Annotated in this window: 59 protein-coding genes and 2 tRNA genes (1 of these 61 running past the window's edge); 34 read left to right on the top strand and 27 right to left on the bottom strand. The window is 72.7% G+C overall.

Annotation, left to right across the window (positions count from 1 at the left end):
- Window positions 1-145: 145 nt before the first annotated feature.
- From ACTJKO_RS10805 to ACTJKO_RS10825, 5 genes are all read left to right on the top strand, one after another.
- The gene (locus ACTJKO_RS10805) at window positions 146-1,366 is read left to right on the top strand and encodes a glycosyltransferase (protein ID WP_440688505.1); all 1,221 of its coding nucleotides are present in this window, start codon (window positions 146-148) and stop codon (window positions 1,364-1,366) included.
- 13 nt (window positions 1,367-1,379) lie between these two features.
- A tRNA-Ile gene (locus tag ACTJKO_RS10810) sits at window positions 1,380-1,454 on the top strand.
- 58 nt (window positions 1,455-1,512) lie between these two features.
- Window positions 1,513-2,586 carry an AI-2E family transporter gene (locus ACTJKO_RS10815; RefSeq protein ID WP_440688507.1) on the top strand — a complete coding sequence of 358 codons (1,074 nt, stop codon included), beginning with the start codon at window positions 1,513-1,515 and terminating at the stop codon, window positions 2,584-2,586.
- Window positions 2,583-3,386 carry a DUF1684 domain-containing protein gene (locus ACTJKO_RS10820; protein ID WP_440688509.1) on the top strand — a complete coding sequence of 268 codons (804 nt, stop codon included), beginning with the start codon at window positions 2,583-2,585 and terminating at the stop codon, window positions 3,384-3,386. The genes ACTJKO_RS10815 and ACTJKO_RS10820 overlap by 4 nt, the downstream gene beginning before the upstream one ends.
- A 168-nt stretch (window positions 3,387-3,554) precedes the next feature.
- On the top strand, window positions 3,555-4,055 hold the full coding sequence (locus ACTJKO_RS10825; RefSeq protein ID WP_440688511.1) for a DUF3145 domain-containing protein: 501 nt from the start codon (window positions 3,555-3,557) through the stop codon (window positions 4,053-4,055).
- 405 nt (window positions 4,056-4,460) lie between these two features.
- Here ACTJKO_RS10825 and ACTJKO_RS10830 read toward each other — a convergent pair whose 3' ends face one another.
- From ACTJKO_RS10830 to aceE, 6 genes are all read right to left on the bottom strand, one after another.
- The gene (locus tag ACTJKO_RS10830) at window positions 4,461-5,705 is read right to left on the bottom strand and encodes a beta-ketoacyl-[acyl-carrier-protein] synthase family protein (protein WP_440688513.1); all 1,245 of its coding nucleotides are present in this window, start codon (window positions 5,703-5,705) and stop codon (window positions 4,461-4,463) included.
- Window positions 5,706-5,843: 138 nt separating this feature from the next.
- Window positions 5,844-6,092: an acyl carrier protein gene (locus ACTJKO_RS10835; protein ID WP_022903951.1), complete on the bottom strand. Its 249-nt coding sequence runs from the start codon at window positions 6,090-6,092 to the stop codon at window positions 5,844-5,846.
- 128 nt (window positions 6,093-6,220) lie between these two features.
- Entirely contained in the window at window positions 6,221-7,210 is a 990-nt protein-coding gene (locus ACTJKO_RS10840; protein ID WP_440688737.1) for a beta-ketoacyl-ACP synthase III, read from the bottom strand.
- 62 nt (window positions 7,211-7,272) lie between these two features.
- Window positions 7,273-8,226, bottom strand: a complete 954-nt coding sequence (locus ACTJKO_RS10845) for an ACP S-malonyltransferase (RefSeq protein WP_440688515.1) — start codon at window positions 8,224-8,226, stop codon at window positions 7,273-7,275.
- 78 nt (window positions 8,227-8,304) lie between these two features.
- Entirely contained in the window at window positions 8,305-9,531 is a 1,227-nt protein-coding gene (locus tag ACTJKO_RS10850; RefSeq protein WP_440688517.1) for a PucR family transcriptional regulator, read from the bottom strand.
- Between the two features lie 7 nt (window positions 9,532-9,538).
- Window positions 9,539-12,283 carry a pyruvate dehydrogenase (acetyl-transferring), homodimeric type gene (gene aceE / locus ACTJKO_RS10855; RefSeq protein ID WP_440688519.1) on the bottom strand — a complete coding sequence of 915 codons (2,745 nt, stop codon included), beginning with the start codon at window positions 12,281-12,283 and terminating at the stop codon, window positions 9,539-9,541.
- A 244-nt stretch (window positions 12,284-12,527) separates the two neighbouring features.
- On the opposite strand from aceE, the gene ACTJKO_RS10860 reads away from it, so the two are divergent.
- Together ACTJKO_RS10860 and ACTJKO_RS10865 are read left to right on the top strand one after the other, a co-directional pair.
- Entirely contained in the window at window positions 12,528-13,016 is a 489-nt protein-coding gene (locus tag ACTJKO_RS10860) for a peroxiredoxin (RefSeq protein ID WP_440688521.1), read from the top strand.
- 49 nt (window positions 13,017-13,065) lie between these two features.
- The gene (locus tag ACTJKO_RS10865) at window positions 13,066-13,992 is read left to right on the top strand and encodes an alpha/beta fold hydrolase (RefSeq protein ID WP_440688523.1); all 927 of its coding nucleotides are present in this window, start codon (window positions 13,066-13,068) and stop codon (window positions 13,990-13,992) included.
- 27 nt (window positions 13,993-14,019) lie between these two features.
- Here ACTJKO_RS10865 and ACTJKO_RS10870 read toward each other — a convergent pair whose 3' ends face one another.
- The 6 genes from ACTJKO_RS10870 to ACTJKO_RS10895 all read right to left on the bottom strand — a co-directional run bounded on the left by ACTJKO_RS10870 (window position 14,020) and on the right by ACTJKO_RS10895 (window position 19,182).
- On the bottom strand, window positions 14,020-15,606 hold the full coding sequence (locus ACTJKO_RS10870; RefSeq protein ID WP_440688525.1) for an alpha/beta hydrolase: 1,587 nt from the start codon (window positions 15,604-15,606) through the stop codon (window positions 14,020-14,022).
- Window positions 15,603-16,556 (bottom strand): amino acid--[acyl-carrier-protein] ligase, encoded by a 954-nt coding sequence (locus ACTJKO_RS10875; protein WP_440688527.1) that lies wholly within the window; start codon window positions 16,554-16,556, stop codon window positions 15,603-15,605. Before ACTJKO_RS10875 ends, ACTJKO_RS10870 begins: the two co-directional genes overlap by 4 nt.
- The gene (locus ACTJKO_RS10880; protein ID WP_440688529.1) at window positions 16,553-17,755 is read right to left on the bottom strand and encodes an acyl-CoA dehydrogenase family protein; all 1,203 of its coding nucleotides are present in this window, start codon (window positions 17,753-17,755) and stop codon (window positions 16,553-16,555) included. Before ACTJKO_RS10880 ends, ACTJKO_RS10875 begins: the two co-directional genes overlap by 4 nt.
- Window positions 17,752-18,039 (bottom strand): acyl carrier protein, encoded by a 288-nt coding sequence (locus ACTJKO_RS10885; RefSeq protein WP_440688531.1) that lies wholly within the window; start codon window positions 18,037-18,039, stop codon window positions 17,752-17,754. The genes ACTJKO_RS10880 and ACTJKO_RS10885 overlap by 4 nt, the downstream gene beginning before the upstream one ends.
- Window positions 18,040-18,137: 98 nt before the next feature.
- Entirely contained in the window at window positions 18,138-18,515 is a 378-nt protein-coding gene (locus ACTJKO_RS10890) for a holo-ACP synthase (RefSeq protein WP_440688533.1), read from the bottom strand.
- 37 nt (window positions 18,516-18,552) lie between these two features.
- Window positions 18,553-19,182: a hypothetical protein gene (locus ACTJKO_RS10895; protein ID WP_440688535.1), complete on the bottom strand. Its 630-nt coding sequence runs from the start codon at window positions 19,180-19,182 to the stop codon at window positions 18,553-18,555.
- Between the two features lie 199 nt (window positions 19,183-19,381).
- On the opposite strand from ACTJKO_RS10895, the gene ACTJKO_RS10900 reads away from it, so the two are divergent.
- From ACTJKO_RS10900 to ACTJKO_RS10910, 3 genes are read left to right on the top strand one after another with little or no spacing between them, the layout of a single operon-like run.
- Window positions 19,382-19,879, top strand: a complete 498-nt coding sequence (locus ACTJKO_RS10900; protein ID WP_440688537.1) for a hypothetical protein — start codon at window positions 19,382-19,384, stop codon at window positions 19,877-19,879.
- Entirely contained in the window at window positions 19,876-20,604 is a 729-nt protein-coding gene (locus ACTJKO_RS10905; RefSeq protein WP_440688539.1) for a response regulator transcription factor, read from the top strand. Before ACTJKO_RS10900 ends, ACTJKO_RS10905 begins: the two co-directional genes overlap by 4 nt.
- Entirely contained in the window at window positions 20,601-21,854 is a 1,254-nt protein-coding gene (locus tag ACTJKO_RS10910; RefSeq protein ID WP_440688541.1) for a sensor histidine kinase, read from the top strand. The genes ACTJKO_RS10905 and ACTJKO_RS10910 overlap by 4 nt, the downstream gene beginning before the upstream one ends.
- 9 nt (window positions 21,855-21,863) lie before the next feature.
- On the opposite strand, the gene ACTJKO_RS10915 is transcribed toward ACTJKO_RS10910, so the two are convergent.
- From ACTJKO_RS10915 to ACTJKO_RS10935, 5 genes are all read right to left on the bottom strand, one after another.
- Window positions 21,864-22,004, bottom strand: coding sequence for a hypothetical protein (locus ACTJKO_RS10915; protein WP_440688543.1), 141 nt, complete (start codon window positions 22,002-22,004; stop codon window positions 21,864-21,866).
- A gap of 137 nt (window positions 22,005-22,141) precedes the next feature.
- Window positions 22,142-22,702, bottom strand: coding sequence for a hypothetical protein (locus ACTJKO_RS10920; RefSeq protein ID WP_440688545.1), 561 nt, complete (start codon window positions 22,700-22,702; stop codon window positions 22,142-22,144).
- Window positions 22,699-23,679: an aldo/keto reductase gene (locus ACTJKO_RS10925; RefSeq protein WP_440688547.1), complete on the bottom strand. Its 981-nt coding sequence runs from the start codon at window positions 23,677-23,679 to the stop codon at window positions 22,699-22,701. Before ACTJKO_RS10925 ends, ACTJKO_RS10920 begins: the two co-directional genes overlap by 4 nt.
- A 57-nt stretch (window positions 23,680-23,736) precedes the next feature.
- Complete coding sequence (locus ACTJKO_RS10930; protein WP_440688549.1) at window positions 23,737-24,264, bottom strand: hypothetical protein; 528 nt, start codon at window positions 24,262-24,264, stop codon at window positions 23,737-23,739.
- 177 nt (window positions 24,265-24,441) lie between these two features.
- Window positions 24,442-26,037, bottom strand: a complete 1,596-nt coding sequence (locus ACTJKO_RS10935) for an MFS transporter (protein ID WP_440688551.1) — start codon at window positions 26,035-26,037, stop codon at window positions 24,442-24,444.
- Between the two features lie 74 nt (window positions 26,038-26,111).
- Here ACTJKO_RS10935 and ACTJKO_RS10940 point away from each other — a divergent pair.
- From ACTJKO_RS10940 to ACTJKO_RS10950, 3 genes are all read left to right on the top strand, one after another.
- Window positions 26,112-26,187 (top strand) — tRNA-Val (locus ACTJKO_RS10940).
- Between the two features lie 21 nt (window positions 26,188-26,208).
- Complete coding sequence (locus ACTJKO_RS10945) at window positions 26,209-26,742, top strand: hypothetical protein (RefSeq protein WP_440688553.1); 534 nt, start codon at window positions 26,209-26,211, stop codon at window positions 26,740-26,742.
- A 234-nt stretch (window positions 26,743-26,976) separates the two neighbouring features.
- Entirely contained in the window at window positions 26,977-27,393 is a 417-nt protein-coding gene (locus ACTJKO_RS10950) for a VOC family protein (RefSeq protein ID WP_440688555.1), read from the top strand.
- 69 nt (window positions 27,394-27,462) lie between these two features.
- Here ACTJKO_RS10950 and ACTJKO_RS10955 read toward each other — a convergent pair whose 3' ends face one another.
- Window positions 27,463-27,600 (bottom strand): hypothetical protein, encoded by a 138-nt coding sequence (locus ACTJKO_RS10955; protein ID WP_440688557.1) that lies wholly within the window; start codon window positions 27,598-27,600, stop codon window positions 27,463-27,465.
- Window positions 27,601-27,698: 98 nt separating this feature from the next.
- Between ACTJKO_RS10955 and ACTJKO_RS10960 the strand changes: the two genes are divergently transcribed.
- From ACTJKO_RS10960 to ACTJKO_RS10970, 3 genes are read left to right on the top strand one after another with little or no spacing between them, the layout of a single operon-like run.
- Window positions 27,699-28,034: a DUF3140 domain-containing protein gene (locus ACTJKO_RS10960; protein ID WP_440688559.1), complete on the top strand. Its 336-nt coding sequence runs from the start codon at window positions 27,699-27,701 to the stop codon at window positions 28,032-28,034.
- 52 nt (window positions 28,035-28,086) lie between these two features.
- Entirely contained in the window at window positions 28,087-28,341 is a 255-nt protein-coding gene (locus tag ACTJKO_RS10965; RefSeq protein WP_440688561.1) for a DUF7218 family protein, read from the top strand.
- Window positions 28,342-28,363: 22 nt separating this feature from the next.
- Window positions 28,364-28,582, top strand: a complete 219-nt coding sequence (locus ACTJKO_RS10970) for a hypothetical protein (RefSeq protein WP_440688563.1) — start codon at window positions 28,364-28,366, stop codon at window positions 28,580-28,582.
- A 10-nt stretch (window positions 28,583-28,592) separates the two neighbouring features.
- On the opposite strand, the gene ACTJKO_RS10975 is transcribed toward ACTJKO_RS10970, so the two are convergent.
- The 3 genes from ACTJKO_RS10975 to ACTJKO_RS10985 form a co-directional block, all read right to left on the bottom strand.
- Window positions 28,593-29,429, bottom strand: coding sequence for a glycoside hydrolase family 16 protein (locus ACTJKO_RS10975; RefSeq protein WP_440688565.1), 837 nt, complete (start codon window positions 29,427-29,429; stop codon window positions 28,593-28,595).
- A 98-nt stretch (window positions 29,430-29,527) separates the two neighbouring features.
- Window positions 29,528-30,838, bottom strand: a complete 1,311-nt coding sequence (locus ACTJKO_RS10980; RefSeq protein WP_440688567.1) for a PP2C family protein-serine/threonine phosphatase — start codon at window positions 30,836-30,838, stop codon at window positions 29,528-29,530.
- An 81-nt stretch (window positions 30,839-30,919) separates the two neighbouring features.
- Window positions 30,920-31,180, bottom strand: coding sequence for a hypothetical protein (locus tag ACTJKO_RS10985; RefSeq protein WP_440688569.1), 261 nt, complete (start codon window positions 31,178-31,180; stop codon window positions 30,920-30,922).
- Between the two features lie 137 nt (window positions 31,181-31,317).
- Between ACTJKO_RS10985 and ACTJKO_RS10990 the strand changes: the two genes are divergently transcribed.
- The 3 genes from ACTJKO_RS10990 (at window position 31,318) to ACTJKO_RS11000 (ending at window position 34,354) form a co-directional block, all read left to right on the top strand.
- Window positions 31,318-32,280: an SDR family NAD(P)-dependent oxidoreductase gene (locus ACTJKO_RS10990; protein ID WP_440688571.1), complete on the top strand. Its 963-nt coding sequence runs from the start codon at window positions 31,318-31,320 to the stop codon at window positions 32,278-32,280.
- 87 nt (window positions 32,281-32,367) lie between these two features.
- Window positions 32,368-33,390 (top strand): transporter, encoded by a 1,023-nt coding sequence (locus tag ACTJKO_RS10995; protein ID WP_440688573.1) that lies wholly within the window; start codon window positions 32,368-32,370, stop codon window positions 33,388-33,390.
- A 154-nt stretch (window positions 33,391-33,544) separates the two neighbouring features.
- Complete coding sequence (locus ACTJKO_RS11000) at window positions 33,545-34,354, top strand: DUF1684 domain-containing protein (RefSeq protein ID WP_440688575.1); 810 nt, start codon at window positions 33,545-33,547, stop codon at window positions 34,352-34,354.
- Window positions 34,355-34,360: 6 nt separating this feature from the next.
- Here ACTJKO_RS11000 and ACTJKO_RS11005 read toward each other — a convergent pair whose 3' ends face one another.
- The gene (locus ACTJKO_RS11005) at window positions 34,361-34,924 is read right to left on the bottom strand and encodes a histidine phosphatase family protein (protein WP_440688577.1); all 564 of its coding nucleotides are present in this window, start codon (window positions 34,922-34,924) and stop codon (window positions 34,361-34,363) included.
- 248 nt (window positions 34,925-35,172) lie between these two features.
- Here ACTJKO_RS11005 and ACTJKO_RS11010 point away from each other — a divergent pair, with 248 nt between their 5' ends.
- From ACTJKO_RS11010 to ACTJKO_RS11030, 5 genes are all read left to right on the top strand, one after another.
- Window positions 35,173-36,486, top strand: coding sequence for a reverse transcriptase family protein (locus ACTJKO_RS11010; protein ID WP_440688579.1), 1,314 nt, complete (start codon window positions 35,173-35,175; stop codon window positions 36,484-36,486).
- Between the two features lie 137 nt (window positions 36,487-36,623).
- Window positions 36,624-36,980, top strand: a complete 357-nt coding sequence (locus ACTJKO_RS11015; RefSeq protein ID WP_440688581.1) for a carboxymuconolactone decarboxylase family protein — start codon at window positions 36,624-36,626, stop codon at window positions 36,978-36,980.
- A gap of 12 nt (window positions 36,981-36,992) precedes the next feature.
- Window positions 36,993-38,192, top strand: a complete 1,200-nt coding sequence (locus ACTJKO_RS11020) for an LLM class flavin-dependent oxidoreductase (RefSeq protein WP_440688583.1) — start codon at window positions 36,993-36,995, stop codon at window positions 38,190-38,192.
- The gene (locus ACTJKO_RS11025; RefSeq protein WP_440688585.1) at window positions 38,189-39,559 is read left to right on the top strand and encodes an NtaA/DmoA family FMN-dependent monooxygenase; all 1,371 of its coding nucleotides are present in this window, start codon (window positions 38,189-38,191) and stop codon (window positions 39,557-39,559) included. Before ACTJKO_RS11020 ends, ACTJKO_RS11025 begins: the two co-directional genes overlap by 4 nt.
- Window positions 39,556-40,692 (top strand): LLM class flavin-dependent oxidoreductase, encoded by a 1,137-nt coding sequence (locus tag ACTJKO_RS11030; RefSeq protein ID WP_440688587.1) that lies wholly within the window; start codon window positions 39,556-39,558, stop codon window positions 40,690-40,692. The genes ACTJKO_RS11025 and ACTJKO_RS11030 overlap by 4 nt, the downstream gene beginning before the upstream one ends.
- 67 nt (window positions 40,693-40,759) lie before the next feature.
- Here ACTJKO_RS11030 and ACTJKO_RS11035 read toward each other — a convergent pair whose 3' ends face one another.
- The 3 genes from ACTJKO_RS11035 to ACTJKO_RS11045 are packed head-to-tail and all read right to left on the bottom strand — an operon-like array spanning window position 40,760 to window position 43,666.
- A complete protein-coding gene (locus tag ACTJKO_RS11035) occupies window positions 40,760-41,773 on the bottom strand; it encodes a transporter substrate-binding domain-containing protein (protein ID WP_440688589.1) in 1,014 nt (337 codons plus the stop codon).
- A gap of 34 nt (window positions 41,774-41,807) precedes the next feature.
- Window positions 41,808-42,581: an amino acid ABC transporter ATP-binding protein gene (locus ACTJKO_RS11040; RefSeq protein ID WP_440688591.1), complete on the bottom strand. Its 774-nt coding sequence runs from the start codon at window positions 42,579-42,581 to the stop codon at window positions 41,808-41,810.
- Complete coding sequence (locus ACTJKO_RS11045) at window positions 42,578-43,666, bottom strand: amino acid ABC transporter permease (protein ID WP_440688593.1); 1,089 nt, start codon at window positions 43,664-43,666, stop codon at window positions 42,578-42,580. The genes ACTJKO_RS11040 and ACTJKO_RS11045 overlap by 4 nt, the downstream gene beginning before the upstream one ends.
- A gap of 131 nt (window positions 43,667-43,797) precedes the next feature.
- Here ACTJKO_RS11045 and ACTJKO_RS11050 point away from each other — a divergent pair, with 131 nt between their 5' ends.
- The 4 genes from ACTJKO_RS11050 (at window position 43,798) to ACTJKO_RS11065 (ending at window position 46,369) form a co-directional block, all read left to right on the top strand.
- On the top strand, window positions 43,798-44,049 hold the full coding sequence (locus tag ACTJKO_RS11050; protein WP_440688595.1) for a DUF4287 domain-containing protein: 252 nt from the start codon (window positions 43,798-43,800) through the stop codon (window positions 44,047-44,049).
- A 79-nt stretch (window positions 44,050-44,128) separates the two neighbouring features.
- Window positions 44,129-44,695, top strand: coding sequence for a hypothetical protein (locus ACTJKO_RS11055; protein ID WP_440688597.1), 567 nt, complete (start codon window positions 44,129-44,131; stop codon window positions 44,693-44,695).
- Window positions 44,692-45,360, top strand: coding sequence for an RES family NAD+ phosphorylase (locus tag ACTJKO_RS11060; protein WP_440688599.1), 669 nt, complete (start codon window positions 44,692-44,694; stop codon window positions 45,358-45,360). The genes ACTJKO_RS11055 and ACTJKO_RS11060 overlap by 4 nt, the downstream gene beginning before the upstream one ends.
- 43 nt (window positions 45,361-45,403) lie before the next feature.
- Entirely contained in the window at window positions 45,404-46,369 is a 966-nt protein-coding gene (locus tag ACTJKO_RS11065; protein ID WP_440688601.1) for a hypothetical protein, read from the top strand.
- Between the two features lie 27 nt (window positions 46,370-46,396).
- Here the strand turns inward: ACTJKO_RS11065 and ACTJKO_RS11070 are convergent, their stop codons facing one another.
- Both ACTJKO_RS11070 and ACTJKO_RS11075 read right to left on the bottom strand, forming a co-directional pair.
- Complete coding sequence (locus ACTJKO_RS11070; RefSeq protein WP_440688603.1) at window positions 46,397-46,963, bottom strand: GIY-YIG nuclease family protein; 567 nt, start codon at window positions 46,961-46,963, stop codon at window positions 46,397-46,399.
- A gap of 53 nt (window positions 46,964-47,016) precedes the next feature.
- Window positions 47,017-47,862: a siderophore-interacting protein gene (locus ACTJKO_RS11075; RefSeq protein WP_440688605.1), complete on the bottom strand. Its 846-nt coding sequence runs from the start codon at window positions 47,860-47,862 to the stop codon at window positions 47,017-47,019.
- Window positions 47,863-47,935: 73 nt separating this feature from the next.
- Here ACTJKO_RS11075 and ACTJKO_RS11080 point away from each other — a divergent pair, with 73 nt between their 5' ends.
- From ACTJKO_RS11080 to ACTJKO_RS11105, 6 genes are all read left to right on the top strand, one after another.
- Window positions 47,936-48,601, top strand: a complete 666-nt coding sequence (locus ACTJKO_RS11080; protein ID WP_440688607.1) for a heme oxygenase (biliverdin-producing) — start codon at window positions 47,936-47,938, stop codon at window positions 48,599-48,601.
- A gap of 127 nt (window positions 48,602-48,728) precedes the next feature.
- A complete protein-coding gene (locus tag ACTJKO_RS11085) occupies window positions 48,729-51,386 on the top strand; it encodes a phosphoenolpyruvate carboxylase (RefSeq protein ID WP_440688609.1) in 2,658 nt (885 codons plus the stop codon).
- A gap of 120 nt (window positions 51,387-51,506) precedes the next feature.
- Window positions 51,507-52,715, top strand: a complete 1,209-nt coding sequence (locus ACTJKO_RS11090) for a multidrug effflux MFS transporter (protein ID WP_440688611.1) — start codon at window positions 51,507-51,509, stop codon at window positions 52,713-52,715.
- Window positions 52,716-52,771: 56 nt separating this feature from the next.
- A complete protein-coding gene (locus tag ACTJKO_RS11095; protein ID WP_440688613.1) occupies window positions 52,772-53,110 on the top strand; it encodes an STAS domain-containing protein in 339 nt (112 codons plus the stop codon).
- Complete coding sequence (locus ACTJKO_RS11100) at window positions 53,107-53,520, top strand: ATP-binding protein (RefSeq protein ID WP_440688615.1); 414 nt, start codon at window positions 53,107-53,109, stop codon at window positions 53,518-53,520. Before ACTJKO_RS11095 ends, ACTJKO_RS11100 begins: the two co-directional genes overlap by 4 nt.
- Window positions 53,521-53,632: 112 nt before the next feature.
- Window positions 53,633-54,521, top strand: partial view of a helix-turn-helix transcriptional regulator gene (locus ACTJKO_RS11105; RefSeq protein ID WP_440688617.1) — the 5' portion only. The gene runs 68 nt beyond the window's last position; only the first 889 of its 957 coding nucleotides appear in the window; its start codon is at window positions 53,633-53,635; its stop codon lies beyond the right edge, outside the window.

Raw genomic sequence — 54,521 nt, forward strand, 5'->3', positions numbered from 1 at the left:
GGGCGTCGGCGGGTTGCGCTGGGCGTCGGCGGATTGCGCCGGGCGTCGTACCTCGGTATGGGCTGGTCCGCCGCGAGGCGGACGCGCTCCCCGGGGCGGGTGCGGTAGCGTCGCAGACCGACCAGCAACCGCCCACGAGAGGACGATGTCAGCCGTGTCAGAGGACGCCACCACCGCCACCGCCGAGCCGACGGGTGCGACGGGGGGTCGACGACCGCTGCGCGTCCTGATCGCAGCCGACACCTTCCCGCCGGACGTCAACGGAGCCGCCACGTTCGCCGAGCAGCTCGCCGTCGGCCTCGCCGAACGCGGGCACGAGGTCCACGTCGTCGCGCCCGCCTCCAGCCGCCACTACGGCACGTTCGACGAGGAGCACCGCGGGGTCACCCTCGTCGTGCACCGGCTGAAGTCGTACAAGTGGCCGCTGCACGCCTGGCTCCGCTTCGTCTGGCCGTGGAGCGTGCGGAAGTGGACCGCCCCCATCCTCGACGCGGTGAAGCCCGACGTCCTGCACATCCAGTCCCACGTCGTGATCGGCCGCGGGATCGTGCACGAGGCGCACGACCGCGGCATCCGGATCGTCGCCACGAACCACTTCATGCCGGAGAACCTGCTCGAGTACACGCCGTTCGGCAAGCGCACGCTGCCGATCGCGCTGAAGATCGCGTGGAACGACGCCGCGAAGACCTACCGGCTCGCCGACACCATCACCACCCCGACGAACCTCGCGGCGGACTACCTCCGCCGGGCGATCGCGGGGCAGCGGGTCCTCGCGATCTCCTGCGGCATCGACGCCTCGCGGTACGTCGCACGCGAGGGACGGCCCGCGAACAACGACATCGTCTTCGTCGGCCGGGTCGCGCCCGAGAAGAACCTCGACGTGCTCGTCCGCGCCCTCGCGGTGCTGCCGGCCGAGCTCGAGGCGACCCTCACCATCGTCGGAGACGGCGAGATGATCCCGAAGCTCAAGGCCCAGGCGAAGGAGCTCGGGGTCGAGGACCGCGTGCGCTTCCTCGGCTTCGTCCCGGACGAGGTCAAGCGGCAGGCACTCACGAACGGCACCGTGTTCGCGATGCCCTCCACCGCGGAGCTGCAGAGCATCTCGTCGCTCGAGGGCATGGCGTCCGGGCTGCCGGTCGTGGCCGCCGACTCGATGGCGCTCCCGCACCTCATCGACGGCAACGGGTACCTGTTCACCCCGGGCGACGAGCACGACCTCGCGGCGAAGCTCACCGCCGTGCTGACCGCTCCCGACGACGAGTACGTCGCCATGCGGGCACGCAGCCTGGCCATGATCGAGGCACACGACATCAACCGCACGCTCTCGACGTTCGAGTCGCTGTATCGTGGGGAGCCGGTGGCCTGACGGTCCCCGGCGAGGGGCGGTAGCCAAGCTGGTCAAGGCAGTCGGCTCATAACCGAACGATCCGCGGGTTCGAGTCCCGCCCGCCCTACGTGCACCTGCCGAGAAAGCGCGAGACGCCCCCAGAGGACCACAGCCCCACGCCGAACGTGACGTTCGAGGTCGGGCGGGGTGGCACCGGCGTGCGCGTCAACGCCTTCCGCATCGGCTTCATGGGCGCGATCGGCGTCCTCGTCGCCCTGGTGGCGGGCTCCATCATCCACCAGCTGTCGACCGTCCTCGTGTACATCGGGGTCGCGCTGTTCCTCGCGCTCGGCATCGACCCGCTCGTGTCGTTCCTCGAGCGGTTCGTGCCGCGGTGGGTGGCGATCACGGTCGTGGTCGTCGGGGTCCTCGCCGCGTTCGCCGGCGTCGTGTTCGCGGTCGTGCCGCTCCTCGTGCAGCAGGCGACGAACCTCATCCAGAACTTCCCGGAGATCGTGCAGGACGTCTTCCACCAGGAGTGGGTGCGGAACCTGTCCCAGCAGTTCTCGGGCTCGTTCGACATCGACCACGCGCTGCAGTCGGTGCAGTCGTTCGTCGAGAACCCGGGCAACCTGCTCAGCCTCGGCGGCGGCATTCTGGCCGTGGGCAGCGGCATCCTGTCCGGTCTGACCGGCGCCGTCATCGTGATCATCCTCATGCTGTACTTCCTCGCGTCGATGCGCGGGATGAAGTCGATGGCCTACCGGTTCGTCCCGGCGTCCCGGCGGCAGAACTTCATCGACGTCAGCGAACAGATCACCCAGGCCGTCGGCCGGTACGTCGTCGGGCAGATCTCGCAGGCGCTCATCAACGGCATCCTGAGCCTGGTGTTCCTGCTCATCATCGGCGCCCCGCTGCCCGTGCTGCTCGCCTCGTTCGCGTTCCTCGGCTCGCTCATCCCGCTCGTCGGGACCCTCGCGGCCGCGATCGTCATCTCGCTGCTGTGCCTGTTCGCCTCGCCGGCGACGGCCCTCGCCGCGGGCATCTACTACCTCGTCTACATGCAGGTCGAGGCGTACGTCATCTCGCCGCGCATCATGTCGCGTGCCGTGCAGGTCCCCGGCGCGCTCGTCGTCATCGCGGCCGTGGCCGGCGGCACGATCGGCGGTGTCCTCGGGGCACTCGTCGCGCTCCCCGTCGCGGCGTCGGTGATCATCATCGTGCAGAAGGTCATCTACCCACGACAGGAGCAGTCGTGAGCGCGTTCGACGAACACGTCGCCGAGCGCGACCGGTGGGCCGTCAGCGCTCGCGGCCCGCTCGCCCTCGTGAACGCCCAGCGCGTCGACCACGCGCAGCCGGTGTGGCCGGTCCCGGGGCAGTGGGCTCCGGCTCCGGGCGGACTCACCGTCACCGCGTCGACGACCGACGGCGTGAGCGTGGACGGCGATCCGGTGGACGGCACCGCGCTGGTCGCCGGTGACGAGGCCGTCGTCCCCTCGATGGTGTCCTTCCCGGACGGGCTCTCGGGGACCGTCTCCCGCGGAACCCTGCGCGTCTGGGACCCCGCGTCCGAGGCGATCGCGCGCTTCGCCCGCATCGCACGCTTCGACCGGTCCGACGGGTGGGTCACGTCGGGCAGGTACACACCGGTGGACGGCCAGGAGGCGCGTGGCAGCGTCCTCGACGCCGCCGGCGACGCGCTCGAGGTCGCCGGGCACATCGAGACGGCCTTCGGCGGCACCACGGTGCGACTGGTGGCGGTCCGGTCGGCGCCGTTCCGAGGGTCGGCGCGGCTGCAGCTCATCGTCCAGGACGCCACGAGCGCGCTGCCCGAGGACGACTCCGGGAGCACCTACTCGATGGGACGCTTCCTGTACCTCGACGACCCCGGCGTCGATGCCGACGTCGAGCTCGACTGGAACCTGCTCGTCCTGCCGCCGTGCGCGTTCTCGTACCAGTACGCCTGCCCGATCCCGCCCGAGGACAACCGCATCCCGGTGCCGATCACGGCGGGGGAGCGGCACCCCGTGGACGCCGACGGGCACGTCCTGCACTGACCCGCGGAGCGCCGCGCCCCTGATCCGACGCAGCGTCTGGCGTTCCCAGCGCGCAGGCTGCATAATGGGCGTGTCCGCAAGGACATCACAATCAGATATCGATGGTTCCGAACGAACCTCCGTGGTCCAGGTCGATGGGGAAGTCGCACCTGACGAATCGGAGGAATCGTGGACGGAACGACCACCGGGGTGCTCTACGTGCACTCCTCACCACGCGCGCTCTGCCCGCACGTCGAATGGGCAGCAGGTCGCGCCATGCGTCGCGCCGTGAACTTCTCGTGGCTCGACCAGCCGGCACAGGACGGCGCTCGGCGCACCGAGTTCACCTGGACCGGCACCGTCGGCACGGGTGCTGCGATCGCGTCGGCCCTGCGCGGTTGGGAACACCTCCGGTACGAGGTGACCGAGGAACCCACCTCCGCATCCGACGGCGGCCGCTGGATGCACACGCCGGACCTCGGCGTGTTCTACGCGCAGACGGACGTCAGCGGCAACATGGTCGTCCCCGAGGACCGTGTCCGCTACGCGATGGAGGTCGCCGGGAGCAACGCGCTCGAACTCCACCGCGAGCTGCGTCTGGCGCTGGGGCAGGCGTGGGACGACGAGCTCGAACCGTTCCGCCACGCCGCCGAGGGCAATCCCGTCGTCTGGCTCCACCGCGTCGGCTGACCCGACGCTCCTCCGCGCGCGAACGCCGCCCCGCCGCTCGGCCGGGCGGCGTTCGCCGTCCCCGGCGCGGGCGCCCGCCGGCCGGCTGCGGGCGCTGCCGGCTGCGGGCGCTGCCGGCTGCTGTTCCGGTCGCACGACATGCCGCGCGCGGCCGTTCTGGTCGCACAACACGCCGCCGGGGCCGGAGGTGAGCGGCAGGTCGTGCGACGAGAGCGCCCCCGCCGCTCGGCGCTCCCGGCTGCGGTTCCGGTCGCACGACGTGCCGCGCGCGGCCGTTCTGGTCGCGCAACACGCCGCCGGGGCCGGAGGTGAGCGGCAGGTCGTGCGACGAGAACGCCCCCCGCGCCGCCCCGCGCGCGACGAAGGCCCGCCCCGACGACGCGGGACGGGCCTCCAGGACTGGTGTCAGACGGTCCGGAACGCGACGACGGCGTTGTGCCCACCGAAGCCGAACGAGTTGCTCACCGCGAGCAGATCGCCCTGCGGCAGCTCGCGCGGCGCCGTGGCGACGTCCATCACGATCTCGGGGTCCTGCTGGGTGAGGTTGATCGTCGGCGGCGCGACACGGTTGTGCAGCGCGAGGACGGTGAACGCGGCCTCGATCGCACCGGCACCACCGAGCAGGTGTCCGGTCGACGCTTTGGTCGCCGAGACCACGATGTCGTCGAGGTGGTCACCGAAGACCCGGCGCATGGCGTGGTACTCGGCGACGTCACCGACGGGCGTCGAGGTGGCGTGCGCGTTGACGTGGACGACGTCCTCGCGGGCGGCCCCGGCGTGCTCGAGCGCCTGCAGGACCGCACGTGCGGCCGCGCTGCCCTCGGGGTCCGGTGCGGTGATGTGGAACGCGTCCGAGGTGATGCCGGCGCCGGCGACCTCGGCGTAGATCTTCGCGCCGCGGGCCTCGGCGTGCTCCTTCGTCTCGAGGATGAGCGCCGCGGCGCCGTCACCGAGCACGAAGCCGTCGCGCGTGACGTCGTACGGGCGCGACGCGGTCTCGGGGGAGTCGTTGCGACGCGACAGCGCCTGCATGGCCGCGAACGCCGCGAGGGGCAGCGGGTGCAGCGCGGCCTCGGCGCCACCGGTGATGACGATGTCCGCGTCACCGCTCGCGACGTGGCGGTACGCCTCGGCGAGGGACTCGGTCGAGGACGCGCACGCGGAGAGGTACGTCCGGGCGCCACCACGGGCACCGAACTCCATCTCGATGGCGGCGGCGGGGCCGTTCGCCATGAGCATGGGGACGGTCATCGGCATGACACGGCGCGGACCCTTCTCGCGCAGGGTGTCCCACGCGTCGAGGAGCGTGTTCACGCCGCCGATGCCGGTCGCCCAGTCGACGATGAGGCGTTCGGGGACGACGGTCTCGGCGTCGATGCCGGCGTCGGCCCACGCTTCACGCGCCGCGACGAGGGAGAGCTGCGACGACGGGTCGAGGCGCTTCGTCTCGGGGCGGGTGAGCTGGTCGGTGAGGAAGCGGCGCGCCTGGCCGGCGAACTCGACGGGGAGTTCGAGCTCGGCGTAGCGCGGGTCCTCGATGCGGGTGATGCCGGACTTGCCGGCGAGCAGCGCCTCCCACGTCTCCGGGGCGGTCGCGGCGAGGGGTGTGATCGCACCGATCCCGGTGACGACGACGGTCTTGTTGGTCATGGAACGACGTGTTCTTTCGTGTGGACTGGCAGTGCGTCGGAGGGCGCCCCGCCCGGACCGGCCGAGCGCCGGCGGGTGAACGAGACGAGCGCCGCGGACCGCGGTGTGTCCGCGGCCGCGGCGCTCAGGAAGCTCGCGTCAGGCCTGGGCCTTGACGATGTAGTCGACGGCGTCGCCGACGGTCTTGAGGTTCTTGACCTCTTCGTCGGGGATCTTCACGTCGAACTTCTCCTCGGCGTTCACGACGATGGTCATCATCGAGATCGAGTCGATGTCGAGGTCGTCGGTGAACGACTTGTCGGCGGCGACGGTGTCGGTCGCGATGCCGGTCTCGTCGTTGATCAGCTCGGCCAGGCCGGCGAGGACTTCTTCGTTGGACAGGGCCATGAGTGTTCTCCTTGGGGGGTGTCGTTTGACCGTGGACCAGCCTAGGGCACGAGTGGTGCTCGCGCCCGGAGCCGGGCCGGGGATCGTCGACCGTCGACGAGCGCCGGTGGAGCGGGTGGTGGGGTGGGCTAGGGGAGGACGACGACCTGTGCGCCGAACACCAGACCGGCGCCGAAGCCGATCTGCAGCGCGAGGCCGCCGGACAGCTCGGGGTGCTCCTCGAGCAGGCGGTGCGTGGCGAGCGGGATGCTCGCGGCCGAGGTGTTGCCGGTGGTCGTGATGTCGCGGGCGATCATCACGGAGTCGGGCAGGCCGAGCTGCTTCGCGAACTCGTCGATGATGCGGATGTTCGCCTGGTGCGGCACGAACGCCGCGAGGTCGGACGGCTGCACACCGGCGGTCTCGAGCGCTTCCCGGGCGACCTTGACCATCTCCCAGACGGCCCAGCGGAACACGGTCTGACCGGCCTGCCGTATCGTCGGCCGCGCGGCCCCCGCTTCCCACTCGTTGTAGGTGGCGGTCATCCCGATGGCGTCCCACTTCGAGCCGTCGGAGCCCCAGATGGTCGGGGCGATGCCGGGGAAGTCGCTCGGCCCGACGATCGCGGCGCCGGCGCCGTCGCCGAGCAGGAACGAGATCGACCGGTCGGTGGGGTCGACGATGTCGCTGAGCTTCTCGGCGCCGACGACCAGCACGTGGTCGGCGATGCCGGACTTCACGAAGGAGTCGGCCTGCGCGATGCCGTAGGCGTAGCCGGCGCACGCGGCGCTGATGTCGTACGCGGCCGCGGGCGCTGCGCCGATGCGCTCGGCGAGCAGCGACGCCATCGAGGGCGTGGCCACGGTGTGGGTGACGGTGCTGACGAGGACGACGCCGATCTGCGACGGCTCGAGTCCGGCCTTCGCGATCGCGTCGAGCGCTGCCGCCTCGGCGAGGTCGACGGCTTCGACGTCCTGGCCGGCGCGCATCCGCGTGATGATCCCGGTCCGCTGGCGGATCCACTCGTCGGACGAGTCGATCGGGCCGACCAGGTCGTCGTTCGGCACGACGTTCTCGCCGCGGGCCGCGCCGAAGGCGAGGATGCGGGTGAACTCGTGGCCACGACGCTGCGCGAGCATCGGCCTGGAGGCGCGGCTCGGCTCGGTCGCGTCCGCGGCGGCGGACGAGGGGGTGACGTCGGTCATGCGGTTGCTGCTGCTTCCTGGCCTGCGGACTGCGCGTCGCTCTGCAGGAGCTCGATCGCTGCGGGCAGGTCGTCGGGGGTCTTGATGGCGACGGTCGGCGTGCCGCGCAGTCCGCGCTTCGCGAGGCCGACGAGGGCGCCGGCGGGGGCGAGTTCGACGATGCCGGTCACGCCGGCTGCCGCGAAGGACTCCATCACGGCGTCCCAGTGCACGGGGTTCGCGATCTGCTGGACCATGAGGTCGACGAAGCGTCGGCCGTCGTCCACGCGGGAGCCGTCGGCGTTCGTCCAGATCGGGAGCGTCGGCTCGTGGACCGTCGCGGCGGCGGCGACCGGGGCGACCCGCTCGACGGCGGAGGCCATGTACCGGGTGTGGAAGGCGCCGGCGACCGCGAGCGGGACGACCCGGGCCTTCGCGGGCGGGTCGGCGGCCAGGGCGGCGATGGCGTCTGCGGCTCCGGCGACGACCGTCTGCCCGCCGCCGTTGTGGTTCGCGGGCACGAGGCCGTGCGCGGTGAGTGCTGCGGCGACCGCGTCGGCGTCCCCTCCGAGGACCGCCGCCATCGACGTGGGTTCGAGCGCCGCGGCGTCCGCCATCGCCCGGCCGCGCTCGGCGACGAGGGCGAGGGCGTCGGACGGGTCGAGGATCCCGGCGACGGCGGCGGCGGTGAACTCGCCGACCGAGTGACCGGCGACACCGCCGACGAGGGCACGTCGGCCCTCGGCGAGCAGCGCGTCGGCGGTCACCAGGCCGGCTGCCACGATGAGCGGCTGCGCGAGGGCGGTGTCCTTGATGGTGTCGGCGTCGGACTCCGTGCCGTGCCGGACGAGGTCGACGCCGATGGCCTCGGACCACGCCCCGACGCGGTCTCGCACGGACGGTTCCTCGAGCCAGGGGGCGAGGAAGCCGGGGGTCTGGGAGCCCTGTCCGGGCGCGACGACGACGATCACCGGACAATCCTCCCGGCCGGGTCCCGTCGTGCCCGTGTGGAATCCCGACACGAATCAGGACTGAACATTGTGGATTTCCTAGCGGCGGTGCGGGATCCGCCGTCGGCCGGCGTTCGACTCGGACATCGCACCGAGGATGAGGGCCGACTGCACGATGAGGGCGTCCCGCGCGTGCGTGGCGTCCCACCCGATGATGTCGGCGACGCGGCGCAGCCGGTACCGCACCGTGTTCGGGTGGACGAAGAGCTCCCGCGCCGTGGCCTCGAGCGACCGCCCGGTGTCCAGGTAGCACCACAGCGTCTGCAGCAGTTCGGTGGACTGGTCCTTGAGCGGGACGTAGATGCGCTGCACGAGGGCGGACCGCGCGAGCGGGTCCCCGGCGAGGGCCCGTTCGGGGAGGAGGTCGTCAGCCAGTGCCGGACGGGGAGCCCCGCGCCAGGCCCGCGCGACGGCGAACCCGGCGAGGGCGCCCTTCGCGCTCGTGGACGCGTCGACCACGCCGGGGACCTCGTTGCCGAGCACCAGGTGACCGTCACCGAACGACGGCTCCAGGGCCTGGGCGATCGCGGTGAAGGACACCGGTTCCTCGCCCTCGGGGACGTCGTCCCGGGGTGTGGCGCGGCCGATGACGACCACGAGCCGGGATCCCTGCACGCCGATGAGCACGTCGGCGTCCATGTGCCGGGCGGTGCGACGGATCTGGTCGACCTCGAGCTGCTTCGGGGCGTTGCCGACGAGCACCGCGACCTCGCCGTGACCGTGCCAGCCGAGGGCGGCGATGCGCGAGGGCAGCTCGTCGTCGTACTCGCCGGAGAGGATCGAGTCGACCACGAGCGCCTCGAGGCGGGCGTCCCAGAGGCCACGTGCCTCGGCGGCGCGGGCGTAGACGTCGGCGGCGGCGAAGGCGATGTCCCGCGAGTACTTGAGGATCGCCTCCTGCAGCATCTCGTCGTCCTTGGCGCGTTCCTCGACGACGGAGACGACGACGCGGATGAGCTGGAGCGTCTGCTGCAGGCTCACCGAGCGGAGGAGTTCCCGCGGCGCCGATCCGAACACGTCGGCGGCGGCGATCCACGGCGTGCTCGCGGTGCCCTCGAGCCAACTGATGAAGGACGTGATGCCGGCCTGAGCCACGAGGCCCACGGCGGACCGGCGGCCCGGGGGCATCTCGCTGTACCAGGGGAGCGTGTCCTCGAGCCGCTTGATGGTGGCGGTGGAGAGTTCACCGGACACCTGACGGAGCCAGGAGAGCGCCCGCTCGCGCGCGCTCTCCTGGCTCTCGGCGTCCGGTCGGACCGTCGTCACGTGGGGATCAGGCCTCTCCGCCGGCGCTGCCGGTGGTGCCGGCGGTGACGTCGTGCAGGCGGTACTTGTCGATCGCCTGCTGGACGAGGGCGTGGTCGACCTTGCCCTGCTTCGCGAGCTGCTGCAGCGTCCGCACGACGACCGAGGGGCCGTCGATGTGGAAGAAGCGGCGGGCGGCCGGACGGGTGTCCGAGAAGCCGAAGCCGTCGGCGCCGAGCGTCGCGTAGTCGGTGGGCACGAACGGACGGATCTGCTCCTGCACGGCGTGCATGAAGTCGCTCACCGCCACGACCGGACCCTCGGTGCCGAGCAGGCGCTCGGTCACGTACGGCGTGCGCGGGGCCTCGTTCGGGTTGAGGAACGCGTGCTGCTCGGCGTCCAGACCGTCGCGGTACAGCTCACCCCAGCTCGTGACGCTCCAGACGTCCGCCGAGACACCCCAGTCGGACGCCAGGAGTTCCTGGGCCTCGAGGATCCACGGCACCGCGACGCCGGAGGCGAGCAGCTGGGCCTTCGGGCCGTCGTGCTCGCTGCGGCGCAGCAGGTACATGCCCTTGACGATGCCCTCGGCGTCGACGCCCTCCGGCTCGGCCGGCTGCACGATCGGCTCGTTGTAGACCGTGAGGTAGTACATGACGTTCGGGTCGGCGTGCTTCGGCGAGCCGTCCTCGTTCGTGCCGTACATCCGCTCGAGTCCGGCCTTGACGATGTGCCCGATCTCGTAGCCGTACGCGGGGTCGTACGACACCACGGCCGGGTTCGTCGTGGCGAGGAGCAGCGAGTGGCCGTCGGCGTGCTGCAGGCCCTCGCCGGTCAGGGTGGTGCGCCCGGCGGTGGCGCCGATCATGAACCCACGGGTCATCTGGTCGCCGGCCGCCCAGATCGCGTCACCGGTGCGCTGGAACCCGAACATCGAGTAGAAGACGTAGACCGGGATGAGCGGCTCGCCCTGGGTCGAGTACGAGGTACCGACGGCGGTGAAGGCCGCGAGGGCGCCCGCCTCGTTGATGCCGACGTGGATGATCTGCCCCTGCGGGCTCTCCTTGTAGGCGAGGAGGAGCTCACGGTCGACCGACGTGTAGTGCTGGCCGTTCGGGTTGTAGATCTTCGCCGTCGGGAAGTACGCGTCCATGCCGAACGTGCGCGCCTCGTCGGGGATGATCGGCACGACGCGGTCGCCGAAGTCCGGCGAGCGGAGCAGGTCCTTCAGCAGGCGGGCGAACGCCATGGTCGTGGCGACCTCCTGCTTGCCGGAGCCCTTCTTGACGACCTGGTACTTCGAGTCGTCGGGCAGCGTGATCGACGTGTACTTGGTCCGGCGCTCCGGCACGTACCCGCCGAGCTCGCGCCGGCGCTCGTGCATGTACTGGATCGCCTCGTCGTCGTTGCCGGGGTGGTAGTACGGCGGCGTGTACGGGTTCTCCTCGAGCTGCGCGTCGGAGATCGGGATGCGCATCTCGTCGCGGAACTGCTTGAGGTTGTCGAGCGTGAGCTTCTTCATCTGGTGCGTCGCGTTGCGCCCCTCGAAGCTCGGGCCGAGGCCGTAGCCCTTGACCGTCTTCGCGAGGATGACGGTCGGCTGCCCCTTGTGCTCGGTCGCCGCCTTGAAGGCCGCGTAGACCTTGCGGTAGTCGTGGCCGCCGCGCTTGAGGTTCCAGATCTGGTCGTCGGTGTAGTCCTTGACCAGTTCGAGCGCCTTCGGGTCACGCCCGAAGAAGTTCTCGCGGACGTACGCGCCGTTCTCGGCCTTGTACGTCTGGTAGTCGCCGTCCGGCGTCTGGTTCATGAGGTTGAGGAGCGCGCCCTCGGTGTCGCGGGCGAGCAGGTCGTCCCACTCGCGGCCCCAGACGACCTTGATGACGTTCCAGCCCGCACCGCGGAAGAAGGCCTCGAGCTCCTGGATGATCTTGCCGTTGCCGCGGACCGGGCCGTCGAGGCGCTGCAGGTTGCAGTTGATGACGAAGTTCAGGTTGTCGAGGCCGTCGTTCGCGGCGACCTGGAGCTGTCCGCGCGACTCGACCTCGTCCATCTCGCCGTCGCCGAGGAACGCCCAGACCTGCTGGTCGGAGGCGTCCTTGATGCCGCGGTTGGAGAGGTACTTCGCCTGCTGCGCCTGGTAGATCGCGTTGATCGGGCCGATGCCCATCGACACGGTCGGGAACTGCCAGAAGTGCGGCATGAGGCGCGGGTGCGGGTAGGACGACAGCCCGCCGCCGGCGTGCGACTTCTCTTGGCGGAAGCCGTCGAGCTGGTCCTCGCTGAGCCGGCCCTCCATGAAGGCGCGGGCGTACATGCCGGGGGAGGCGTGGCCCTGGAAGAAGACCTGGTCGCCGCCGGACGGGTGGTCCTGCGCGCGGAAGAAGTGGTTGTAGCCGACCTCGTACATGGCGGCGCTGGAGGCGTACGTCGAGATGTGGCCGCCGACGGCGATGCCCGGCCGCTGCGCGCGGTGCACGGTGATCGCGGCGTTCCACCGGATCCACCGGCGGTACCGGCGCTCGAGTTCCTCGTCACCCGGGAACTCCGGCTCGTTCTCCGGCGCGATGGTGTTCACGTAGTCCGTGGTCGGGACCATCGGCACACCGAGGTGCAGTTCCTTCGACCGCTTGAGCAGGCTGAGCATGATCTCGCGGCCGCGCTGGTGGCCGTGGGTCTGCACCAGGCCGTCGAGGGACTCACGCCACTCGGCGGTCTCCTCGGGGTCCTGGTCGTTGCTGCCGTGGCTGTACGGGTCCTGGTCGTTCACCGTCACCCTTGACCTCGTTCGTTCTCGTGGTGGTGGACATCGTGGGCCACCGGTGGTCGGGTCACGACCGGATGGGGGCCCCGACCACTCTAGGCCCACTCACCGACCGTCAGCCTGAGGGTGACGTGCACGTGGACGGGTGCTTGCATTCGGGTGACGTCGGCGTACGATTGCCGATCGTGCACACGCGACCCGTGCGTGCGCGAGGACACCGGGCACACCCCACGCCCGAGGAAGAAGCAACGCACTGATGGCACTGGAGATCGGCTCACTCGCGCCGGACTTCGAACTCCCGAACCAGTTCGGGGAGCACGTCCGCCTCAGCGACTTCCGTGGCGTCCGCCCGGTCGCGCTCGTCTTCTTCCCGCTGGCGTTCTCGTCCACGTGCACGAACGAGCTGTGCGCGCTGCAGGACAACATCGCGATGTTCCAGGACCAGCGGGTCGAGCTCATCGGCATCTCGGTCGACTCGAAGGCGACGCTCCGCTCGTTCGCCCAGTCGAACGGGTACGACTTCGAGCTCCTCGCCGACTTCTGGCCGCACGGCGCGGTGTCGAAGGAGTACGGCGTGTTCCTCGAGAAGAAGGGCTTCGCGAACCGCGCGACCTTCGTCATCGACGTGCAGGGCCGGATCAAGGCCTCGATCATCTCGGAGCCGGGCGTGGCCCGCGACGTGACCGAGTACAAGGCGGCGCTCGACCGGCTCGCCGCCTGCGCGGCACCCGTCCCCGTCGGCTAGCGCTCCGAACCCTCCACGACGCCGACGCGTCGGTCGGACTGGAGGAACGGTGCAGGACACGGACACACGCCCACGCGCGCAGGCGGTCGCTCCCGATCCCTACGCACCCTTCCCGGTCGTCGACGACCCCGCCGGGTGGGGACTGTCCCGGACGGTCGTCCGGACCTCGAGCGGCCCGGTGGTCGTGCACCACCGCAGCGGCCGCGACCCGCTGCTCCTGCTCCACGGCGTCGCCGGCTCCTGGACGACGTGGACACCGCTGCTGCAGGCGTCCGGTGGCGCGGGAGACCGCGGGCTCGTCCTCGTGGACCTGCCCGGCTGGGGGTCGTCCCCGGCACCGGAGGAGCCGCTCGACCCCGACGCCTCGGTGCGCGTGCTGACCGAGGTCCTCGACGCCCTGTCCGTCCCGGACGCCGACGTCGTCGGACACTCGATGGGCGCCTTCGTCGGGATGCACCTCGCCGTCGTCGCCCCCGACCGCGTCCGCTCGGTGTCGCTCGTCTCGGGCACGACCGTCGCCACCGCCGACGCCGCACGGCACCCGATCCGCGGGCTGTCCACCCTGCCCGCCTTCACACTGCTCCGCGCCGGCCTCACCGTCACCGGAGCGGCGGCGCGCCCGATGCTCCGGGTGCTCGACCGGATCGGTCTGCTCCCGCTGCTCGCGGCACCGGTGTTCACGCACGTCCGCGAGCTCGACCGGAGCGTGCTCGACGCCTTCGTCGAGGAACTCCGGCCGACCGGGTTCACGGCTGCCGCCCGCGCGGCGGCGACGTACGACCTCGGGCGCTGGCGGACGGTGACGTGCCCGGTCACGGCGATCGCCGGACGTGACGACGTGTTCGCGCGGACGTCGGACCTCGACGCGTTGCGAGCGCTCCTCCCGCAGGCGCGCACGGTCCTCCTCGACGACTGCGGGCACTTCGCGCACGTCGAGCGCCCGGCCGCGGTCGCCCGGACCCTCGGCCTGGCCTGACGCCGAAGGGCGCGGGGGCGTCCGGGCTCAGGCGTGCACGGGGAACGCCGCCGCGACCCGGGACCGCACCTCGGCCTGCACGGCCTCCCGCATCACCGGTGAGAACAGCGAGTGGTCACCGCCCGGCACACGGACGACCTCGACGCTGCCGGGCCGTCCGCGTGCGGGCCACCGGCGCACCGCCCGGGGACCGCCGAGACGGTCGAACAGCTCGGCGTCGACCGGCGACGTGACGAGCACGACGTCGGTGCCGTGCTCGACGAGCGGCCGGACGTGCTCGACGACCCCGCCGGCCCGGTCGCGACGGGCCGCTCGGTCGCGCACCCACCGCGGCACGAGTGCGTTGTACCAGCTGCGGACCCGGAGGCGCAGGGTCGAGGGCTCGTCGATCGCGCGCAGGGCGTCGGCGACGGACCCGACCGGTGCGGGGCGGCGGCGGTAGTCGTTGGGGCTGATCTCGAGCACGAGCCGCGGGGACACGTCGACCGACCGGCCGGCCAGCCACGCACCGGCGCACATGCCGGCGAGGACGAGACGTCCGGCGGGCACGGCCAGGGCCCGCACCACCGCGGTCTGGTCGTCGATCCAGTCCTGGGTGAACATGCGGGAGCGTTCGTCCGCGCGCACCGTGGTGCTCTCGCCGGTCCCGCGCCGGTCGAACCGGACGACACGGGCACCGTCGCGTGCGAGGCTCCGGGCGAGCGCCACCTGGTAGTCGGACGCCCCCACCCGGTGTTCGGCGGCACCGTTGTGCAACACCACCACCGGGGCGTCCTCGTCCTGCCCGGACGCCACCGTCTCGACGGCGAAGAGCCGGTCCGGCCCGAGGTGGACGATGCGTTCGGACACCCGGGTGTCGACGTCGAGGACCTCGTCGAGCACCGGCGGGACGACGGGCACCGCGGTCGTCGGGGCCCAGGCGTCCACCCACGCCACCACCGCGTCGACGGCGGACCGCGGGATCCGGGCCACCATGCTCGTGCCGTCGAGGAGCTCCGCGCTGCCCGTGACCTCGGCGGTCGGCACGCCGACGAGCGACGCAGGTGCGGTGCTGCCCGGGCGGACGAGCGCCACGGACGGGCCGGAGCGCGGGACGAACACGAGCGTGGACAGCGCCGCCGCCTCCTCCGCGTCCAGGTCGATGCCGACGAGGCTCTCCACACCGTCGCGCACCCGGTCGGGGCCGATCGTGATCGCCGCGAGTGCGCGCTGCTTCCGCAACCAGGCGCGCCCCGATGCCGGCGCGTCCCAGAGCACGAGGCCGTCGGCGTCGGCCGCCGCCGCGGCGGCGACGGGTGCCGCGGAGGACAGCCCGACGAATGCGATCCGCTCGACGCCGGTGGAGCGGAGCAGCGCCGCCGCGTGGCGCGCGGACCGGACCTGCGCGTCGGGTGCGGGGTCGGGGGCGGAGTCCCCACGTCCGGACGGGTCGTAGCGCACCGCTGCCACGCCCCGCGCCTCCAGGCAGTCGGCCACCAGCCGCAGCGTGCGGTACGCGATCACGCCCTCCTGCCCGAGGGGCGGACAGAGCACCACGCCCGCGCGGGCGGCGATCGGGAGGTGCACGGCGACGCGCAGCGCCGGACGACCCGACCAGCCGTGCCGGACGGTCACAGCGCGAGGGCGGCCCGGACCCCCGCCGGCCACCTGTCGGGATCCGTGCCGTGGGCCGCGAAGAGCGCGATCGTGACCCGTTCGAGTCCGAACGCGACGCAGGCGCTGTGCGCCACCTCGCCGTCGGCGCTGCGGATGGCGAAGGCGCTGCCGAAGTGGTCCTCGTGGAGGTTCGCGGAGCCGATCGCGGTCGCCGGGTGGTCCGGCCCGTACACCGGCGTGACGAACTCGTACTTGAGCGACTGCTCGACCTGGCTGCGGGCGAGCACCTGTCCGACCCGGCCGAAGAACGGGTCGTTCGCGGGCACGACGTCGATCTCCAGGCCGAACGACTCGAGCGTGTCCCGGATGCTCGCGATCCGGCCGTCACGGTGCGCCCTGGCGCTCGCCGCGGTCCCCACGTGCACGAACTCGTGCATGTGGAAGGCCTGGAGGCGCATCGGGTCGAGCGACGGCTCCCGGCGGAACGAGTCGCCGAGGACGTCGAACGTCCGCCCGCCGACCGGCAGGTCGCCGGAGAGGAGACCGTACAGCGGGTGGCAGACGGCCGGGGTCAGCATGAGGTCCGCCGGCTCGAGGAACGACTCCCACCGTTCCCCGCGCTCCCTCGCGGCGAGCAGGGCACGGTGGTCGCGGTTGTCGCCGGCGAAGCCCGAGACGGCCGCCGCGAGGTCGGGGAACGACGCGATGTAGTCGGTGCGCTCGAACGCCGCGAGCGGTTCCACGGGCGGGAAGCGCAGCACCTCGGCGTCGAGGTCGGCCTGGCTGCGCACGGCCGCGGCGTCGACGGCCCCGTACACCCGCTCGAAGACGCCGGTGCGTCCGTAGAGGCCGGGGGAGCCGATGTCGACGAGCACACCGTCCCGGAGCAGGCGAGCGCGGAGGTCGGCGCGCGCGGCGTCGAGCGCCGTCACGGTGTCCGGGACGGTCGTGGGTTCGGTGACGGTCACAGGATCGCTCCGCTCATGAGCGCCAGACCCGCGTCGTTCTGGAGCAGCCGGTCGTTGCTCACCATGACCGCCGCGCCGTGGCTGTCCCGCAGGTGTCGGGCGAGGCTGGTCGGTCCGGACGCGGCAAACCCGGCGATGCCGACGATCCGGAGCGCGGTCGTCACGAGGTCCGTCACGCGTTCCGACGCCTGGATCTTCAACGCGTTCGCAGCGAGTGCGAACGCGGGGGACTCGAGGACCTCGGGGTCGTCCGCGGCGGCGTCGAACCGCGCTGCAGCGTGCCGCACGGAGTCCGCGAGGGTCTGCAGGTCGACGAGGAGCTCGGCGAGCCGGAGTGCTCCGGGCGTCGTCTGTCCGATCGAACCACGCGCCTGCCGGCGGACCGCTCGGCGTGCACGGTCGGCGGCGTCCGCGGCGATGCCGAGCCACGCCGAGGCCCAGAGGACGTGCGACACCGGGAGCACGGTCTGCGCCGAGATCGTCCCGTAGTCGTCGCGGAGGATGCGGTCCTCGTGGGTCTCGGCGTCGAGGATCCACCCGTTGCTGCAGGTCCCGCGCAGACCCAGGGTGTCCCAGGTCGACGTCTGCGTGAGCGTCGTCTCCGCGGGCAGGCAGATCACCAGGCGCTGGTCGGACGGCGCCGCGTCCGGGTCGCGTCGGGCCGTGACGAAGACCGCGTCGGCCTCCGTCGCGTAGGAGATCACCGGGGCGTCCTTGTGGAGGCGCACGCGGCCCTCGACGTCGGGTTCGATGGCGCAGGTGCTGCGCCGCGCGTCGCCACCGATGCCCCGCTCCGTCGTCGAGGACGCCACGAGCGCCCCGGCGCGCACCGCCTCAGTCATGGCGGTGACGCCGAGTGCGACGCCGCCGTGCCGCCAGAGCGCCATCGCCTGGCCGTGGTGCATGGCGAACACCATGGCGGTGGCCGCACAGGCACGGCCGAGCTCGGTCGCGATGACGGAGAGTTCGGCCAGGGTGGCGCCCTCGCCGCCCAGCTCCGTCGGCACCGCCGCGGCGAGCAGTCCGTGCTCCTTCATCGCCGCGATCGCCTCCCGAGGTGGCCGGGCGTCACGGTCGACCTCGTCGGCGAACCGGGCCGCGACCTCGGCGACCAGGGCAGTGCGGGCAGCGAAGCGTCCGCCCGTCCCGACGACCTCGTCGAGGCCGACACCGGCCGGGTCGAGCACGGGGGTGCTCACGACGCCGCTCCGGCTGCCGCGGCGATCGACTCGATCGTCGCGAACGTCGAGCGGTGCAGGGCCGCGTCGGGGAACTCGACGTCGAGCGCGTCCTCGACCGCGAGCATGACGTTCACGGTCGCGTGCGAGGTGAGTCCGAGGGCGTAGAGGTCGGCGATCGACGCCACGTCCATGGCGTCGACGGTGAGTCGCCCGTGGTCGGCGAGCGCACGCCGGACGGCCCGCTCGGTCGTCGGGGTCGCGAGGGCGAGCGGGGTCGCCACGGTGGTCGGGTCCTGGTCCATGCAGGCAACCATAGGGAGGACGTCGGCCCGGAAAACCGCCGTCCGGGTGCGCGAAACCGCACGGCCGACCACCGATCCGAGCGACCCGACGGGCCTCGTCAGCGGTCGGTGAGGGCGACCGCCGTCGCGATCGCGAGACCGCGCTCGTGCGCCAGGGACACGGCGATGCTCGCGCACCCGATCGCGTCCGCGAGTGCCGCAGCACGACCGCTCAGCGTGACGACGGGCGCGCCGGACGCGTCGAGGACGATCGCGACGTCGGTGAGCGGAACCGCGTCGGTCGGCATCGGCCGGAGCAGTTTCAGCACCGCCTCCTTGCCGGCGAACCGCGCGGCCAGACGCTCCGGGGCGTCGCCGGTGTCGGCGCGCTCACGCTCCGTGAACACCCGGGACAGGTAGCGCTCACCGTGGGCCGTGATGCCCGCCGTGACGTCCTCGACCGCCGCGAGGTCGGTGCCCGTCCGGAGCGTCGTCATGGCAGCAGGGTACGCGGAGCGGTCCCCGTCCCCGCAGTCAGCGGAACGGCTGCACCAGCCCCGGGACGACACCGTCCGGGGTGAGGCGGATGAGCCGGTACGACGTGTCCTGGTCGTAGGCCAGCACCACCGTGTGCCCCTGCCACACGTACGGGTACGAACTCGGGTCCGGACGGTTCGCCGTGAACTCGGACAGCACGGCGCTGCGCGCGATGGTGCCGCCGTGCACGTCGTAGAGCGCCACCTCGTCCGGGGAGCTGCTCGTCGCGAGGGAGCAGGTCGTGTCGACCAGGTACTGCTCGCCCCCGTCGCCACGGAGGTCGCCGGACGCCGTCACGAGGGAGACGAGGTCACCGTCGCAGATCTGCAGACCGGGGTGCCGCGCGGCGCGCACCGCCGCGGTGAGACCGGGCACGCCGTCCGACCGCGGGTACGCGTCCTGCCGACCGGGACGCGGCGGCTGCCCGGCGGGGAAGACCGGTGCCGAGGGCGTGGCCGTGGCGGGAGGCGCCGCGGCCGAGCCCGACGGCGCATCCGACGTCGGTGCCGCCGCGACGGTCGGGCTGGCCGCGGCCGCACCCGGATCGACGGCCGGAGCGGTGCTCGCACACCCGACGAGGGCGACGGAGGCCACCGCGGCGATGAGGAGCGGGGTCGTGTACTGCATGGATCGGCGTTCCCTTCCCGCGGGACGACGCCCCGCGACGGAACACGACGGTACGGTCAGCACGTCTCGCTCCGGTGTCGCCCAGCCTGCCCGGCACCGTCGCGCCGTCCGGCATCCGCACGCGGACGTGCGAGCATCTGTGACGGAACTGACACATCGCTGCACCGCGACGGACACCGAGAGGACCCAGGCTCGTACCGTGATCCCCTCCGTCCGAGCACGCACCGTCGGCCTCGTCGCCACCGCGGCCGCCGTCCTCTCGACGTTCGTCGTCGCGGTGACCGCGATGACGGCGCCCCTGCCCTACGACACCGCGCCACGTCGGGCAGTGCTCGACCTCGCGCACGCCTACTACGCCGGCTGCGGCGAACAAGCGGCAGCCCAACCCGCCTCCGTCCCCATCTGGTGCGAGTCCACCGACCAACGCCTCGAGAACCTCGTCTGGTCCTCCTGGGGCGGCCGCGACGCACTCGCCACCGGCCTCCTCACCGACAACCCCTGCGACTGCCGGACCGGCACCGTCACCGCCTACCCGGTCGCCGTCCGGTTCGACCGGCCACAGGCGATCGGCGAGGTCCGCCGGTACCAACGCCTCAGCATCACCTTCGCCACCGACCGTCCGGCGTGGGCCACACGCCGGACCATGCACTTCCTCTGGGGCGACCTCGGATTCGTCACCGACCAGGAGCGACCGTGACCCCGTTCGACCCCGTGGAACCCCTGCGCGGCCGCCACACCACGACCTCCGCTCCCGACGGCCGGTCCCCGCTCGTCCTGCTCGCCGAGGACGACCCCGACGTCCGGGAGACCACGCAGCTGTTGCTCCTCCGCCGGGGGTGGCGTGTGACCGCGACGGCGGACGGGATCGACGCGCTCGCCGCGGTCGACGCCGAGGTGCCGGACATCGCCGTCGTCGACATCGCGATGCCGCGGATGAACGGCCTCGACCTCACCGGAGCCCTCACGGCGCTCGGGGTCCCGGTGATCCTGCTCACCGCCAGGAGCCTGCCCGTGGACGAGGTGAACGGACTCGCCGCCGGCGCGGACGACTACGTCACGAAGCCGTTCGACGCCGACGTGCTCTCCGCCCGGCTGCGGGCCGTGCTCCGGCGTCGGCAGGGCCCGGCCACCGAGGTGGCCTCGGTCGGCGACGTGCGCATCGACATCGCCGGGCGTCGGGTCGACCGCGCCGGTGTGCTCGTGCCGCTGAGCTCTGTCGAGTTCCGGGTGCTGGAAGCCCTGCTCCGCAACCGTGGCGCCGTGCTGAGCCGCGAGCAGGTCATCGCGATGGCGTGGGACAGCACCTGGCAGGACCCCCGCATCGTCGACACGAACGTCCAGCGGCTCCGCCGCAAGCTCGGTGCCGGGGTCATCGAGACGGTGCGCGGGTTCGGCTACCGGATCGAGGTCGAGCCCGCGTGACCTGGTCCTCCGAGGCGACGACCGTCCGGCAGCCGTCCGCACCGTCCGCGGCGACGCGGTGGTGGCGGTCCCTGCGGTTCCGCACCGCCGTCGCCATGACCGTCCTCGCCACGACCCTCGTCGTCGCGGCCGGGGCCGTCTTCGCGCACACCGCCTTCGACGACGCCACCGAGCAGCTCCGGCAGCAGGCGCTGACGCAGCTCGACGAGACGATCGCCACCCAGGCGTTCGGCGGCGCGCTCCCGCCGCGGGCGACCGACGACCCGATCGTCATCCCGGCGGCGCTCCGGGCGGCGATCGCGCACGGGACGACCGCGACGTACGACGACGGGACGTGGATGTGGGCGGCGAGGGAGCAGGCCTCCGGGGTGATCGCCGCCCGCGTCGACAACGAGGCCCTCCGCGACCAGTGGGCGAACCTCCAGCGGACGTTCGTGCTCGCGGCCGTCCTGGCCGCGGTGCTCGCCGCGGTGGGGTCGTGGCTCGCAGCCGGTCGGCTGACCGGTCGTCTGCGTCGCGCGGCGCGCGCCGTGGACGAGACCGTCGCGGGACGGACGGCGGTCGAGGTCCGCGGTGACGACGAGGTCGCCGTGCTCTCCCGTGGTCTGGCCGACACCGCGGCCGCGCTCGCGCGGAGCCTCGACCACGAGCGGGCGATCAGCGCGGAGGTGGCGCACGACATGCGGACACCGGTCACGGCGCTCGTCGGTGCCGCCGAACTCCTGCCGGACGGCCCCGACGCGGAACGGGTCCGGCGGATCGCAGCGCGTCTCCGGCAGCTGCTCGACGACCTGCTCGACCTGTCCCGCGCGGCGCACGAGGCGGCCGGGGTCCGGGTCGTGCCCGCCGACCTGGGCGAGACCGTCGACGCGGTGCTGACGGCCGAGGGGCTGCACGGGCGCGTGCGGTTCGTCGTCGGGGGATCGAGCCGCGTCCTGGTCGACGCCGAGCACCTCGCGCGGGCGCTCGTGAACCTCGTCGCCAACGCGGAGCGGCACGGCTCGCGACCGGTCGTCGTCGAGGTCGACGCGGCGACGGTGACGGTCCGCGACGCCGGCCCCGGCTTCCCGCAGGAGGTCCTGCGGGACGGCCCGCGCCGGTTCGGTGCGCTCGGGTCGCACGGCGGGTCGGGGATCGGGCTCGCCATCGTCCTGCAGCAGCTCACCGCGATCGGCGCGGTCCTCCGCCTCGGCAACACCGACACCGGGGCCTTCGCCGCCGTCGACCTGCGGGCCGCCCCACGGCCCTGACGGCCGGGGTCACCCGATCCACAGGAGGGCGAGGCCGAGGACGCTCGCGAAGACGAGGCCGATCGTCACCTCGAGCAGGAGCACGACGGGGTCGTCGTGCTCCGGACCGTCGTCGACGTCCGAGGGCTGCTGGGACAGGCTGGTTCGCATGACGGGCACGCTAGGACCTCGCCGTGGCAGTCCTGCGGCACCCGGGGCGCCCGCGGCGGCGTCGAGCTCGGCGATCCGCACCGGCACGCGGCCGGCGCCGTCACGGAACTGTCACACGGGACCGGACGCCGTCCCGCTCACCGGTACTGCGGCGGCCAGTCGAACGGTGGTGGCAGCCGTGGGACCTCGCCGATCGTCGTCACGTCCAGCACGATCTCGCGACGGTCCTCGAGCGCGATCGAACGCGGGTTCCCGATGAACCGACGCCCGTTCACCCACACGGTCAGCTCTCCCCGCAGACCACCGACGTGCGCGGCCCCGAGCGACACACCCCACTCGTCGAAGAACTGGCCGAGCGTGAACGTGCGCCGCGTCGGGGACTCCACGTGCAGGATGCCCGACGTGTCGTGGGTGTGGAGCTGCGCGGCGAAGTGCCGGTCGTCCGAGTGCCCGACGTCCGCCGGCACCGTGACCTGCCGGTCGCCGTCGAGGATCGTCAGGTGGGCGTGGACGTGCTCGGCGAGCCGTTCGCCCCACACGTTCCGCAGTCCCGCGGCCTCGGCCCGGGCGGTGCGGTCGGTCGGTGCCGGCCACGGGGGAGCGGACCGGGTCGTCCCCGCTGCGGTGGACGTGCCGCCCGCGACGAGGGCGAGGACGACCAGCGCGGCGAGTGCCGTCCAGACCGCCGCCCGTCTCACCAGCGGTCGTGGACGGAGGCGCGGAACCACTGGTCGTACAGCTCGCGGACGGTCTCGTCGAGCCCCGGCACCTCGGGCAGGTCGCCGGCTCCCGCGTTCGAGCGTGCCTGCTCGGGGTTCCGGGCGCCGGGGATCGCCGCCGTCACGCCGTCCTGCGCGATGATCCACGCGATCGCGGCCTGCGGGACGGACACACCCTCCGGCAGGGCGGCGGCGAAGGCCTGGGCCGCGCGCACGCCGTCCTCGAAGTCGACGCCGCTGAAGGTCTCGCCCTGGTCGAACGCCTCGCCGTGCCGGTTGTAGTTGCGGTGGTCGCCCGCCGCGAACGACGTGTCGGTCGTGTACTTCCCGGACAGCAACCCGGATGCCAACGGGACGCGCGCGAGGATGCCGACCCGCGCCTCCAGGGCCGCTGGCAGGACGCGGTCGAGCGGCTTGAGTCGGAACGCGTTGAGGATGATCTGGACCGACGCGACCCCGGGACGGGCGATCGCGGTGAGGGCTTGATCGGCCGTCTCCACGCTGACGCCGTAGGCGGCGACGGAGCCGTCGGCGACCAGGGCGTCGAGGGCGTCGTAGACGGCGTCGTCCTCGAACACCGCGGTGGGCGGGCAGTGCAGCTGGACGAGGTCGAGCGTGTCCTGACGGAGGTTCCGCCGCGAGCGGTCCACCCACTCGCGGAAGTTCGCCGCGACGTAGTTCGACGGCAGCTGCTCGGCGCGACGACCCATCTTGGTCGTGACCGTCAGCGTGACGTCGGGGTTGGCGGCGCGCCACGCGCCGATGAGCTGCTCGCTGCGGCCGTCGCCGTACACGTCGGCCGTGTCGAAGAGGGTGACGCCGGACTCGACGGAGGCGTCCATCACGGCGTTCGCGTCGGCGTCCGTGACGGGCCCCCAGTCGCCGCCGAACTTCCAGGTGCCGAGACCGACGACGGACACGGAGCGGCCGGTGCGGCCGAGGGTGCGACTCTGCATGGGCCGAGCGTACCCACTCGGTGTGCACGGTCGCCCGGGCTGTCCGCGCGCCGCGTGTCAGCCCGGGGTGGAGACGCCACGTCGGAGCAGTCGCTTCGCCGCTCGCGCACGCGGGATCACCCAGAGTGCGCTCCAGAGCCCGATGCCGACCCAGAGGAGGATCAGCATCGTGGTGATGACCGGCCCGTGCTGGTCCCGCATCGACCAGGTCATGCCGGCCCACAGCGTGCTGAGGACGATCTTCCCCCAGCCGGCGGCCTCGCGTTCCGCCTGCGCCTGCACGAGTGGGATCCACTCCGATGCGGGGACCTCCGGGGGCACCTGCCCGTCGAGGACCCAACCGCGCACGACCGCGGATCGCTCGTACCCGCCCTCGGCACGCCACGACCGGAGTTGCAGCACCACCGCGACGCAGACCCCGACCGCGCCGGCCGGGATGCTGACGGCGAGCAGCAGGGACGGGGTGGCCGCGGTCCACGAGGACGCGACGAGGGTGACGAGGACGACGGAGAACGCGGCGCCGGTCGCGCCGGCACCGAGGAGGCGCAGGCGGCCGGCCTCGTCGAGGGCTCCGACTCCGTTCACGGAGGCGACCCTACCCGCGGGCGCTGACGGCGAGCGTGGACCGGGAGCGGGACGCCCCGCGGCGTGGCCGCGGAGGCCGGCCGCACGCCGTGCGCGTGGTCGCGGAGGCTGGCCGCACGCCGTTCGCGTGGTCGCGGAGGCCCCGGCCGCGCGTGGTCCGTCCGTCCGCGCAGCGGTTCACACCGAGGCCGACGTCCCCCGCACCCGACCGACCACGACGTCGACGATCCCGGCGAGCAGTGCCGCCCCGACGAACCCGAGCGCGACGCCGAGCCCGAGCGGCAACGCGTTCGCGTAGTCACCGTGCGAGGTCGCGAGCGCGGAGTAGAACACGCTGCCCACCGCGGCGATCCCGACGGCCGAGCCGACGCGGGCACCGACCTGGATGAGCCCGCCCGCGGAGCCGCCCTGCTCGACCGGCACCTCGGAGAGCGTGAGCGTCTGGTTCGGGGAGATCGTCAGGCCGGAGCCGATGCCGGCGACCAGGAGCGGCACCACGAGCCACCAACCGAGGTCGGGCCGGTCGTGGTCCGCCACCACCCAGATGACGGCACCGAGCCCGAGGAGCACCAGGATCGTGCCGACGACGATGAGCTGTCGCCCGAACCGGTGCACGATGCGGCCACCGATCGTCGAGGCGATGCCGGAGCCGACCGCGAAGGGCACCGACGACAGCCCTGCCAGGAGCGCGGAGTAGTGCAGTCCGGACTGCAGCGCGAGCGTCAGGACGAAGAACAGCGGCGTGAAGCCGGCGAAGTAGAGCGTCGCGAGGCCCACGCCGAGCGAGAACGACCGGCGGCGGAAGAGCGCGAGGTCGATCACCGGCTCCTTCGTGCGGCCGTACCGTCGCTCCCACAGCAAGAAGGCGACGGCGAAGACGACGGCGACCACGACGAGCCACCACTTCGTGGCGCCCTTCCACTGCTCGGACTGCACGAACGGCAGCAGCAGCGAGACCACGGCCGCGCCGAGCAGGACGATCCCGACCGGGTCGAGGTCGTGCTTCCGGCCGCGCTCGGTCCGCGGCGTGGCCGGCAGGTACCGGAAGGCCAGGAGGATCGTGACGAGTCCCACGGGCAGGTTCACGAAGAACACGAACCGCCACCCGTTCTCGGTGCCGAACGCCGTGATGAGCAGACCGCCGACGAGGGGGCCGATCGCGGTCGCGATGCCGACCGTCGCACCGAAGAGCCCGAACGCGGTCCCGCGTTCCTTCCCGCGGAACAGCTGCTGGATGAGCGCGGTGACCTGCGGGGTGAGGAGCCCGCCGGCGAGCCCCTGCACCAGTCGGGCGACGACCAGGACGGTGCCGTTCGGGGCGAAGCCGCAGAGGGCGCTCGCGATGGTGAACAGGCCGACACCGATCACGAACATCCGCCGGCGACCCGACGCGTCGCCGAGCCGGCCGCCCGGGACGAGCAGTAGCCCGAACGACAGCGCGTACCCGGACAGGATCCACTGCACGGCCTCCGGTGTCGCGCCCGGCAGCCCCGAGGAGATGGACTGCAGGGCGACGTTGACGATCGAGACGTCGAGGAGCACGATGCCGCCGCCGAGGAGGCAGATGACGAGCGCCTTCCAGCGGTTCGGGTCCGGCTGGTCTCCCGGATCGGGTCGCTCGGACGCCGTGGATGGTTCGGACGGTTTAGTCCGTTCGGTCCGTTCGGGGGGAGGGCCGGACGGGGTCTCGGCGGTCGCGCTGTGGTGCGCGGCGTGGTGGGCGACGGTGGGAGCCGCGTCGGGCTCGGCGGGCTTGCGGTGTTCGGCTGCCATGGCTCCCACCACGGTAGGCCTGCGCGCCTGTCGGGTCCGTCCGGTGCGCATCTCGTCCCGTAGACTCGCGGCGAGGGCCTTTAGCTCAGCTGGTAGAGCGCCACGTTTACACCGTGGATGTCGTCGGTTCGATCCCGGCAGGGCCCACCAGGACCGCGGGTTGGGGGACGTGTGACCGGACTCCTCGACCTCGGCCCCCGGATCTGCATCATCGGTCCCTCCGGGAGCGGCAAGTCCACCCTCGCCGACGCGATCGGGTCCCACCTCGACCTGTCGGTCGTGCACCTCGACCGGTACCGGTACTTCCCCGGGACACAGTGGCAGCTCCGACCCGACGCGGAGTTCGAGCTGCTGCACGCTCGCGCCGTGGACGAGGAGCGCTGGGTGATGGACGGGAACTACTCCGTCCTGCTGCCCGGACGTCTCGCCCGCGCGACCGGTCTCGTCCTGCTCGACGTCTCGACCGCACGGACCATCGCGAGGTACGTCCGGCGCACGCTGCACCGGGGCGTCCGGCTGGGCGGACTCGATGTCCGGGAGCGGCTGTCGTGGCGTTTCGTCGGCTACAACCTGCGGAACGGCGGACCCAACCGTCGTCGTCGTCGCCGCTTCTTCGAGGAGGCCGCCCTCCCGAAGGTGCTCCTCGTCGGGCCGCGCGAGGTCCGGGCGTTCGTCCGGGACGAGGGACTCCGCATCCGGCGGTGAGCGGGTCCGGCCGGCGCGTCGCGACCGCGGCCCCCACGACCGCGGCCGCGGACGGCCGGACTCCCCGCACGCTTCGAGCATCCCTCGCTGCCGTCGATCGCGCATCCGTCGGAGGGATGAACACGCGATGGCCACTCAGTGGTCGACTGTGGCCCCTTCCTCACCCCGTACCGCTCTGCGACGATGGGCAGGACACGGACACCGATGTCCGTGCACCACCGCGAGGAGTCCACCATGACCGTCCGACTCAACCCGTACATCGGCTTCCGCGACCGGGCGCGCGACGCCCTCGCCTTCTACCACGGGGTCTTCGGCGGCTCGGCGACCGTCAGCACGTTCGGCGAGGCGGGCATGGCCGAGGACCCTGCGGACGCCGACAAGGTCATGCACGGCCAGCTCGACGGCGAGAACGGCCTGCTGCTCATGGTCTCCGACGCGCCGACCGGGATGGCGGGCCCGGACGTCAGCAACATCTCGCTGTCCCTGAGCGGCGACGACGAGGAGACGCTCACGCGCCACTGGAACGGCCTCGCGGAGGGAGCGACCGTCATCGAGCCCCTCACGAAGGCTCCCTGGGGCGACACGTTCGGCATGCTGACCGACCGCTTCGGCGTCACCTGGATGGTCAACATCAGCGGCGCGGTGAGCTGACCGCGGGACGGACGGGAGGCGCGGTGCCAGCCCGCACCGCGCCTCCCGTCCGTCACGCTGAACCTCGGATCAGTCCTGGCCGTTGATCTGGCCGAGCCAGCGTCCGAAGGACGGCTTCCGGTCGTCGTGCAGGACGGAGAGGGTGGTCGTGGGCAGGCAGGTGCGCTCGTCCTCGACGCCGGCGCTCTTGTGGAGGTCGTGGCTCATGGTGTGCTCCTTCGCTATCGGTGATGGGTTCGACGCTGCGGCGGCGCGTTCCATTCCCGATGCGCGATCACCCAGGGAGGTCGTGTTCGGTCGGGTGCATGAGTGACGACGAACAGCAGATCCGCGAGGACTTCGCGGACGCCGTGAACATGACCGCCTCGCAGCTGCGGCACTGGCTCGACACGGACGAGTCGAAGCAGGTCGGGCAGAAGCCGTCCGGCGGCGGGGAGTCCACGGGGCACGACAGCGGGCGTCACATCGTCCGAATCCTCGAGTCGAAGCAGGACGACCTCACCGACGACGACCTCGCGCACATGCGGAAGGTCGTCGGGTACGTCGCCCGGCACTCGGCGCAGCGCCCGGACGGCGACGTGCACGACACCCCGTGGCGGTACTCGCTGATGAACTGGGGGCACGATCCGGAGAAGCGCTGAGCACCCCGCCGCCGCCGGACGCCGTGCAGACGGCGCGCGTACGGTGCGAGCCATGCCGAACCAACTCAAGAAGCCGGACATGTACGAGGAACTCCGCAAGGAGGGCAACTCGAAGGAGAAGGCCGCGCGGATCAGCAACGCCGCTGCCGCGCGTGGGGAGAAGGCCGTGGGGAAGAAGGGCGGCGAGTCCGGCTCGTACGACGACTGGACGGTGGCGGACCTCCGGAAGCGCGCCAAGGAGCTCGGGCTGACGGGCTACTCGTCCAAGCGGAAGGCCGAGCTCATCGACGCGCTCCGGAACCACTGAGCCGATCCGGCACAATGGAGGGGTGAACGAGACGGGCATGCCGCGCTTCCGACGGATCTGGTCGACGGTGCAGGTCGGCGTGCTCGCCGTCGCGGTCGTGTTCTGCATCGTGATGCTCGTGATCGGGCAGGGCAAGCTCGACCGGGTCTACGCGGTGGCCGCGGTGTTCTTCGGGCTCGCCCTCATCGGGCACAGCACGTACCTGTGGCTCATCCGCCGGAGCAACCGCGGCCGTCCGTGACGCTGCGGCGCTAGGCGTTCTGGTACACCCGCAGCCAGTCGACGGTCATCTGCTGCGGGAACCGGGTGGAGGCGTCGGGGGAACCCGGCCAGCCTCCGCCGACGGCGACGTTGAGCACCACGAAGAACGGCTTGTCGAACACCCACGGGTTCGATCCGACGTCCGCCCGGGTGACCGTCCGGTACGCGGTGCCGTCGACCGACCACGTGATCGAGTCGGGGCGCCAGTCGACGGCGAACACGTGGAAGTCGTCGGCGAACGCGGCTCCGGAGGGGTTCGTGTACGCGGCCGAGATCCCGGCGGCGCCCGAGTACCCCGGGCCGTGGACGGTGCCGTGAACCACCGCGGGCTCGTACCCGACGTTCTCCATCACGTCGATCTCGCCGCACGCGGGCCAGCCGACCTGCCCGATGTCGGCCCCGAGCATCCAGAACGCGGGCCAGATGCCCTGCCCGCGCGGGATCCGGATCCGGGCCTCGATGCGTCCGTACTGCACGGTGTAGGTGCTCTCGGACTTCAGCCGGGCGGAGGAGTAGGACCCGTCGGCTTCCCGGCGTGCGGTGATGACGAGGTTGCCGGCGCCGTCGAGCGCCGAGTTCCGCCGTGAATCCGTGTAGGTCTCGAGTTCGCCGTTGCCCCAGCCGCCGGCGCCGAGGTCGTAGCGCCAGATGCCGGGGTTCGGCGCGGACCCGGCCGGACCGTCGAACTCGTCTGCGGCGATGAGGGTCCCCGTCGCGGCTTCGGCCGTGCCCGCGGTCGTCAGCGCCGCCGTGGTGCCGAGGGCTGCCGATGCGGCTCCGGCCAGACCCAACGACATGAACCGTCGTCGATCGATGTGTGCTCCCATGTCGTGCTCCCTGCAGCGCGGTGGTGGGGTGGTCGTCGATCATCTCCCATCCGGAGCAGGATGACCAGGGCGGGCGTGCCACCCATCCGGGGAACGCGTCAGCGCTGGTAGGCGATGCAGAGCACGGTCACGTCGTCGGGGTGCTCCCCGCGGTGTGCGAGTTCGGCGATCCCGTCGACGAGCTGCTGCGGGTGCGGGCGGCCGGCGACCCAGGCCTCGAAGCGGTCGAGCGCGTCGAGGTCCCCGCCGAACAGGTCGAGCACGCCGTCGCTGACGCTGACGATCACGTCGCCGGGGTCGAGGCTGGTGGTGTTGCTCGACCACGCGGTCCCGACCCCGATCGGCAGGTGCCCGGACCGCAGCGACTCGACCGAGCCGTCGGCCCGGCGGAGGAGGGTCAACCCGTGGCCGGCGTCCACCCAACGGGCGTGACCGTCACGGTCGATCCGGACGTGGAAGCAGGTCGTGAACTGCGCGCTCTCGACGTCGGACGTGCCGGTCGCGAGTCCGGTGGCGGCTCGGCGGACGGCGGTGGCCGCATCCGGTTCGTCGACCGTGCTGCGGATGAGCGAGCGGACCGCCGTCGCGATCATGCCGGCCCCGACGCCCTTGCCCATGACGTCGCCGAGCGTGAACGCGGCGCCCTCGGGGGTCGGGAACCAGTCGAAGAAGTCCCCGCCGACGGTCTTCGCGGGGATGCAGACGCCGAGCGCGCGGAGCTCCGGCGGCAGGCCGTCCGCCGATGCCGGCAGGAGCGACTGCTGGACGAGCGCCGCTCGGTCGATCTCGCCCTCGGCCACCCGACGGCGACGTTGCGCGGTGCTGAGCCGGAGGTCGGCCTGCCGCGCCAGCTCGTTGGTGACGGCAGCGGTCGCGGCGTAGACGATGACGGCGAACGCCAGGCGGACGAGTTCGCTCGGCCGCGGGTCCGTCGGCTCGAGCACGTACGGCAGCAGCAGGGTCGCGCACGTGCCGATCAGCGGGTAGACGATGTGCTGCCGGCCGGGTCGGGCGGCGATCCAGATCACCGGCAGGACGACGATGGCGAGGAACACCGACCGGTTGTCGCCGGTGCCGAAGCGGAGCAGCCCGATCGCGAGGAAGTCCAGCCCGGGCACGACGAGTTCCGCTCGTGCGGCACCGGGCCAGCGCGCCATCACCCCGGCGACGAGGAGTCCGGCCACGGCGAGCGCCACACCGGTCCACATGCGCGGCGCATCGGTGACGACGAGCCACGGGACGAGGGCGCTGGTCACGGCGGCCGCGACGACGAGGGCGGCGACGATGGCCTGCTTCGCCAGGGGCGCCCACGACGCGCGGAGTCCGGCGAGCACGATCGGACCGGTGTCCTCCCGTGCGGAGACGGTCCAGGTCCTCGGTGTGGCGGGCGTGCGGGCCGTGCTGGTCATCGTCACGAGTCAACCCGTTCCGGGCGCTCCCCGGCAACCCCGCGCGCGGTCGGGGCGTGCCGACGGGGTCGCCGTCGGTCGTCAGCCGAGGCGGACGGCGAGCGGGACGAGCAGGCCGGCGACCCAGACGAGCACCATCACGAGGGCCCCGATCGCGATGAACCGGCGGCGGCGTCGGAGCTTCGGGCTCCGGTCGTCGCCCCACATGTGCGCGCGGACGAGGACGCGGTTGGCCTGTTCGACGACCTTCCGAACCTCAGGGTCGTCGACCTCCAACACGCCGTCCCGGGCGTGTCGGCTGATGACGGTCGCCTCGTCGACCGTGAGGTCGTCCTTGTGCATGCGCCCATCGTCGCACCGCCGACACCGGAGCGCACCCTGCCGAGCCGGAGCGGGCCCGCGCCGCAGGGACGCACCCGCACGGTCGGGGTACGGCGTGCTGGGCGGGGACGGAGCCTCGACCGCGTAGCAACGACCCCATGGCACATCGGTTCCGCGGGAAGATCGTCGTCGTCACCGGAGCATCGAGCGGCATCGGGAGGGCCGCCGCGCACGAGTTCGCCCGGCAGGGCGCGACCCTCGTGCTCGCCGCACGCAGTCACGACTCGCTCGAGGCCGCCGCCGCCGAGTGCCGGAAGCTCGGCGCCGAGGCGATCGCGATCCCGACGGACGTGTCCGACGAGCACGCCGTCCGGGACCTCGTCGCGACGACCACGACGCGATTCGGCCGCATCGACGTGTTCGTCGGCAACGCCGCGCTGTTCGTCTACGGGCTCTTCGACCAGACCCCGACCGAGGCGTTCAAGCGCGTCGTGGACACGAACCTGTACGGCCATGTGCACGCGGTCAAGGCGCTCCTCCCGCACTGGGAGCAGGCCGGGAAGGGCACCTACGTGCTCGTCGGGTCGATCCAGTCGCTGCTGTCCGCCCCGTACCAGTCCGCCTACGTGACGAGCAAGCACGCGGCGCTCGGTCTCGTCGACGTGCTCGGCGACGAGTTCGCCGGCACCCGGATCCGCTTCACGGCGCTGCTGCCGTCGACGATCGACACCCCGATCTACCAGAACGGCGCGAACTACACCGGCAAGACGTCGCACCCGCTCCCGCCGACGGTGTCCGTCGAGCGTGCCGGCCGCGCGGTCGTGCGGTCGGCGCTGCACCCGAAGCGCTACCGGTTCGTCGGTCGCGTGCAGGCGTCGCTCGTGCCGTTGCAGTACGTGTTCCCGGGGCTCTTCCACAAGATCACGAAGCCGATGGTCCAGACGTTCGCGCTGCGGGGGAAGGGCTCGCCGACCGATGGCAACCTCTACGCCCCGGCCGACGCCGGGAACGCGGTGAACGGCGGGTGGGTCGCGAAGCGACGCCGTGTCACTCGTCCGCTCGTCTGGGCGGGCGCGGCCGCGGTGGTCGCGACGGTGCTGCTGGGCCGCTCCCGCCGCTGACGGACGCACGGCGCGGTGCGGGCCGGGTGCGCGCCTCCCGTCCACCCGTCCCGCGTGACGTCCGCGAGCCGGGAGAATGGGTGCGACATGCCAGCTGCTCCGTCCCGCATCCCGCTCAACACCCTCGCCGTCCCCTTCGGGCTCGCCGGTTTCGCCGAGACCTGGTCGACCGCCGCTCCCGCGCTGCGGCTGCACCCCGCCGTGCCCCAGGTGTTCTGGGCGGTCGCCGCCGTCGCGTTCGTCTGGATGCTCGTCGCCCACGCCCTCCGTGGCGTGCGTGCCCACGAGCGGCTCGTCGACCAGCTCCGGCACCCGGCGCAGGGACCCGTCGCGGCGCTCGTGCCGGCGGCGGGGATGCTCCTCGGCCTCGACCTGCACCGCTTCGTCCCGGTCGCGGGGACGCTGCTCGTGGCCGTCGGCGTGACGGTCGCGGCGTTCTTCGCGGCGTGGCTGCTGAGCACCTGGTTCGAGGGCCGGTTGGCGCTCGAGAGCGTGCACGGCGGCTACCTGCTCCCCACCGTCGCGGCCGCGTTCGTCGCGTCGGCGACCACCCACGAGGTCGGCCTGGCGTGGCTGTCCTGGCCGGCGTTCGGCGTCGGTGTGTTCTTCTGGGTCGTCATGACGGGGCTGCTGCTCATCCGGCTGTCCTTCCGACCGGCGCTGCCGGGTCCGCTCGTGCCGAGCATGGCGATCCTCGTCGCCCCGCCGTCCGTCGCCGGGTTCGCGCTGTTCCTCCTGACGGACCACCGGGTGACCCTGTTCGCGCAGGCGATCGCCGGTCTCGGGGCGCTGCTGTTCCTCGTGCAACTGGCGCTGCTGCCCCGCTACGTCCGGCTCCGGTTCACGCTCGGGTTCTGGTCGTTCGTCTTCCCCGCAGCAGCAGTGGCCTCGGTCGCGATCGAGTGGCTCCGGGTCCTCGACGTGCCGTTCGCGTGGGCGCCCACCGCGGTCCTGCTCGCGCTCCTGTGCGTCCTCGTCGGGTGGGTCGGGGCACGCTCGATCACCCTCGGGCTCCACCACGCGCTACGGCAGGCGGAGGACGTGCTGCAGGCAGCCGACGACGAGGACGCCCAGCCCGGACCGGTGACCGGGGCGACCCGCTCGGTCTGAACGCGACCGTCCGACGGGGGGCGCGGCGCGGCTCCCGCGCGCACCGCGCCTCCCGACCGGTCACCGGCCCGCCCAGGGCGCGGCACGCCCGCCCCGTGACGAACCGAGACGGCGCGCCCAGCGGCACCGCCGCGGACGACGTAGGTTCGGTGGCATGACCACGACCACGCCGACCGTCCGCGACTTCCGAGCCGACTGGGCCGCCTGGCACGACGCCCACGAGCGCGAGCGTGCGAGCGAGCACGGCTTCCTCGCGATCACGAGCATCCGCTGGCTGACCGCGACGCCCGAGCGGTTCGACGACGCCCCGGGGGTCTGGTCGACGTCCGAGGACGGCCCGGTCGTGGCGCTCGACGAGGGCGAGTCCGTCGAGGTCGACGGGGAGACGGTCACGGGGGTCCACCGGTTCGGTTCGCTGCCCGAACGCTCCAGCACCGCCGTGGTGTGGCAGGACGGCGACGAGACCGTCGTGGTCGAGGTCGCACGGCGTGGCTGCAGCGACGTGATCCGACCGCGACACCCCGGCGCGGCCACGAGGACCGCCTACACCGGCACGCCGACGTACGAACCGTCGGAGTCGTTCGTCGTGCAGGCGCACTTCGAACCGTTCGACACCCCGCGCGAGGTCACCGTCGGATCCGTGGTCGACGGCCTGCAGCACGTGTACGTGGCCCCGGGGCTGCTGACCTTCGACCTCGACGGTCCCCGGTCACTGCTCGCGTTCAACGGCCACGACGGCGGCCTGCTCGTCCTGTTCACCGACCGCACGAGCGGCGTGACGACCTACGCCGCGAACCGCAGTCTCGACGTCGCCGCACCGGACGCCGCCGGGGTCACCACGATCGACTTCAACCGGGCCACGAACCTGCCGTGCGCGTACACCCCGCACGCCACCTGCCCGCTGCCGCCCGCCGAGAACCGACTCGACGTCGCGGTGGAGGCGGGGGAGCGGCTGCCCGCCTGAGGTCCGTCAGCCGACGGGGACGCGTGACCAGTCGCTCGTCGCCCGCCAGCCGCGCGGGTCGAACGAGAACACGCTGCCCATGCCGGGCTGGTCGAGCGCCCGCGAGACCGGCACCCCGCGGAGGTCCGCGAGCAGCAGCGCCCCGACCGCGCCGTGCGACACGATCACCACGTCGTCACCCTCGGCCGTGATCCGTCGGACCGCCGTGACGATCCGGGTCTGCGCGTCAACGGCGCGTTCCCACCCGCGCACGGACTCGCCCGGCGCGGCGAAGAACGCGTCGACGACCGCCTCGAACTCGTCGAACGGCAGGTACCCCGTCGCACTCCGGTCGATCTCCCCGAGCGCCGCGTCCGCGGCTGGGACGATGCCGAGCGCGGCACCGAGCACCGCAGCGGTCTCCACGGCCTTCTGCTCGGCGCTCGACACGATGCGCCGCACCCCGGCGAGCGGGACCGCGTCCACGGCGCGCGCCGCACGGGAACGGCCGACGTCCGACAGGCCCCACGAGGTGATGGGGCGGGACGGCTCCACGACGACCTCGGCGTGGGTCAGGAAGGACGAGACCACCCCGTCACCCTACGGGAGGCACGTCTCGCGTCCCACCGCGCCCTCCGGTCCGTCGGAGGGCCGCCGTAAGGTGAGCGCGTGGAGTTCCCGGGGGAGGCGGTCGACGCGCGTGCCGCGTCGACCTCTCCGGGGCCACCCCGGGGAACGCAGGACCAGCAGGACGACACGCCCCGAGCGGGCCAGCGCGCTCCGCGCGCCACGCCGCACGGAGGCACCGACGGGTCCCCCGGGAACCCACACCCCTCGACATGGTGGCAGGTGCCCTGGCCGACGCCTTCCTCACCGCCGAGCACTGGGCGCCGGACCACCTGACGGCCGCCGGCTACGCCGTGATCGGCGTCGAGCGCGCGTACGTCGGTCTGGCGGTCGCGGCGGCGCTCGACGCCTACCCGCGCCCACCGGTCGACGCTCCACGGCAACTCGCCGCGGTGCTCGCGTCCTCGCCGCGTCTGGCCGCACTGCACCGAGCGCGCGGCGCACGCCGCCCCGTGCGGATCCGCTCGCGTCGGGTGACCGCCGTGCACGCCCGACCCGAGACCACCAGCCGCCTCCTCGTCGACACGCTGCCGGAGCTCGCCCGTGCGCTCGACCTCACCCTCGGTCGGCTGCTGTGGCTCGCGGACACCCGGGGGTGGAACCGGCGGGCGGGCACGACGAGTCCCCTGCACCACCACCGGTACGAATGGGTGAGCCGACCGGGGCGGACGCCGCGCCTCCTCGAGAAGCCGATGGACATGCTCCGCCGGACCCAGCGCACGATCCTCGACGACCTGCTCACCGCGCTGCCGGTGCACGACTCCGCGCACGGCTTCGTCCCCGGACGGAGCGTCGTCTCCGGGGCGCAACCGCACACCGGACAGCAGATCGTGCTGTCGGCGGACCTGACCTCCTTCTTCGCGAGCGTCACGGCGCCGACCGTCTTCGGCGTCTTCCGGGCCGCGGGCTTCGCCGAGCCGCTCGCGCACGTCCTCACCGGCATCTGCACACACCGTGTACCGCCCCACGTCCTCACCGCGATGCCGGACGGCGGCTCCCCGGAGGAGCGAGCGGCGCTCCGCCGGATGCTCGCCGTCGCGCACCTGCCGCAGGGGGCGCCCATCTCCCCGGCCCTCGCGAACACCGCCCTCCGGCACCTGGACGCCCGCCTCGCCGGCTGGGCGTCCGCCGTCGACGCGACCTACACGCGCTACGCCGACGACCTCACCTTCAGCGGCGGGGACCGACTGGCGGCGCGGCCGGACGCGTTCCTCCGCGGCGTCGACCGGATCGTCACCGACCAGGGACACCGCCTGAACCCCGCGAAGACCCGGGTGCGGCGGCGCGGGGCCCGACAGTCGGTGACAGGGGTGGTCGTCAACGACCGGACCTCGCCCGGTCGGCGCGAGGTCGACCGGCTGCACGCGGTGCTGCACAACGCCGCGGTGCACGGACCGGCGTCCCAGAACCGCGCCGGTCACCCCGACTTCCGGGCACGCCTGCTCGGCCGCATCGAGTGGGTCGAGCAGGTGCACCCCGGACGGGCACGACGCCTGCGCGAGGAGTTCGCCCGCATCACCTGGTGAGGACGGTGCCACTGGCGTTCCCGGCACGTGACACCGTGTGACGAGGGGACCGCGTCGGTGGCGTCACACGACGCAACCGCCGTTCACGGTCCGCAACACCTCCCGCCCCCGGTGCCGGAGCGTCCTAGCGTCACGACATGACCGACTTCCTCGACCGCGAGCACGACAAGGCCTTCACGAAGGTCTACAAGCAGCACACCCCGGACATCCTCACCGCCTTCGTGCAGTTCGACGAGGCCGTCTTCCGGACCGAGGGACGTGAGATCCCCCTCAAGTACCGGGAACTGATCGCGCTCGCCGTCGGGATCACCACACAGTGCGTCTACTGCATCGACGCGCACAGCCAGCGAGCGGTGACCGCGGGCGCGAACGACGCAGAGCTCGCCGAGGCCGCCTGGGTCGCCACCGCGATCCGGGCCGGCGGAGGATTCGCCCACGGTCGCCTCGGCTTCAAGTTCGGCGCCGACGCCGTCGTCCCGGACCACACCCACTAGGGAGCGCACACCATGCCCGACCGCACCGTCCTCGTCACCGCGCTCCAGGGCGCCGGCTGGCACCCCGCCGCCTGGCAGGTCGCCGGGGACACCGCCCGCCGCCTCACGAGCCTCCGGCACTGGCGCGACGTCGTCGTCGAACAGGACCGCCTGGGCGTCGACGCCGTCACCATCGAGGACTCGTTCACCGCGGGTCCCGTCGACGCCGCAGGCGACCTCGACACCCGGACCGTCGTCGGCCGGCTCGACGCACTCCTCGTCGCGAACGCCGTCGCCCCGGCGACCCGCACGATCGGGCTCGTGCCGACCGTCTCGGTCACCCACACCGAACCGTTCCACGTCGCCACGGGCCTCCAGACCCTCGACCACGTCTCGCTGGGCCGCGCCGGATGGCGGCTCCAGGTGAGCGCGACGGCCCGGGAGGCAGCGCTCTTCGGGCGCCGACCCGGCGACGAGGACGCCGCGACCCTCTTCGACGAGGGACGTGAGATCGCCGAAGTGGTCTCCCGGCTGTGGGACAGCTGGGATGACGACGCGATCATCCGCGACGTCGCGACCGGCCGCTTCATCGACCGTGACCGCATCCACAACGCCGCGTTCACCGGCACCCACGTCTCGGTGCACGGCGCGTCGATCGTGCCGCGCTCGCCGCAGGGTCGGCCGCCGGTGTTCACCCTGGCGCACCGCGCGGACGCCGCGTCCTTCGCCGTCGACGTCGCCGACGTGGTGCTGGTCACCCCGGGCTTCGCCGGACGGGAGGCGCGGGACCTGCTCGAGGAGGTCCGTCACCTCGAGCAGGCCGCCGGCACCGACGTCCGCCGCCCGGTCCTCGCGGACCTCGCGGTGCTCCTCGACACCTCGGCCACCGCCGCGGCGGACGCGCTCGCCGCGCTCGACGCCGCGGCCGGCTCGTCGTACGCCGTCGGCGCCGGATCGGACGCGGACGTCCTCGCGACGACGGTGCCCGAGCTGGTCGACCGCATCGCCGCGCTGCGTGCCCTCGGGTACGCGGGCGTCCGACTGCGCCCGTTGCGGATCCCGATCGACAGCACCGCGATCGCGCGGCAGCTCGTCCCCGCGCTCGTCACGGCCGGACTCCGTGCCGACGTCGCCTCCCGTCCCACCGCCGACCTGCGCACGCGGCTCGGCATCGCGCCGGCGGTCAGCCGCTACGCGTCCACCCGTCCCTCACCCCTGGAGGTCTCCGCATGAGCACCAAGCGCCAGGTCCACCTCGCCGCCCACTTCCCCGGGGTCAACAACACCACCGTGTGGAGCGACGACCGCGCCGAGAGCCAGATCGCGTTCTCGTCCTTCGAGCACTTCGCGAAGAACGCCGAGCGCGGGTTCTTCGACTACCTGTTCCTCGCCGAGGGGCTGCGACTCCGGGAGCAGAAGGGCCGCATCCACGACCTCGACGTCGTCGGACGGCCGAACACCCTCGCGATCCTCGCGGCGCTGGCCGGGGTCACCGAGCACATCGGCCTCGTCGGCACGCTGCAGACCACGTTCAACGAGCCGGTGGAGCTCGCGAAGCAGCTCGCCACGCTCGACCACCTCACGGGCGGTCGGGCGGGCTGGAACGTCGTGACGAGTTCGGACGCCTTCCACGGCGCGAACTTCCGCCGCGGGGGCTTCCTCGACCACGCGGACCGCTACACCCGGGCAGCGGAGTTCATCGAACTGTCCCGCGAACTCTGGGACTCGTGGGAGCCGGACGCGGTCGTGGCATCCGTGGCCGACGGCCGGTTCGCGGACCGCTCCCGGATCCGGGACGTCGACCACCACGGCGCGCAGTTCGACGTCACCGGTACGTTCCCCGTGCCCCGGAGCCCGCAGGGGCACCCGGTGGTCGTGCAGGCCGGCGACTCCGACGAGGGCCGCGACCTCGCGGCCGCGCACGCCGAGGTGATCTTCTCGCTGCACACCGCGTTCGACGACGCTCGCTCGTTCCACGACGACGTCACCGCCCGGCTCGAGCGGCACGGCCGGTCGAAGGACGACCTGCTCATCCTCCCCGGAGCGACCTTCACCCTCGGCGCCACACCGGACGAAGCCGAGGAGCGGTCGCGCGCCGTCCGCCGGGCACAGGTGAGCCCGGCCACGGCGATCGCGTTCCTCGAGCAGGTGTGGAACCGCGACCTCTCGTCGTACGACGTCGACGGCCCCCTGCCGGACATCGAGCCCGACCTCGACGCGGACACCATCACCCGCGGACGGGTCCGGCACGTGCGGGACCCGCGCGCCCTCGTGCAGTCGTGGCGTGACCGCGCGGCCGCCGAGCACCTGTCGATCCGTGACCTCGTGATCGAGGTGTCGACGCGCGGCGGTTTCGTCGGGACGCCGTCGCACATCGCCGCCGAGATCGACCGGTACGTCCAGGAGCGGGCCACCGACGGGTTCGTCGTCGTCCCGCACACGAACCCGTACGGACTCGACGAGTTCGTCGACGAGGTCGTCCCGCTGCTCCAGGAGCGCGGCGTGTACCGCGAGTCGTACGACGACGGCGCGACGCTCCGCGAGACGCTCGGGCTGCCGGGGAGGCTCCGGTCGGCCGCACCCGCGGGGGCACTCGCGTGACCGCGGTCCCGCTCTCCGTCCTCGACCTCGTGCCGGTCAGCTCCGGCTCGACCCCGGCCGAGGCGCTGCACCGGAGCATCGACCTCGCGCAGCACGCCGAACGCGCCGGGTACGCCCGGTACTGGCTGGCCGAGCACCACCTCAACCCGGGGGTCGCCGGGAGCGCGCCGAACACCGTGATCGGTGCGGTCGCCGCAGCCACCTCGACGATCCGGGTCGGGAGCGCCGCCACCCTGGTCGGCAACGTCCGCGGGCTCCAGATCGCCGAGACGTTCGGCACGCTCGCCGCCCTGTACGGTCCGCGCATCGACCTCGGCCTCGGCCGGTCCGGCGCACCGGCCCCGGGAGCACCGAAGTCGCCGCCGCCCGGGCCGGTCGCGGACGAGGTCGTGGACGGTCTGCTCGTCCCCGCGCCGTTCACGTTCCGGGTCGCACCGGGGAGCCGGTTTGCGCTGCAGGGCGAGCTCCTCGGGCGCGTCCCGGGCGACGTCGAGCGGTTCGAGGGCGACCTCGCCCTCATCCGCGAGCTCTTCGCGGGGACCTGGAGCCCTGACGGGTCGGTCGTCGAGGCGCCACCGGCCACCGGCGCGCCCGTCGAACTCTGGATCCACGGCTCCACCGGCGGCGCGAGCGCGCGAGCGGCCGGGTCCCTCGGACTGCCGTACGGCGCGAACTACCACACGTCGCCCGGCACGGTGCTGGCGTCGGTCCGGGCGTACCGCGACGCGTTCCGCCCGGGCGTGCTCGACGCTCCGCACGTCATCGTGTCCGCGGACGTCGTCGTCGCTCCCACCGCCGACGAAGCCGAGGAACTCGCGCTCGGGTACGGTCAGTGGGTGCACTCGATCCGGTCCGGAGCGGGAGCCATCGCGTACCCGACGCCGGACGAGGCCCGGTCCGCGCCCCTGTCGGTCGAGGCGTCGGCGGCGGTCGCGGACCGCCTGGCGACCCGCTTCGTCGGGGACGCCGGACACGTCGCGGACCGTCTCGAGACGCTCCGGCGCGTCACCGGCGCGGACGAGCTGCTCGTCACCACGATCACGCACGAGCACGCGGCCAGGGTGCGCTCGTACGAACTGCTCGCGACCGAGTGGGCGCGACGTTCCGCGTCCGCGGTGCCGGCCACGGTCTGAGCCGCGCCGGGACGGACGGGAGGGGCGGTGCCAGCCGGCACCGCCCCTCCCGTCCGTCCATCCCGCGTCAGCTCGCGCTGAGCGGGAGCCCCTCGGGGTTCAACTCGGACTGCTGCACGGCCTCGTTCGAGAGGTTGTAGGCGTGCAGCCACTTCGCGTAGGTGCCGTCCTGGATGAGCTCGTCGATCGCTCCCTGGACCGGCTTCGCGAGGCCGTTCCCCTTCTTCGTCGTCGCCGCGATCAGGCCCTGCAGGTGCGCGCCGGCTCCGGAGTAGGTGCCCGCGGTCACGGTGGCCTTCGCCGTGCCGGCGTCCTGCTTGTTCTGGTAGGCGATGGTCGGGTTCGGGCCGAGGTAGCCGTCCACCTTGCCGGACTGGACGGCGAGCAGCTTCGCGTTCGCGTCCGGGTAGTACTTCACGGTGAGCGTCTTGCCCTGCTTCTCGAGGTCGGCCTTCCAGCCGAGCAGGATCTTCTCCTGGTTCGTCCCGGAGTCGGTCGCGATCGTCTTGCCGGCGAGGACCGAGGGGACGCCGTCGAAGTGCAGGGAGCTGCCCTTCGCGACCTGCAGCGCGAGGTTGTCCTGGCGGTAGGAGGCGAAGTCGTACTTCTCCTTGCGCTGCTCCGTCACGGTGATGTTCGACAGGCCGACGTCGATCGAACCGCCGTCGATGCCGACGAACAGGTTGTCCCAGGTCGCGTTCTTCACCGCCGGCTCGAGGCCGAGCTTCGCCGCGACGAGCCGGCCGAGATCGGGCTCCGACCCGGTCAGCGTCTTCTGGTCGGACCCGGTGAAGGCGAGCGGCGGGTAGCCGGAGGGCAGTGCGCCGACGCCGATGACGAGCTTGCCGGACCGCGCGACGTCGGCGGGCAGGGCGTCGTGGAGCTTCGGGTCCTCGGCGACGGCGAGCTTCGTCTCGGTCGCGGCTCCGTTCGATGCGGCACCGATCGTGACGCTGCCGTCGGAGGCTCCGGTACCGGCTGCCGCTCCGGTCGCGCAGCCGGCGAGGGCGACGACGACGCCGGTGGCGAGGACGAGGGCACCGGCGCGGGTGCGCCAGCGGGCGGGGGTGGTCGTGGACATGCTGCTCCTGGGTCGGTGTGGAGGGTGGGACGGGTCAGCGGAAACGGGACAGGAAGTCGCGCGTGCGCGGGTGTTGCGGGTCGTCGATGAGCTGCGCGGGCGGCCCCTGTTCGACGACGCGGCCGTGGTCGAGGAAGACGACGTGGTCGGCGACCTCGCGGGCGAACGCGACCTCGTGCGTCACGATCACGAGCGTCGTGCCGGACGCCGCGAGGTCCGCGATGACGCGGAGCACCTCGCCGACGAGTTCCGGGTCGAGCGCCGAGGTCGGCTCGTCGAGCAGGACCACGGACGGTTCGAGCGCCAGCGCCCGGGCGATCGCCACGCGCTGCTGCTGGCCGCCGGACAACTGCCGGGGCCGACTGTCCCCGCGGTCCCCGAGGCCGACGCGCTCGAGGAGTGTCTGCGCGCGTGCCTTCGCCGCGGACGCGGGCACACCGGCGGCGATGGGGCCCTCCGCGACGTTCTCCAGCGCGGTGAGGTGCGGGAAGAGGTTGAAGTGCTGGAACACGAAGCCGATGCGCGACCGCTGCCGCAGGATGTGCCGTTCGGGCAACTCCTTGTAGCGGGGGACACCGTCACGCCCGGTGCGGACCCGGACGCCGATGGTCTCGCCGCCCACGGTCACGACGCCGCGGTCGAGGGGCTCGAGGTGGTTGATCGCCCGGAGGAGCGTCGACTTGCCCGAGCCCGACGGACCGAGGACGACGGTCACGCTCCCGGAGGGCAGCTCGAGGTCCACGCCGTCGATCACCACGTTCTCGCCGAACGCCTTGACGGCACCGTGGATGCCGATCGCGGCGGTCACCGGTCCGCCTCGCCGTCGTTCGTGGTCGGGGCGGTGGCGGTGACCACACGTGTCGCGGCGCCGACGTCGGGACGGCGGCCCGTGCCTCCCGGTCGACGGAAGGCGCCCCGCACCCGCTGGAAGGGCGTCGGCGGCAACGCGCGGACGGAGCCTCGGGCGGTCCATCGCTCCACGTAGTACTGCACGACCGACACGGCACTGGTGAGCACGAGGTACCAGATCGTCGCGACCACGAGCAGGGGGATGACGTCGGTCGGGTAGGTGCTCGAGAGGTTCTGCACGACCCCGAACAGGTCCAGCAACGACACGTAGAACAGCAGCGACGACGCCTTGAGGAGCCCGACGATCTGGTTCACGAACGCGGGCACGATCGACCGGAGCGCCTGCGGCAGGATCACCCGCACGAACTGTCGACGGCGGGGGAGCCCGAGCGCCTGGGCCGCCTCGTGCTGCCCGTGGTCGACGGCGAGGACACCCGCGCGGACGATCTCCGAGGCGTACGCGATCTCGCTGAGGCTCAGGCCGATGACACCGATGGCCAGGTCACCGAGCACGTCGGCGGTGGGCACCTCGAGCTGCGGCCCGAACGGGATCCCGATGCCGATCGTCGGGTACAGCGAGCCGAGGTTGTAGAGGAAGACCAGCACGAGGATGAGCGGCACCGAGCGGAAGAGCCAGACGTACCCCCACGCCAGACCGGACAGCACCGGGTTGCGGGAGAGCCGGGCGATCGCCACGACGATGCCGCCGGCGAAGCTGATGACGGCGCTCGACGCGGTCGCGACGAGCGTCAGCTGCAGGCCGGTGAGCACGGCCGGGCTGAACAGCCACTTCCCGACGGCAGGCCAGCCCCACTGCTCGTTCGTGAAGAGGGTCTGGACGAAGTCCAGGAGCACCACGAGGACGACCGCGGCCGCGACCCACCGGAGCGGGTGGCGCAGCGGCACGACGGGACGGTCGAGCGCCGCGCGACCGGCCTCGTCGATGGTCGCGGCGGACGGACGGGAGGCGCGGTGCGCGTCCGGCACAGCGGTCACGCTCGGGCGGTCGGTCGCCCGCTGCAGTGCATCGGTGGTCTGGGTCATGCCGCGACGGTAGGAGGTCCGGGCGGGGCGGACAACGGTGCGTGCAACAGATCGGCACGGGACGGAACACCGCGTCATCGACCGCTCGCGCATGACGTTCCGTGACGCGCCGGCGTCGCTATGGTGGCGGCATGACCGCGCACCGTGTGACCGTCCCGGAACCGCCCGCCGACGGCAGCAAGCCCACGGGTCCGGCGTCGTACTTCCCGAGCATCGAGCGGAGGTACGGTCGCCCGGTGCAGGAGTGGCTCGACCTCGTCGTCGAACAGCTGGACGACCACCGGCACATGGAGGTCGTGACGTGGCTCAAGACCGAGCACGGGTTCGGCCACGGGCACGCGAACGCCCTCGTGGGGTACGTGCGGCGAGCGCTCGACGCCTGACCGTCCGATGCGACTCGTGGTTGACGAGGTTGTCGCACATGCGGCAGGATGGGTTGACACGGTTGACAGGAGACGGATCATGGCGACGGCCGCACGAGCACACACCGAGCACGGGGGAGCAAACGACCGAGCCGGCCTCGGCCGGTCCGGGGAAGCGCTCCTCGACGCCCTCCGTCGGCGCCTCCTGAGCGGACGGGCCGACGGTGCGCTCGGCGACGGCGCCGACGTCGAGCTGCTCGCGGACCGGATGGTGGCAGCGCTCCCCGCCGTCAAGCACGAGGCCGACGCCCTGATCGGCCCGTTCTACGACACGCCCACGCTCGCCGCCTGGCGTGGGGTCACCCGGCAGGCGCTCAGCAAGGCGACCGCCAAGCGTGACCTCATCGGCCTGAAGATCGGCGACGGCAGTCTCGTCTACCCGTCCTTCCAGTTCGGTGCCTCCGGAGCGCCGCTGCCGAACCTGCGGCAGGTGCTCGCGCTCATCGACCCGGACCGCATCGACCCGTGGGGCAGCGCGCTGTGGCTCAACACCGTCGCGGACGAGTTCGGTGGCACGACCGCCGCGCAGGCGCTCCGTGACGGCCGGGTCGAGCAGGTGCTCGCGGCGGCTCGTCGTGCGGCACACGCGTGGGCGGCGGACGCGTGACGCCGAGCCGGAACGAGGTCGCGCAGCGCCCACCGCGCCCCGACCTCGACCTCGACGACTTCCCGGTCGAGGAATCCCGCGGCACCACGTTCTACCGGGCGAAGCGGCACGACCGTGGCGCGTGGTGGTTCGCCAGCACCGAGCCCGACGCGGACGGGGTGGACGGAGGCAGGTTCGACCTCGCCCTCCCGCGCGGCACCTGCTACTGGGCCGACGCGGTCGAGGTCGCCGTGCGGGAACGCCTGGCGCACCACGTCCTCGGCACGAACACGGTGTTCGCCTCGCGTGCTCGCGAGATGGTGGTCGTGGCGGCCCGGGCCTCGCGGGGACGACGGTTCGCCGACGTCACCCATCCCGCGGCCGTCCGGTTCGGCGTCGGTGCCGAGCTGCAGACCATGACGGACTACCGCGTCCCGCAGGCCTGGGCGCGGGCGTTCGACGACGCCGGGTTCGCCGGGGTGCGGTACAGCACCCGGTTCACCAGCGCCTCGGCGGCGAACGCGTGGGCGGTGTTCGGTGCAGCTGGCGTCCCGAAACGGCCTCGGCCCGAACGCGTGCACCGTGACGGGGTGACCGCGTGCCGCGAGTCCGGCATCCGCGTGATCGACGACGGGTCCGACGCCGGGCCGGAGCGCTTCACGTTCACCACGCCGCCCGCGGACTGACCGTCGGCGGCGGGGTGTCGGTGGTCGTGTCTAGCGTGCCGGTGTGGCCGAACCCGTCGACGCGTGGTGGCGCCGCCGACAGTGGTCGCGCGGTGCGGCGGTCCCGTACGCCGTGGGGGAGTTCCGTGCAGCATGGGCGTCGTACCCGGTGCTCGTCCGGCAGTACCACCCGGAGTGGAACCACGGCGTCGTCCTGACCCAGATCCCGCCGGCGGCCGAGGTGCTGCTGACCTGGGAGTGCGACGTCGGGCACGTCTTCGTGGCCACGCCCGCGGAACAGCGGTCCCGGCCGGGGCGCGAACGCCGTCGGTCGGTCTGGTGTCCGGAGTGCGCCGTGCAGGCGCAGCCGCAGCGGTGGCCCGTGCTGCCCGCGGACTGGCCCGACGGCATCGCCGTGCCGCAGCGCGTGGTCCGTGCCACGGGGCGGCAGACGCTGCCCGCGGCACCGGCGCGGGGCGTCCCGGCCGGGGCGATGACGTCCGCGCGCGCTCGGCGCCGTCCCGACCCCGCCGCGCCCCGTGCGCCGCGGACGACCGTGCCCCGGACGATCTGTGCGAAGACCCCGCGGCTGCCCTCGGGTGAGTCGTTCACGAGCGTGTGTGCGCCGGCGACGGCCTCGGCGGTCGAGGCCGAGCTGCGGGCGGCGTTGGCGGAGCGGTTCGCGTTCACCTACGACCACTCCGCCATCCGTCTCGACCGGCCGTTCTTCGACCACGTCGAGGTCTGGCCGGACATCGTCCTCCCCGAGCTCCGCGTCGCGATCGAGTACGACTCCACCGGCCGTCACGGTCTCGAGCACGTCGGTCCCCGACAGGAGACCGACCGGCGGAAGGACCGTGCCGTGCGGGGCGTCGGGTGGGAGGTCGTGCGCATCCGGACGGGTCGGCTGCCGGCGCTCGGACCCCACGACCTCGAGGTGTCGGGCATCTCCGGCCGTACCGTCACCCGCCTCGTCGACACGCTGCGCGAGATCCGCGGCCCCCTGTTCGTCGACGCCTACGCCCGCTGACCCCCCGGTGCGTGCGCTGGGTGGGGCTCAGGTGCGGAGTGCCAGCGCCTCGCTTGTCCACCGGGCATGCAGCTCCCACGGGTCCGACACGCCCGCCGTGACCACCCGGACGTGGTCGAGCAGCTCCGGCGTGACCCGGAACCACTCGGTACCGGGGTACCGCGTCGCCGCGAACCGCTCGTGCCGTCGTCGCTCGAGCGTCCGGTCGCCGCGCTCGAAGCCGAGGAGGTCCTGGTGGGGGATCGCCGCCAACCGCTGCCGCGGGTTCGTGGTCGTCCCGATCTTGATCCGGTCGCCGAAGTCGTCCCGCATCCGCAGGTAGTACACGACGTCCACCCGCGGGGGAGCGAGCTCACCGTCGGGGACGTCGCCGTACCGCCACTCGCACGTCGAGCAGACCGCGGCGGTCGGGTAGCGGACCCCGACGCGGGACCCGCACACCGGGCACGGTCCGGGGAGCACGTCCTCGACGCCGGCGTGCTCGGCCGCGGCGTCGGTGACGAGGGCGACGTGGGTCCCGCACAGCGGCACGGCGGGGCCGTCGGTGGCGGGCACCGCTCCGGCGCAGCCGGGGACGCAGCACGAGGTGACCATGTCGGCACGGTAGCCGGACCCACCGACGCCACCCGCGCCTCCCGGGCGCCCCGTCAATCGGTGAAGATGACGCCGATCGGCTCGCGCTTCTCCTCCTGGAACCGGTCCTCGGCGCGGCCGAGGGCCCAGTAGGCGGACAGCGACATCTCCGCCTTCTCGAGCCCCCAGTCGTCCTGCAGCAGCCGTCGGATCGCCTTCATCGCGGTCCGCTCGCCGTGTGCGAAGACCTGGACGGGCCGGGAGGCACGTTCCAGCGACCGGGCCGCCTCCAGCAGGAGCGTGCCCGGCTCGGCGCCGGTGGCGTCGCGGTGCAGCCACCGGAGGGTGACGCCGGCGGGGTGGCGGACCGGCTGCTCGTCGGCGGGCCCGCCGACCTCGACCAGCGCGATCCCCGTCGCGGTGTCCGCCATCGCCTCCAGCGCGGAGGAGACGGCCGGGAGCGCACTGTCGTCGGCCAGGAGCACGTGGGTGACCTCGGGGTCGGGAGACGGGGTGTACCCGCCGCCGGGACCGGAGAGCGCGAGGAGGTCGCCGGGCTGCGCGGAAGCGGCCCAGGGACCGGCGAGCCCGTCGTCGCCGTGCACCACGAAGTCGATCGCGATGGTCTTCGCGTCGTGGTCGACCGACCGCACCGTGTAGGTCCGGCGCGCGGGGCGGTCCTCCTTCGGGAGCGTGTCCCGGAGCGCGTCGAGGTCGTACGGAGGCGTCAGACCGAGCGACGGCTTCGCGAGCAGGAGCTTCACGTAGTGGTCGGTCGCGGCGAGCCGTTCCGGATCCGCCCCCTCCACGAACGCGCCGAAGGCGGGGCCGCCGAGGTGCACGCGGACCATGTGCGGCGTGAGGCGCTCCGTCCGCGAGACGACGAAGACGTGCTGGGGGCGTGTGGGTTTCGAGCTCATCGGGTGCGAGCTTCCTCTCGGTTCCTCGGCACGGGCTGCTTGACGTGCACCGAGCTAAGGCTAGCCTTACCTCATGACCGCGACCGTCATCCCGTTCTCGGAGCTGCTCCGGCAGCGGACCCGCCGCTCCCGGGGTCCTGCGTCGGACGGGTTCATGCGCGACCTCCTGGACGGCGGGTGCGACGTCGCGGACTACGCGGCGTTGCTCGGCCAGTACGCGTTCGTCTACGACGCCCTCGAACGCGCGGCCGAACGGATGGCGGCCCACCCCGTCGCGGCGCCCTTCGTGACGTCGCAGTTGACGCGGATGCCGGCGATCCGGGCCGACCTCGAGTACCTCGTCGGTCCCGACTGGTCGGAGCTCGTGTGCCCGCTGCCCGCGACGACGAGGTACGTGCGGCGACTCAACGAGGTCGCTGCGGGGTGGCCGGGCGGCTTCGTCGCGCACCACTACACGCGGTACCTCGGCGACCTGTCCGGCGGTCAGATGATCGGGCGGGTGCTCGCGGACCGGTTCGGGTTCGGGACGAACGGGGTCCTCTTCTGGATCTTCGACCAGGTCGCCGACCCGAGCGCCTTCTCGGAGACCTACCGGGCGCAGCTGGACCAGGCACCGTGGTCGGCAGCCGATCGTGAACGCGTCATCGCGGAGGTCGAACTCGCGCACGCCCTCGACCGCGGACTGCTCGCGGAGCTCGACGCAGGGCGGCACGGGCTGGCGCCCGCCTCGACGGCGTGACCGCACTGTCGGAAACGCCCGCACGCCGCGCAGCGGTCCGTCCGGACGGTTGTCGTCACCCGCGTCCGCGTGCCGATACCCTGCTGGGGGCCGGGACGAGACTCCCGGCGGACCCGGAAAGGACCACATGACGGCGATCGACGGCCAGACGCGCCACGGGCGCGCCAGGGACGACGTCAGCGGCGCGGTCGACAGCGACCTGCGCTCGGACGTGCGGTACCTCGGCAGCCTGCTCGGACGGGTGCTGCGCGAGACCGGTGGCGAGGACCTGCTGCACGACGTGGAGAGCCTGCGGGCAGCGGTCATCGACGCGTACGAGGGCGGGGACGCCGAGGGCGCGGCACGTGCCGAGGCCATCGTCGCGGCGATGTCGGCCGAGCGCGCCGAAGCCGTCGCGCAGGCGTTCACGACGTACTTCCACCTCACGAACCTGGCGGAGGAGCACCACCGCGTCCGCGTGCTCCGGCACCGCGGCGACGACGGGGGTCTGGCGGGGGACTCGTTCCCGGCGACGTACGCCTCGCTCGTCGAGCAGGTCGGCGAGGACGCCGCTGCCGAGCGGCTGCGGGACCTCCGCTTCCACCCCGTGCTGACCGCGCACCCGACCGAGGCGCGTCGCCGTGCGGTGACGACCGCGGTCCGGCGCATCACCGACCTCATCGACGAGCGCGACCGCACCCAGAACGCGACCGCTCGCGCCGAGAACGAACGCCGTCTGCTCGAGGAGATCACGACGCTCCTGCGCACGTCGCCGCTCCGGACGACCCGGCCGACCCCGCTCGACGAGGTCCGCACGGCGATGAGCGTGTTCGACCAGACCCTCTTCGAGATCGTCCCGCAGGTGTACCGCCTGCTCGACGACCGGCTGCTCGGTGACGACGCCGGTCGTGCCCCGGTGACCGCGCCGGCCTTCGTCCGGTTCGGCACGTGGATCGGCGGCGACCGGGACGGCAACCCGCACGTGACCGCCGAGGTCACCCGTCAGGCGGCGGAGATCGCCGCCGAGCACATCCTGCTCGGCCTCGCCCGCGCCGCGACCCGCATCGGCAGCACGCTGACCCTCGACGCCAGCGAGACCCCCGCGGACGCCGGACTGACGGCGCTCGTCGCCGCGCAGGAGTCCCTCGACGCCGGCATCGCCGAACGCATCGGGGTCCGCGCGCCCAACGAGACGCACCGTCGAGCGCTGCTGTTCGTCGCCGCGCGGATCGACGCGACGCGCGAGGGTGGTTCGGCGCTGGCCTACCCGGGGCCGGACGCCCTCCTGGCGGACCTCCGCACCATCCAGGCCTCGCTCGTCGCGGCCGGTGCGACACGTCCGGCGAACGGTGAGCTGCAGAACCTCATCTGGCAGGTCGAGACCTTCGGCTTCCACCTCGCCGAGCTCGAGGTCCGGCAGCACTCGCAGGTGCACCGGAACGCCCTCGCGGAGATCCGGGCCGGCGGCGAGCTCAGCGCGATGACCGAAGAGGTCCTCGCGGTGTTCCGCACGATCGCCTCGCTGCAGGCGCGCTACGCGGTGCGCTCGGCGAGTCGGTACATCGTGTCGTTCACCCAGTCGGCCGCCGACCTCGCGAACGTGCACGAACTCGCCGTCGCGGCCACCGGGTCGCCCGAGGCCGCACCCGTGCTCGACGTCATCCCGCTGTTCGAGACCTTCGCGGACCTGCACGCCAGCGTCGACATCCTCGACGAGGCCGTCCGCACGGAGCCGTTCCAGCGTCGCCTGGCCGCGACCGGCCGCCGGCTCGAGGTCATGCTCGGGTACTCGGACTCGTCGAAGGACGTCGGCCCGGTGTCGGCGAACCTCGCGCTGTACGACGCCCAGGCGCGGATCGCCGACTGGGCACGGGAGCACGACGTCGAGCTGACGCTGTTCCACGGCCGCGGCGGTTCGCTCGGCCGCGGCGGGGGACCGGCGAACGAGGCCGTCCTCGCCCAGCCGCCGGGGTCCATCGACGGGCGGCTCAAGCTCACGGAGCAGGGCGAGGTCATCTTCGCCCAGTACGGCGACAAGGAGATCGCCGCCCGGCACCTCGAGCAGATGGCCTCCGCCACGCTGTTCGCCTCGTCGCCGTCGAACGAGGAGCGCACGGCCGTCGCCGCGACGCGCTTCGCGGATCTCGCCCAGCAGCTCGACGACGTGTCCCGGCAGGCCTTCTACGACCTCGTGAAGGCCGACGGGTTCGCGCCCTGGTTCGCGCGAGTGACCCCGATGGAGGAGATCGGGCTCCTGCCGCTCGGATCCCGGCCGGCGCGGCGCGGTCTCTCCGTCGAGTCGCTCGAGGACCTCCGCGCCATCCCGTGGGTGTTCTCGTGGACGCAGGCGCGGATCAACCTCGCCGGCTGGTACGGGCTCGGTTCCGCGCTCGAGGCCGTCGGCGACGTCGACCTGCTCCGCGCCGCGAGCGCCGAGTGGCCGCTGTTCGGCGCGATGATCAAGAACGTCGAGATGTCGCTGGCGAAGACCGACGAGCACATCGCTCGCCGGTACCTCGAGCTCGCGGACCGTGACGACCTCGCCGCGAAGGTGCTCGACGAGATGGCCCGCACCCGCGACTGGGTGCTCCGCGTCTCGGGTGGCAGCGACGTGCTCGAGGACCGTCCCGTGCTCGCCCGCGCCGTGCGGCTCCGCAGCCCCTACGTCGACGCCCTCTCGCACCTGCAGCTCCGCGCGCTCCGGTCGATCCGGACCTCCGGCAGCACCGACACCGGCGATGCCGACCACCGGCTGCTGCTCCTCACCGTCAACGGGATCGCCGCCGGTCTGCAGAACACGGGCTGATCCGGCGCGACCGACGCGCGACGGGAGGCGCGGTGCCGGCTGGCGCCGCGCCTCCCGTCACGTCGGGGCCATGTCGGTGTCGCTTGTCGAATCGATTCGGCTGCGCGTAGCGTGGGGCGGGTGACGACGGAGCGCACGCCGACCCCTGCACCGGCGGTGCTGCCGCCGATCCTGCCACTGGCCCTGATCGTCGGCGTCTCGCCGTTCGCAACCGACATGTACATCCCGGCGTTGCCGGCGATCGCCCGCGACCTCGGTGCCACGCCGGGCGCCGTCCAGCTCTCACTGACCGCGTTCCTGGTCGCGTTCGCGGTCGGGCAGCTGCTCGCCGGACCGGTCAGCGACGGGATCGGCCGGCGTCGGCTCATGCTGGTGGGCACCGCGGTGTTCGCGCTCGCGTCGATCGGTTGCGCGCTCGCGCCGGACGTCGTGACGCTCGTCGTGGCGCGGGTGTTCCAGGGGCTCGCCGGGGCGGCCGGGGCGGTCGCCGGCCGGGCCATGGTCTCCGACGTGACACACGGTCCGCGCCTGGCCAAGGTCTTCGGCACACTCGCCGCGATCAACGCGATCGGACCGGTCGTGGCGCCCCTGGCCGGCGGCGCCGTGTTGACGGTCGGCACCTGGCGTCTCATGTTCGTCGTGCTCGCCCTGCTCGGGGCGGCGTTCTCCGTCGCGGTGGCCCTGCGCTTCCGGGAGACCCTGCCGGCGCAGTCCCGGGGCGGGGTCGGTCTCGGCGCCAACTGGCAGCGGATCCGCACGCTCATGGCGCTCCCGCGGTTCCGGGCGTACGTGATGACCGGCGTGCTGTCGACGATCGGGTTCTTCGCCTACATCGCCACGAGCTCGTTCGTGTTCCAGACCGAGTTCGGGTTCTCGGAGGAGCTCTACACGATCGTGTTCGCGACGAACGCATCGATGATGATCGTCACGACCCTGGTGTTCCGGCGCGTCGTCGGGCGGTTCTCGGAGGACGCGCTGCTGACGTTCGGGCTGTCCGTCGGCACGCTCGGCGCCGCCGGGGTCCTCGTCTCGGCGCTCCTGGGCTCCGGTGTCGTCGCGGTCTGGGTCTCGCTCGCCGTCGTCACCTCGGCGTGGGGCTTCGTGCTGCCGGCGGCGATGACACGCACACAGCACGTCGGCGCAGCACACCCCGGCACCGCCGCCGCGCTGCAGGGCGGGTTGACGTTCGGGCTGGGCGGACTGGGCACCCCGCTCGCCGGTGCGCTCGGCGGCACCGCGCTCGCGATGGGCTGCGTGATGGCGCTGCTGATGGCGGCCGCCGTGGTGGTCCAGATCGTCGCGACCCGGCGGTGCCCGACCGCCCGCTGAGGAGGACCCGGTAGGTTGCAGGGTGCACCCCGCAACGACCCTGAGGAGGCACCCACATGGACATCGTCGTACACGAGGCGACCGCGGACGCCGCGGTGCTCGAGTGCACCGGGCGGCTCAACATGGTCTCGGCCCCGACGTTCCGCGAGACCGTCGCGAAGGTCGTCGAGGGCGGCCGGTCCCGCATCGTCGTGGAGCTCTCCGGAGTGGAGTTCATGGACTCCTCCGGCCTCGGTGCCCTCGTCGGGTGCCTGAAGACCGCACGGCAGGCCGGTGGGGACCTCCGGATCGCCGCACCCTCGGACCAGGTCGAGATGGTCCTCAAGCTCTCCAACATGGACAAGATCCTCCGCACGTACCCGAACGGGGACGCTGCGGTCGCTGACTGGGGATGAGCACCGCGATGGGTGGGCACAGCCTCGACCTGTCGTGTCCGCCGGACGACGTCACCGCCGTCCACACGTTCCTCGAGTCGGTGTGGGGCGTCGAGCCCGCGGTGTCGGCGGAGGACCGGATGGCCCTCGAGCTCGCGCTCGTGGAGCTGACCTCGAACGTGATCGAACACGGCGCCGCCGGCGGAGGCGTGTCGTGTTCCCTGCACCTCGACGTCCGACCGGACGCGGTCGAGGCGCACCTGACCGACGACGGCGTGCCCGTCCCGGTCGATCCGTCCGCGGCGACGCTGCCGGATGCCCTGGCGGAGAGCGGACGCGGACTGGCGCTCGTGCAGATGGTCGTCGACGACCTCCGCTACGAGCGCGTGGCGGACCGGAACAACTGGACGGTGCGGCGAGGACGGCACTGAGCAACAGCGAGCTCCGCTCAGTTCATCCGCATTGCGCAGTGACTGAGCCGTTACCCGCAAGGCTCCCTCGGCAGTGCCGTGCATCGTGTGCCGCCGTGTCACGATCCGATCGATGAACGTCGAGCCCGACCCCAGGATGCGCTTCGAGACCTCCGGGGTCGACCTCGACGCGGCGATCCAGATGTACGAGGACGCGTACGACAGCGGTGGGTTCCGGGCGAACCGGACGGAGCGGCCCTTCGGGTACCGGTTCCGGGTCGTCGGCGACGAGACGATGACGTTGCGCTCGACCCGCTTCGACGCCCGCATGGAGGGTGAGATCGAGTCCGACGAGTACGTCGTCATGTGGCTCACCGACGGCGGCGGGACGATCGACCGCGGGCGACAGGAGGTCTCGTTCGCGCCCGGCACGCCGATGCCGTTCCCCACCGGGCGTCCCTTCGCGTTCGAGCTGCACGACGTCCGGCAGAGCCTCGTGCAGTTCGAGCGCGGGTACCTCGAACGCGTCGCGGCCGAGCACCACGGCGTCCAGCCGGCGCAGATCGCGTTCGACCACGCCCAAGCGCCGCGGCGGGACGACCTGCGCGCCTGGAACGCCCAGGTGCAGCGCGCAGCCGACACCGTCCTCGGGAACGCGCCCGTGTCACCGCTCGTGCTCGCCGAGACCGCCCACGAGACCGCCGTCGCACTGCTGGCCACGTTCGCGCACACCGTGCTCGCGCCGGAGGTGGTGCTGCCCCAGGGTGCCACGGGCCGGGTCCGCGCGGCGGTGGAGTACATGCACGCCTTCGCGCACACGCCGATCTCCACGACCGACGTCGCCGAGCACGTCGGACTCAGCGTGCGCGGTCTGCAGCAGGCCTTCCAACGGCAGGTCGGATCGGCGCCGAACACGATGCTGCGCGGCATCCGGCTCGACCGCGTCCGCGACGAACTCCGCAGCTCGGCGCCAGGGGAGGTCACGGTGGCGGCCGTCGCCGTCCGTTGGGGCTTCGCGCACC

The organism is Curtobacterium sp. 22159, from assembly GCF_052045775.1.
GTDB lineage: Bacteria > Actinomycetota > Actinomycetes > Actinomycetales > Microbacteriaceae > Curtobacterium.

Excerpts from the sequence above, each read along its gene's own strand:
- ACTJKO_RS10925 (WP_440688547.1), bottom strand. The coding sequence starts at position 23,679 with ATGCAGAGTCGCACCCTCGGCCGCACCGGCCGCTCCGTGTCCGTCGTC.
- ACTJKO_RS10830 (WP_440688513.1), bottom strand. The coding sequence starts at position 5,705 with ATGACCAACAAGACCGTCGTCGTCACCGGGATCGGTGCGATCACACCC.
- ACTJKO_RS10885 (WP_440688531.1), bottom strand. The coding sequence starts at position 18,039 with ATGGACCAGGACCCGACCACCGTGGCGACCCCGCTCGCCCTCGCGACC.
- ACTJKO_RS11035 (WP_440688589.1), bottom strand. The coding sequence starts at position 41,773 with ATGTCCACGACCACCCCCGCCCGCTGGCGCACCCGCGCCGGTGCCCTC.
- ACTJKO_RS11010 (WP_440688579.1), top strand. The coding sequence starts at position 35,173 with ATGGTGGCAGGTGCCCTGGCCGACGCCTTCCTCACCGCCGAGCACTGG.
- ACTJKO_RS11070 (WP_440688603.1), bottom strand. The coding sequence starts at position 46,963 with ATGGTCACCTCGTGCTGCGTCCCCGGCTGCGCCGGAGCGGTGCCCGCC.
- ACTJKO_RS10980 (WP_440688567.1), bottom strand. The coding sequence starts at position 30,838 with ATGACCAGCACGGCCCGCACGCCCGCCACACCGAGGACCTGGACCGTC.
- ACTJKO_RS10895 (WP_440688535.1), bottom strand. The coding sequence starts at position 19,182 with ATGCAGTACACGACCCCGCTCCTCATCGCCGCGGTGGCCTCCGTCGCC.
- ACTJKO_RS10835 (WP_022903951.1), bottom strand. The coding sequence starts at position 6,092 with ATGGCCCTGTCCAACGAAGAAGTCCTCGCCGGCCTGGCCGAGCTGATC.
- ACTJKO_RS10965 (WP_440688561.1), top strand. The coding sequence starts at position 28,087 with ATGCCGAACCAACTCAAGAAGCCGGACATGTACGAGGAACTCCGCAAG.
- ACTJKO_RS10955 (WP_440688557.1), bottom strand. The coding sequence starts at position 27,600 with ATGAGCCACGACCTCCACAAGAGCGCCGGCGTCGAGGACGAGCGCACC.
- ACTJKO_RS11015 (WP_440688581.1), top strand. The coding sequence starts at position 36,624 with ATGACCGACTTCCTCGACCGCGAGCACGACAAGGCCTTCACGAAGGTC.
- ACTJKO_RS10960 (WP_440688559.1), top strand. The coding sequence starts at position 27,699 with ATGAGTGACGACGAACAGCAGATCCGCGAGGACTTCGCGGACGCCGTG.
- ACTJKO_RS10840 (WP_440688737.1), bottom strand. The coding sequence starts at position 7,210 with ATGCTCGCGCAGCGTCGTGGCCACGAGTTCACCCGCATCCTCGCCTTC.
- ACTJKO_RS10950 (WP_440688555.1), top strand. The coding sequence starts at position 26,977 with ATGACCGTCCGACTCAACCCGTACATCGGCTTCCGCGACCGGGCGCGC.
- ACTJKO_RS11095 (WP_440688613.1), top strand. The coding sequence starts at position 52,772 with ATGGACATCGTCGTACACGAGGCGACCGCGGACGCCGCGGTGCTCGAG.
- ACTJKO_RS11025 (WP_440688585.1), top strand. The coding sequence starts at position 38,189 with ATGAGCACCAAGCGCCAGGTCCACCTCGCCGCCCACTTCCCCGGGGTC.
- ACTJKO_RS10915 (WP_440688543.1), bottom strand. The coding sequence starts at position 22,004 with ATGCGAACCAGCCTGTCCCAGCAGCCCTCGGACGTCGACGACGGTCCG.
- ACTJKO_RS11050 (WP_440688595.1), top strand. The coding sequence starts at position 43,798 with ATGACCGCGCACCGTGTGACCGTCCCGGAACCGCCCGCCGACGGCAGC.
- ACTJKO_RS10985 (WP_440688569.1), bottom strand. The coding sequence starts at position 31,180 with ATGCACAAGGACGACCTCACGGTCGACGAGGCGACCGTCATCAGCCGA.
- ACTJKO_RS10990 (WP_440688571.1), top strand. The coding sequence starts at position 31,318 with ATGGCACATCGGTTCCGCGGGAAGATCGTCGTCGTCACCGGAGCATCG.
- ACTJKO_RS11000 (WP_440688575.1), top strand. The coding sequence starts at position 33,545 with ATGACCACGACCACGCCGACCGTCCGCGACTTCCGAGCCGACTGGGCC.
- ACTJKO_RS11100 (WP_440688615.1), top strand. The coding sequence starts at position 53,107 with ATGAGCACCGCGATGGGTGGGCACAGCCTCGACCTGTCGTGTCCGCCG.
- ACTJKO_RS11085 (WP_440688609.1), top strand. The coding sequence starts at position 48,729 with ATGACGGCGATCGACGGCCAGACGCGCCACGGGCGCGCCAGGGACGAC.
- ACTJKO_RS10995 (WP_440688573.1), top strand. The coding sequence starts at position 32,368 with ATGCCAGCTGCTCCGTCCCGCATCCCGCTCAACACCCTCGCCGTCCCC.
- ACTJKO_RS11045 (WP_440688593.1), bottom strand. The coding sequence starts at position 43,666 with ATGACCCAGACCACCGATGCACTGCAGCGGGCGACCGACCGCCCGAGC.
- ACTJKO_RS11055 (WP_440688597.1), top strand. The coding sequence starts at position 44,129 with ATGGCGACGGCCGCACGAGCACACACCGAGCACGGGGGAGCAAACGAC.
- ACTJKO_RS11020 (WP_440688583.1), top strand. The coding sequence starts at position 36,993 with ATGCCCGACCGCACCGTCCTCGTCACCGCGCTCCAGGGCGCCGGCTGG.
- ACTJKO_RS11075 (WP_440688605.1), bottom strand. The coding sequence starts at position 47,862 with ATGAGCTCGAAACCCACACGCCCCCAGCACGTCTTCGTCGTCTCGCGG.
- ACTJKO_RS10890 (WP_440688533.1), bottom strand. The coding sequence starts at position 18,515 with ATGACGACGCTCCGGACGGGCACCGACCTCGCGGCGGTCGAGGACGTC.
- ACTJKO_RS10935 (WP_440688551.1), bottom strand. The coding sequence starts at position 26,037 with ATGGCAGCCGAACACCGCAAGCCCGCCGAGCCCGACGCGGCTCCCACC.
- ACTJKO_RS10975 (WP_440688565.1), bottom strand. The coding sequence starts at position 29,429 with ATGGGAGCACACATCGATCGACGACGGTTCATGTCGTTGGGTCTGGCC.
- ACTJKO_RS10805 (WP_440688505.1), top strand. The coding sequence starts at position 146 with ATGTCAGCCGTGTCAGAGGACGCCACCACCGCCACCGCCGAGCCGACG.
- ACTJKO_RS10860 (WP_440688521.1), top strand. The coding sequence starts at position 12,528 with ATGGCACTGGAGATCGGCTCACTCGCGCCGGACTTCGAACTCCCGAAC.
- ACTJKO_RS11080 (WP_440688607.1), top strand. The coding sequence starts at position 47,936 with ATGACCGCGACCGTCATCCCGTTCTCGGAGCTGCTCCGGCAGCGGACC.